Below are 42,969 nucleotides of genomic sequence, written 5' to 3'. Positions count from 1 at the left end.
GGCCGCCGCCGGGCGAGCGTCGGCGGCAGGCTCCGGGCCAGCAACCGCCGGTCCGGCGGCGCACCGACCCCCGCGCAGCGGCCGACCCGCGGCGGTCGGATCCGCGTCGCGACCAGGCACTATCATCAGACGAGCGGCTGCGTCGATCGAGCGGCCGAACAGGAGAGCGAGGATTTCGTAGGTGAGCGGCACTTCAGAGGAACATCCCGTCGCGTCGCCCACTTCGGCCGGCCAGTCCGGCCCGTCCGTCGTCGTTGCCGGCGGCGGCACCGCCGGACACATCGAACCCGCGTTGGCCGTGGCCGACGCGCTGCGCCGGCTCGACCCCACCGTCACGGTGACCGCGCTGGGCACCGAGCGGGGCCTCGAGACCACGCTGGTACCCGAGCGTGGCTACCCGCTCGCACTGATCCCGCCGGTGCCGTTGCCGCGCAAGCCCACGATGGACCTGCTGCGGCTGCCCGGCCGGGTCCGCAACTCGGTCCGGCGCACCCGCGAGGTGCTCGACACCACGCAGGCCGACGTGATCGTCGGGTTCGGCGGCTACGTCGCGTTGCCCGCCTACCTCGCCGCGGGCCGCGGCCTGCTGCGCCGGCGCCGCGCGGTGCCGGTGGTGGTGCACGAGGCCAACGCCAGCGCCGGTATCGCGAACAAGATCGGCGCCCGGGTCGCCGCCCGGGTGCTGGCCGCCGTGCCCGGTTCGGGCGTCGCCGCCCGCGGCCGACACGACGCCGAGGTGCTCGGCATCCCGGTACGCGCCTCGATCACCGGGCTGGACCGCGCCGCACTGCGGGCCGAGGCCCGGGCCCACTTCGGGTTGCCCGCCGAGGGACCGGTGCTGCTGGTGTTCGGCGGCTCGCAGGGCGCGCGCTCGCTCAACGAGGCGGTCTCCGGCGCGGCCGCCGCGCTGGCCGAGGCCGGTGTCTCGGTGCTGCACGCGCACGGCCCCAAGAACACCCTCGACGTGGAGCAGGTGAACCCGGCGACGCCGTACGTGGCGGTGCCTTACCTGTCCCGGATGGACCTGGCCTACGCCGCCGCCGACGCCGCGATCTGCCGGTCCGGCGCGATGACGGTCGCCGAGGTCTCCGCCGTCGGGCTGCCGGCGGTGTACGTGCCGTTGCCGCATGGAAACGGCGAACAGGAACTCAATGCCAAGCCGCTGGTCGCGGCGGGTGGCGGCGTCATCGTCGCCGACGCCGAGCTCACCGCGCAGTACGTGGCCGAGACGGTGGTCCCGCTGCTGCGCGACCCCGACCGGCTGGCGGCGATGGGCGCGGCGGCGGCCGGTGCCGGGCACCGCGACGCCGCCGACGCGGTGGCACGGATCGTGCTCGACCTGGTGAAGGGCGCGAAAGCATGAAGGTCGCGGTTTTGTCGAAGGACTCGGCTCTGTTGGAAGGACGAGACATGTCGGAGGTCAGACGATGACCGATCAGCGTGGCTCGGAGCTGCCCGCGCACCTGCAGCGCGTGCACATGGTCGGGATCGGCGGCGCCGGCATGTCGGGGATCGCGCGGATCCTGCTGGCGCGGGGCGGGGAGGTGTCCGGGTCGGACGCCAAGGAGAGCCGCACGGTGCTCGCGCTGCGGGCCCGCGGCGCCCAGGTCCGGATCGGGCACGACGCCAGCGCACTGGACCTGCTGCCCGGCGGCCCGACCGTGGTGGTCACCACGCACGCCGCGATCCCGAAGGACAACCCCGAACTGGTCGCCGCGGCGGCCCGCGGCGTCCCGGTGATCCTGCGGCCGGCGGTGCTGGCCTCGCTGATGCACGGGCACCGCACCCTGCTGGTCGCGGGCACCCACGGCAAGACGTCCACCACCTCGATGCTGGTGGTCGCGTTGCAGCACTGCGGCCTGGACCCGTCGTTCGCGGTCGGCGGCGAGCTGAACGAGGCGGGCACCAACGCGCACCACGGTTCCGGTGACGTCTTCGTCGCGGAGGCGGACGAGAGCGACGGGTCGCTGCTGCAGTACGACCCGAACGTCGTGATCGTCACCAATGTGGAGGCGGACCACCTCGACTACTTCGGCACCACCGAGGCGTACGAGCAGGTCTTCGACGACTTCGCCGACCGGATCGAGCCCGGCGGCCTGCTCGTGGCGTGCCTGGACGACCCCGGGTCGGCGGCGCTGGCCGAGCGGGTGGTCGCGCGTGGCCTGCCGGTGCGGGTGCTCGGCTACGGCACCGGCGAGCAGGAAACGACCGGTGACGTGCCACTCGGCGCCCGGATGCTCAGCTGGGAGGCCCGCGACGTGGGCGGGCTCGCGGAGGTCCAGCTCTCGGGCGAGAGCGGCACCCGCACCCTCCGGCTGGCGGTCCCCGGACGGCACATGGCACTGAACGCGCTGGGTGCGATCCTGGCCGCGCGGGAGGTCGGCGCCCCGGTCGACGAGATCTTCGAGGGCCTCGGCGGCTTCGGCGGCGTCCACCGCCGGTTCCAGCACACGGGCCGGGAGAACGGCGTCCGGGTGTTCGACGACTACGCCCACCACCCGACGGAGGTGCGCGCCGTGCTCGGCGCCGCCGCCGAACTGGTCCGGCCCGGCGGCGAGCCGGCCCGCGGTCGGGTGATCGTGGTGTTCCAGCCGCACCTGTACTCGCGCACCGTGGCGTTCGCCGAGGAGTTCGGCGCCGCCCTCGACCTCGCCGACGAGGTGGTCGTCCTCGACGTCTACGGCGCCCGCGAGGAACCGCTGCCCGGGGTGTCCGGCGCGCTCGTCGCCCAGTTCGTGACCCGGCCCGTGCACTACCAGCCGGACCTGTCGGCGGCGCCGCGGCAGGTCGCCGGGCTGGCCCGCGCCGGCGACGTCGTGATCACCATGGGCGCCGGCGACGTGACGATGCTCGGCAAGGAGATCCTCGGCGCGCTCGCCGCGTCGCCCACCCGCTCCCGCCTGCCCGACGCCGGACAGCCGCGGGACCGGTCGTGACCGGCGGCGCGGCCGCCCGGACCGGGAGCAGGACGCGCCCGCCCCGGGAGCGTCGCACCACCCGCACCCCGCGTCCGGCCCCGCGGCGGGTCGCGCGGGTGCGCAACCGCAAGCCGCTGCTCCTGGCGGCGCTGGGTGTGGTCGTCCTGGTCGCGCTCGGCGCGGTGGCCTGGTTCACCCCGCTGCTCTCGGCGCGCACCATCGAGGTCGTCGGGAACGTCGGGGTGCCGGCCGAGGAAGTCCTTGCGGCCCTTGCGGTCCCGGTCGGCACGCCGCTCCTGCAGGTGGACACCGGCGGCGCGGCGAACCGGGTTGCGGGGATCGCCAAGGTGGACCAGGCCCGGGTCGAACGGGTCTACCCCTCGACCGTGCGGGTCACGGTCGTCGAACGGACGCCCGCCGTGTTCTACGACGCGCCGGAGGGGACCCGCCTGATGGACGGGGGCGGCGTCTCCTACTCGATCGAACCCGCACCGCCCGGGGTGCCGCGGCTGAAGGTCTCCACGCCCGGGCACGACGACCCCGCGACCCTGGACGCGTTGACCGCCCTGAACTCGATGCCGGCGCCGCTGCGCGGGCAGGTGACGGAGATTTCGGCGGCGACACTGTCCGACATCCGGGTGACGCTGGCCGACGGCCGACAGTTGTTGTGGGGGAGCGCAAATGCCTCCGAACACAAGGCCGCGATCGCGCTGCCGCTGCTCGGCCAGCCCGGGCAGCTGTACGACGTCTCCAGCCCCGACCTGCCGACGATCAGGTAGCCGGCGGGCGTGACCTGTGCACAAATCGCCGCGCTGTTCGGCGCGCCTGCTGGCACATTGTCGTTGCCGTGCATACCGTCACGCACTAGTCAGCAACTTGACATAACTCTAAGCCTATGGTTGAGGTTGAGGGTTTTTCCCGCAACACGACGCCACCGGTGGCACCAGCTTGACCGTTAACACCGGCAACACCAGTAACGTCAACGTCAGTAACGTCAGCACCACAAGTACACGTCAGCATCGCCAGGCATCCCGAGCGCGATTCACACACACGGAAGGCGAAAGCCAATGACGCCCCCGCACAACTACCTCGCCGTTATCAAGGTCGTCGGCATCGGCGGCGGCGGTGTCAACGCGGTCAACCGCATGATCGAACAGGGACTCAAGGGAGTCGAGTTCATCGCGGTCAACACCGACGCACAGGCGCTGCTCATGAGTGACGCCGACGTCAAGCTCGACGTCGGCCGGGAACTGACCCGGGGCCTCGGGGCCGGCGCGGACCCGGAGGTCGGCCGCAAGGCCGCCGAGGACCACAAGGACGAGATCGAGGAGGTCCTCAAGGGGGCCGACATGGTCTTCGTCACCGCGGGCGAGGGTGGTGGCACCGGCACCGGTGGCGCACCCGTCGTCGCGAGCATCGCCCGCAAGCTCGGCGCGCTCACCGTCGGCGTGGTCACCCGCCCGTTCTCCTTCGAGGGCAAGCGCCGCGGCGGCCAGGCCGACAGCGGCATCCAGTCGCTGCGCGAGTCCTGCGACACCCTCATCGTGATCCCCAACGACCGGCTGCTGCAGCTGGGCGACGCCGCCGTCAGCCTGATGGACGCGTTCCGCTCGGCGGACGAGGTGCTGCTCAACGGCGTCCAGGGCATCACCGACCTGATCACCACCCCGGGCCTGATCAACGTGGACTTCGCGGACGTCAAGGGCGTGATGTCCGGAGCGGGCAGCGCGCTGATGGGCATCGGCTCCTCGCGCGGTGAGGGACGCGCCATCAAGGCCGCCGAGTCGGCGATCAACTCGCCGCTGCTCGAGGCCTCGATGGAGGGTGCGCGCGGCGTGCTGCTGTCGATCGCCGGCGGCTCGGACCTCGGTCTGTTCGAGATCAACGAGGCCGCCTCGCTGGTCCAGGAGGCGGCGCACATCGACGCGAACATCATCTTCGGCACCGTCATCGACGACTCGCTGGGCGACGAGGTCCGGGTCACGGTCATCGCGGCGGGCTTCGACGGTGGCACCCCGGTGCGGCGTCCGGCCGAGCAGGTCGCGGCGGTCGGACGCGGAGCCATCGGCGTCGGCCGGGCCGGCGAGATCGGTCGCTCGGCGGCCGCCCCCGTCGAGGAGCCGGTCAGCCCCCCGCCCGCGCGGGAGACCGTCGAGCCTCGCGAGCAGCCCAAGGAGGCCCGCGAGATGGGCGGGTTCCGGGATCTCGGCGGATCCGCTCTCCCGCCGATCCCGGTCAGCGCGAACCGGGCCCCCGCTCCCGTGGTCGACGAAGACGACGGCGACGTCGACGTGCCGGACTTCATGCGTCGGTGAGTGCCGCGGTACGGGTTCGCCGGGTGGTCACCTCGCGAACCGGGGGCGTCTCGGTTGCCCCTTACGACTCGTTCAACCTGGGCGACCACGTCGGTGACGACCCGGCCGCGGTCGACGCCAACCGGCGTCGTCTCGCGGCCGGGATCGGCCTGCCCTTCGAGCGTCTGGTGTGGATGGAACAGATCCACAGCCGCAACGTCACCGTGGTCGACGGCCCGGTCGACGGGGTGGTGGAGGCGACCGACGCGCTGGTCACCGACGTGCCCAACCTGGCGTTGGTGACGCTCAGCGCGGACTGTGTCCCGGTGCTGCTCTCCGACGACGAGGCGGGTGTGATCGCGGCCGTGCACGCGGGCCGGGTCGGGGCGCGGATCGGCATCGTGCCCCGGGTGCTCGACGCGATGGTCGCCAAGGGCGCCGCCGTCGAGCGCATCGGCGCGTTTCTCGGACCCGCGGCCAGCGGCCGGCAGTACGAGGTGCCCGCCGCCATGCGCGCGGACGTCGAGAGGCATCTTCCCGGCAGCGCCAGCAAGACCGTCAGGGGCACGCCCGGACTGGACCTGCGGGCCGGGCTGTGTCGGCAGTTGCTTGCCGCCGGCGTGTCGGGCGTGGCGGAGGACCCCCGCTGCACCATCGAGGACCGCGCGCTCTTCAGTCACCGCCGGGAGGGCCGCACGGGCCGGCTGGCCGGGGTGATCTGGATGGAGTCGACGGCGGGTGCCTGAGATCGATCCGGCGCGGCGGGCGTCGCAGGTCGCGTCGGCGCTGGCCGAGGTGCGGGCCCGGCTCGACCGGGCCTGCGACGACGCCGGCCGCGACCGCGCCGACGTGCAGTTGCTGCCGGTGACCAAGTTCTTCCCCGCGTCCGACGCGGCGATCCTGTACGGACTGGGCTGCCGGGAGTTCGGCGAGTCCCGCGAGCAGGAGGCCACGGCCAAGGTCGCCGAGTTCGCCGACCTGCTGGCGTCCGCCGGAACCGGCGAGGACGCCGATGCGGTTCGCTGGCACATGATCGGCAGCCTGCAGCGAAACAAGGCCCGGGCGGTCGCCCGGTGGGCCCACGCGATCCACTCGGTGGACAGCGTCCGGCTCGTCGACGCGCTGTCGCGGGCCGCCTCGGCCGCGCTGGCCGAGGGGGAGCGTCCGGAGCCGCTGCGGGTGCTGCTGCAGGTGAGCCTGGACGGGGACCCGGCACGTGGCGGCGTGCGGGGGCACGAGCTGACGGAACTGGCCGCGCGGACCGAGGAGGCGGACGGCCTGGAGCTGGCCGGACTGATGGCGGTGCCGCCCCTCGGTGCCGCCCCGGAGCGGGCGTTCGAGGCGCTGGCCGGTGTGCACCGGGACCTGCTGCGGGAGCACCCCCGGGCCACCGCGCTGTCGGCGGGGATGACCGGCGACCTCGAAGCGGCCGTCCGGTACGGTTCCACCTGCGTGCGTGTCGGAACCGCCCTGTTGGGTTCGCGCCCGATAACCTCGTATTGATCGGCGTCCGGCCCGATTGTCCACCACGCCAAAGGAAGGTCGATTGATGAGCACTCTGCACAAGTTCAAGGCTTACTTCGGCATGGTCCCACTCGACGACTACGAGGACGACTACCTCGAGGAGCCGCGGCGTTCGGCTCGCGCCGACCGTTACGAGGACGGCGTCGAGCGTGGCTACGACGACGGCTACGACGCGCGCGAGGACCTGGACCCGGTCGACCGTCAGCCCGCACCACGCCGGATGGAGCCCCTGCCCACCCGCACCACCCCCCGGCCCGGCGCCGGCGTGGGTGCCCGTACCACCACCACTCGCGGCTCGCTGGCCGTCGACGCGCGGACCGAGGCCCGCATCGACGCCCGCCGCGCACCAATCTTCGACGAGGGCGGACCACTGTCCAAGATCACCACGCTGCGTCCCCGTGACTACGGGGAGGCGCGCATCATCGGCGAACGCTTCCGCGACGGCACTCCCGTCATCATGGACCTGGTGGAGATGAGCAACGCGGACGCCAAGCGTCTCGTCGACTTCGCGGCCGGACTGGCGTTCGCGCTGCGCGGTTCGTTCGACAAGGTCGCCACAAAGGTGTTCCTGCTCTCACCTGCGGACATCGACGTGTCGGCGGAGGAGCGTCGGCGGATCGCCGAAAACGGCTTCTACAACCAGAAGTAGCTGATTTTGCCGGGGAGTAGTAGGGCGACGCTGCCGAACCTCGTTTTGATTGGTTCGGTCGCGTCAGGCAAAGTGATGGAGTGCCCTTGTTCGCGGTGATCTACTTCCTGCTGTTCGTTTTCTGGCTGCTACTGATCGGACGCATCGTCGTCGAGTTCATCCGGACATTCGCCCGAGATTGGCGACCCACCGGCATTGTGGTGGTCATTCTCGAGGCCATATTTACAGTCACAGATCCTCCGATCCGGCTGCTTCGGCGGCTTATTCCGACGGTTAACCTCGGCGGAGTTCGGTTGGATCTTTCAATCATGGTCTTGCTATTCATCGTGTTCATCCTGATGCAGGTCGTTCAAGGGCTTGCAGCATGATGAGCACGGCTTGGGGACTAGCGCAGTCGACGGGTCCGGTGTGACAGAATGGACCAGTCTTGCAGTGTGAATGTTACATCCAGCACCGTATGCGCTATAACTGAATGCTTGCTAGACCGCCAACAGACGCGTGAAGGGATCCTTCCATGCCGCTGACACCAGCTGATGTGCACAACGTCGCGTTCAGCAAGCCTCCGATCGGAAAGCGGGGCTACAACGAGGACGAGGTAGATGCCTTCCTCGACCTTGTCGAGCAGGAGCTCTCGCGCCTGATCGAGGAGAACGCCGACTTGCGCCAGCGCGTCGGTGAGCTCGACCAGGAGCTCGCGGACGCCAAGAAGGCTCCGCGTCCGGCAGGCGCTGCTCCCGCGGCCCCCGAGCCGGCCCGGATCGTCGAGCCGCCGAAGCCGGTGCCCGCTCCCGTCGTCGCGGCGCCGGTCGCCCCGGCAGCACCCCCCGCGCGCGGTGGCAACACCGAAGAGGCGAACCTGCAGGCCGCGAAGATCCTGGGCCTGGCCCAGGAGATGGCCGACCGCCTCACCGGCGACGCGAAGACCGAGTCCGAGCAGCTGCTCACCAACGCTCGCACCAACTCCGAGCAGCTGGTCGGCGACGCGCGGACCCGTTCCGAGGCGATGATCACCGACGCCCGGCAGAAGTCCGAGGCGCTGCTCGCCGACGCCCAGACCCGCTCCGAGACGCAGCTGCGTCAGGCCAAGGAGAAGGCCGACGCCCTGCAGGCGGACGCCGAGAAGAAGCACACCGAGATCATGGCCACCATCAACCAGCAGCGCAGCGTGCTGGAGGGCCGGATCGAGCAGCTCAAGACCTTCGAGCGCGAGTACCGGGTGCGGCTCAAGTCCTACCTGGAGTCGCAGCTGCAGGAGCTCGAGCAGCGCGGTTCTGCGGTCCCGGTCGACGGTGGCCAGGAGGCCTTCGGCGGCGCCAAGGGAAGCAACTGATCGGCACCGGCTAGCGCTCGGTCCGGCCCAGTCCCTAGGGGTGTGTGGTGCTTGTACTGACGCTCGTGATGGCCGCGGTGGGGTTCCTCCTGCTGGTGGTCTCGCTACTGACCGGATCCGTCGTGTGGGCCTGGGGATGCATCGTGGTCTGCGTCGTCGGCGCGGTGTTGCTGCTTGTGAGCTCGCTCCGCAGCAACTCCGCGCCGCGCGCAGGCGGCGGCACCCACCGCTCGCTGCCGACGGAGCGATTTGACGAGCCCGACTAGAATCGGGCCACAGCAGTACGGCGACGATCCGGCCATCACCGGGGAGCCTTCGGAAGAACGGCGCCAGCGGCGGCATGCCCCCGCGAACGCCCAGTAGAACCGAACGGGTGGGCCCGTCACAGCCCGGTACGAGAGGTCCGGACGGCCACGGCCGTCCCGGGCAAGCGGGGTGGTACCGCGGCCGCGGCGCAGAGGCGTCGTCGGTCGTCCCCGTGCCAGCACGGGCACGAGGGAGTACTGAGTTGACTGACGCCACTTATCCGTTGGTGGACCTCGGCGGTGGCAAGGCCACTGCCGGCGTCCGGTTCCCGGACCTCGAGCAACGGGTCCTCGCCGAGTGGGAGGCCGACGACACCTTCCGCGCGTCCGTGGCGAACCGCGCCGACGCGCCGGAGTTCGTCTTCTACGACGGCCCGCCCTTCGCCAACGGCCTGCCGCACTACGGCCACCTGCTCACCGGGTACGTCAAGGACCTGGTCCCGCGCTTCCAGACCATGCGCGGCAAGCGCGTCGAGCGCCGGTTCGGCTGGGACTGCCACGGACTGCCCGCCGAGCTCGAGGCGGAGAAGCAGCTCGGCATCAAGGACAAGTCCGAGATCGAGACGATGGGCCTGGCCGAGTTCAACGCCGCCTGCAAGTCCTCGGTGCTCCGCTACACCGACGAGTGGCGCGACTACGTCACCCGGCAGGCGCGCTGGGTCGACTTCGACAACGACTACAAGACCCTCGACCTGGACTTCATGGAGTCGGTCATGTGGGCGTTCAAGGAACTCCACGACAAGGGCCTGATCTACCAGGGCTTCCGGGTGCTGCCGTACAGCTGGTACGAGCAGACCCCGCTGTCGAACCAGGAGACCAAGCTCGACGACGCGTACAAGATGCGTCAGGACCCGGCGGTCACGGTCGACATGGTGATCGCGGCGCCTGGTTCTCCGCTGGACGGCGCGAACGCGCTGATCTGGACCACCACGCCCTGGACGCTGCCGTCCAACCTGGCGATCGCGGTGCACCCCGACGTCGACTACGTGCACGTCAGGGCGGCGAGCGAAGCGACGGGGGATGGATCCGGTGCCGACGGCAAGACCTACCTGCTTGCCGCTGCCCGCGTCGGCCACTACTCGCGCGAACTCGGCGACGCGCCCGAGGTGCTCGGCGAGTACAAGGGTTCGGAGCTGGTCGGTCTCGACTACAGGCCGCCGTTCGACTTCTTCCACGGCCCGGGCAAGGGCCACGAGAACGCGCACCGGGTGCTCTCCGCCGACTACGTCACCACCGAGTCGGGCACCGGGATCGTCCACCTCGCACCGGCTTTCGGTGAGGAGGACATGGACGTCGCCGCGGCGAACGGCATCGAGATCGTGCAGCCGCTCGACGCGGGCGGAAAGTTCACCTCGATGGTGCCGCCCTACGAGGGCCTGCAGGTCTTCGACGCGAACCCGGTGATCATCAAGGACCTCAAGGCCGCCGGAAAGCTGCTGCGGCACGAGACGATCGAGCACTCCTACCCGCACTCGTGGCGGTCGGGCCAGCCCCTGATCTACATGGCGGTGCCGTCCTGGTTCGTCGCCGTGACCAAGTTCCGGGACCGGATGGTCGAGCTGAACCAGGAGATCACCTGGGTGCCCGAGCACATCCGCGACGGCCAGTTCGGCAAGTGGCTCGAGGGTGCCCGCGACTGGAACATCAGCCGGAATCGCTACTGGGGCAGCCCGATTCCCGTCTGGGTCTCGGACGATCCGGCGTACCCGCGGACGGACGTGTACGGCTCGCTCGATCAGATCGAGGCCGACTTCGGCGTGCGGCCGACCGACCTGCACCGGCCGGTCATCGACGACCTGGTGCGCCCGAACCCGGACGACCCGAGCGGCAAGTCGATGATGCGCCGCGTCCCGGAGGTGCTGGACTGCTGGTTCGAGTCCGGCTCGATGCCGTACGCGCAGGTGCACTACCCGTTCGAGAACAAGGACTGGTTCGACGGCGGCAACGGTCAGGAAGGCCACAACCCGGGCGACTTCATCGTCGAGTACAACGGCCAGACCCGTGGCTGGTTCTACACGCTGCACGTGCTGGCGACCGCGCTCTTCGACCGTCCGGCGTTCAAGACCGTTGCGGCACACGGCATCGTGCTCGGCGACGACGGCCTCAAGATGAGCAAGTCCAAGGGCAACTACCCGGACGTCAACGAGGTGTTCGACCGCGACGGCTCCGACGCCATGCGGTGGTTCCTGATGTCCTCGCCCATCCTGCGCGGCGGGAACCTGGTCGTCACCGAGCAGGGCATCCGCGAGGGCTCCCGGCAGGCACTGATGCCGCTGTGGAACGCGTGGAGCTTCCTGCAGCTGTACGCGGGCAAGCCCGGACAGTGGCGTACCGATTCGCCGAACGTGCTCGACAAGTACATCCTGGCGAAGCTGTCCGCCACCCGTGACGCGATCACCGACGCGCTCGAGGTCAACGACATCGCGGGTGCCTGCGACGAGCTGCGGACCTTCTGCGACGCGCTGACCAACTGGTACGTGCGCCGGTCCCGGTCGCGGTTCTGGGACGAGGACCGCGATGCCATCGACACCCTGCACACCGTGCTCGAGGTCGTGACCCGCCTCGCGGCCCCGCTGTTGCCGTTGGTGACCGAGGTGATCTGGCGCGGGCTCACCGGGGGACGTTCGGTGCACCTCACGGACTGGCCCGAGGCCACCGACCTGCCGTCCGATCCCGAGCTGGTCGAGGCGATGGACGAGGTCCGTTCGGTCTGCTCGACGGTGCTCGGCCTGCGCAAGGCGCAGAACCTGCGGGTGCGGTTGCCGCTGCCCGAGGTGACCGTCGCGGCGGCGGACGCGGAGCGGCTGCGTCCGTTCCTCGGCATCATCGCCGACGAGGTCAACGTCAAGAAGGTCGACCTGACCGAGGACGTGGACGTCCACGGCAAGTTCGAGCTCGTCGTCAACGCGCGGGCGGCCGGCCCGCGTCTCGGCAAGGACGTGCAGACGGTCATCAAGGCGGTCAAGGCGGGGGACTGGTCCGAGGTGGACGGTGTCGTGACGGCCGCCGGCATCGCGCTGCTCCCGTCCGAGTACACCCAGCGCCTGGTCGCCGCCGAGCCCGAGTCCACCGCGGCCCTGCCGGAGAACGCGGGCCTGGTGGTCCTCGACTCCGCGGTCACCGAGGAGCTCGAGGCCGAGGGCTGGGCGAAGGACCGGATCCGCGAACTGCAGGACGCCCGCCGCGCGGCGGGCCTGGAGATCTCGGACCGGATCGTCGTCACGCTGCAGGTGCCCGAGGACCGGCTGGACTGGGCCGCTCGGCACCGCGACCTCATCGCGGGCGAGGTGCTGGCGACCACGCTCGAGCTCGGCGAGGTCGGCGGCCCCGACGCGGTCGACCTGGGCGAGGGTGTCCGGGTCGTCATCGCCAAGGCGTGAGGTGTGCCGGTGCCCCTTTGTCGGGGCACCGGCGTAGCTTGCAACGCATGAGCACCAGCAAGGAGACGGTCGCGTACGTCCTGGGGCAGCTCGAGCCCCTGGACGTGCGCGCCCGCGCGATGTTCGGCGAGTACGGGCTGTACTGCGACGAGAAGATGGTCGCGCTGATCTGCAACGACACCGTCTTCGTGAAGCCGACGGCGATCTCGGGTGACTACCTCGACGCGTCGGCGCTCGCACCGCCGTATCCGGGCGCGAAGGACCATCTCGCGATTCCCGGGGACCGGCTCGAGGACACGGACTGGCTGCACGCGTTCGTCCAGCGCACTGCGGACGTCCTGCCCCAGCCGAAGAAGAAGCCGAAGAAGCCGACACCGCGATGAGGCCCACACCACTGTGACCAGACCGCCCACGTCCCGACGGTGGGTGCTGCACCTCGACATGGACGCGTTCTTCGCGTCCGTCGAACAGCTGACCCGTCCCACCCTGCGCGGCCGGCCCGTGCTCGTCGGCGGGGCGGGCGGGCGCGGGGTGGTCGCGGGCGCCAGCTACGAGGCACGCGCCTTCGGCGCCCGGTCCGCGATGCCGATGCACCAGGCCCGGCGGCTGGTCGGGGCGGGCGCGGTGGTGCTGCCGCCACGCGGGCGGCTGTACTCGACGATGAGCACGGCGGTGTTCGACGCGCTGCGGACCCGGATGCCGGTTCTCGAGATGCTCTCGCTGGACGAGGCGTTCGGGGAGCCGCCGGAACTCGCCGACGCCGACGCCGACGAGGTCCGCGAGTTCGCCGAGCAACTACGCGCCCTGATCCTCGACCGCACCGGCCTGGTCGCCTCGATCGGCGCCGGGGCCGGCAAGCAGATCGCGAAGATCGCCTCGGGTCTGGCCAAGCCGGACGGCGTCCGGGTGGTCACCCCGGACGAGCAGGGACCGCTGTTCGAGGCGCTGCCGGTGCGGAAGCTGTGGGGGATCGGACCGGTGGCGGACGACAAGCTGCGCCGGCTCGGCATCGACACCATCAGCGCGCTGGCCGCCACCTCCGAGACGGAGGTGGTCTCGGTCCTCGGGGCGACGGTCGGCCCGAGCCTGCACCGGCTGGCCCGCGGCATCGACGACCGCCCGGTGGCCGAGCGTGCCGACGCAAAGCAGGTCAGCGCGGAGACGACCTTCGCGGTGGACCTGGTGACCCTGGACCAGCTGCGGGCCGCGGTGGAACAGACCGGTGCCAGCGCACACGGCCGGCTGCTGCGCGACGGCCGGGCCGCCCGGACCGTGGTGCTGAAGCTGAAGAAGTCGGACATGTCGATCGTGACCCGGTCGGCGACCCTGCCGTACGCGACCGCGGACCGCGAGACCCTGGTGGCGACCGCGCAGCGACAGGTGATCGACCCGCGGGAGATCGGCCCGGTGCGCCTGGTCGGGGTGTCGCTCGGCGGGCTGTCCGCGGTGCGTCAGGGCTCGCTGTTCCCGGACCTGGACCGGGGTGAGGCGCCCGCGGCCGAATCGGACGAGACGGACATTGTGAGACTCGACACAACCGTGCCGACGGTACCGACACCGGCGCCGGCGCCGGTAGCGTCGACGTCGACTTCGACGTGGCGTCCGGGCCAGGACGTGGCCCACAGCGAGTTCGGTCACGGCTGGGTGCAGGGCTGCGGCCACGGGGTTGTCACGGTCCGGTTCGAGACCCGCTCGACCGGTCCTGGGCAGGCGCGGACGTTCGCGGAGGCGGACGAGGCGCTCGCCCCGGCGGACCCGGAGGCCAGCCTGCTGTGAGGCCGTCGTTTAGGAACCCCTTATTTTGTTCCTGTTAACTATCGTGACAGGTGAAGTGTTCAACTGATGAAAAGGACAAGCAATTGATGCTCCGCAAGACCCTCGTTGCCGGTGTCGCCGTCGCGGCCGCACTCACCCTGGGCGCGTGCAGCTCTGACGGTGGAGACACCCCCAAGACGTCGACCAAGGCCGCGGCCACCACCACCGTGGTCGACGATGCTTTCCCGCCGGCGCCCACCGCCGACGAGCTGAACGCCATGCTGGTCAAGGGCCTCGACCCGGCCACCCCGGAGGCCGTGAAGGTCACCCTCGTGCAGGACGGCGAGTCCGATCCCGGACTGTTCGGCCAGGTCGCCGCGGCCGCGACCGCCGCGAACGCCAAGGTCACCGTCGTGGACCCGATCCTCGACAACGGCGACGGCACCCTGACCGCGACCGTCAACATGGACATCGGAGGCCAGGTCAACCCGGGCACCGCCGGCTTCGTGGTCGAGAACGGCCAGTGGAAGCTGTCCAAGGAATACGCCTGCAACATCGTCAAGCTCGCGAGCCTGACCTCGCCTGCCTGCGTCTGACGCCAGCGCCAGTAGCGACAACCGAATGCCGGCACCCCGCACGGGGTGCCGGCATTCGGCCGTCCGGAGGGCCTCCCGTAGTCGCCGACGTCGTCAGGCGTCCGCACTTCCACCGCCCGTGGTCGCGCCTTGACTCGATACTCGGGTACAGGGTTGAGGACGATGGCATGAGGAGCAGAGACCTTGCATGCCAAAGGAGAGACCCAGTGAAGCTCGAGATCCTGCAGGTTCCCGACTGCCCCAACGTGCCGCTGCTCGAGCGCCGGATCTGGGCGGCGGTCGCCGGCGAGCAGATCGAGGTGACGCTCACCCACCGTGTGCTCGACGACCAGGCCGAGGCCACCGAAGCCGGCATGACGGGGTCGCCGACCCTGCTCGTCGACGGCGAGGATCCCTTCTCCGAGACCGGTTCGGCGCCGAGCGTGTCGTGCCGCCTGTACCGGGCAGACGGCGGCGGCATCGACGGTGCCCCGTCCGTCGCCGCGCTGCGTGCCGCCCTGCACCTCGCCCCGGCCGAAACCTCGACCGAGCTGTCCGCGGAGCCGGTGGGCTGCTGCGCGCCCGCGGCGGGAGACGGGTCCCCCAGCGCAGCGTTGGGCGCGCGGCGCGGCCGTCCGGGGCTCTAGACCCCGGCGCGCAGCCGGTTCACCGCGGCCGCGGCCAGCCCCGCCAGTACCTCGGGCTCGACCGGCTGCTGACCGGTGGCGACCACCTGCACCACCGTGGGGCCGACCACGGCGACCACCACATCCGAGGTCATCGTGAAGCCCTCGCTGGTGGTGACCAGCCGGACCGCGGTGGACGCGTCGCCCACGGAGGGCTGCTCGAGCCCGCCGAGCCGGTACTGCACGGCGACGCCGTCGGCGTCGGTGCCGCGGTACTCGGCGCAGGAGGCCAGCGTCGCCTGCAGGTGGGCGAAGGCCTGGGCGGCGCCGTCGCCCGCGTAGCTGGCGGCGTCGGTGTCGATGCTCGCGAAGTCGGGTCCGCTGAACCGCGACGCGGCCCGGGTCGTCGCGCCCGGTGACTGGTCCGCCACCTCGCGCAGCACCCCGGCGCAGACCTGCGGATCGGTGCTCGACCGGTCCGTTTCCGATCCGGCGGCAGCATCCTCGGGCAGCGGGGGCAGGCCGAGGTCCCGCACCGGGTCCGGCAGGACGGCGAAACCGGCCGGCAGCTGGCCGGTGGTCAGCAGCGCCGCCTGCAGCCTGGCCTCGTCGGTGATCGGCGCCGCTCCGGGGTTCGGGGGTGCGGCGACGGGCGCGGGCAGCGGCGCCAGCGACGCCTCGTCGCCCGATGCCGCGCCACCCGGGGAGGTGCCGCAGCCGGTCAGCAGTACCGCCGCCGCCGCCGACAGCGCCGCGACGAGGACGGGTCCGCGCGGCGTCACGGCGCCGACCACGTGACCGTGCTGGTGGTGCTCTGTCGGAGTCGCGTGGTGCTGTTCGGGTCGCTGTAGGTCTGCTCGCCGCCGACGGTCACGGTGCCGTCGACCGGCAGCGGGACGCCGAGGTCGAGCACGAGGGTGCCGGTGCCCGCCATCGAGTAGGTGTCGACGTTGAGCTCGCCGGCCTCCCCGGGCAGGTCCCACACCGTCGAGTTGGGGGTCTGGTTGACCGAGACGTCCACGGTCAGCCGGTCGCCGTCCCGCTCGCGGAGGGTGGCCGTGGTGGTCTGGTTCAGTGCGATGCCGCTCATCACCTGCTGCTGCATGGTCCACACCGCGCCGACGCCGATCTCCGCGTCCGGGAAGGCCACCGTGCGGTACACGGCCTGGTAGAAGGCCTGTTCGATCGCGGAGCGGGCGATGTCCCGCGAGTCCGGTGCGGGGGTGAGCCGAAGGGCGGTGATCGCTCCCGACGGCTGCATCGTCAGTCCGGCCTTCGAACCCTCGCCGGCGCGCAGTGCGTCCTCGAGCCGGGCGTCCGGGGCGGTCATCTCGCCGAGCGTCAGGTCCACCGAGAAGGCCGGGTCGGTCTGGCCACCCGGCACCCGTGCGGTCAGGTCGGTGGTGAGCGCAGGGGTGGAGAAGTCCTGCTGCGGCTGCGCGTCGATCTGTTGGTACACAGTCGAACTGGTCGCCAGCCGGGCGTGCTGGTCGGCGTCGGGGCGCGGGCGGAATGTCACCTTCTGCCGCGGCTCCGCGCCCGCGTCGAGCACCGACGTCGTGATCGCGGAGACCGGCACGGTGGTCTCCTTGGTGGTGGACTGGGCGATGACCGCGGGTGCCGGGTCCTCGCCGCTTCCACACGCGGAGACGAAGGCCACCACGGTGAGGGTCGCGGCGACCAGGGCAGTGCGGACCGCCACGACGGGGGAGGGGCTGGACCGAATACAGAACACAGGCACCCGACCAGGTTAGCGACGGCGGGTGGGATGCGGCCGCGGATGCCGCGGTAAGGGATGATGGCGGTGTGAGTAGAGCGGAAAAAGCGGAGGACCCCGGGGCCGGGGCGAGCGAAGCGGCGGGGGGAGTAGCTGCCGCGCAGGCGCCGCTGCGGATGCGGATGCTGGTGGCGATCGCCGCGACGATCCTGGTGCTGGACCTGGTGACCAAGGTCATCGCGGTGCGGTTCATCGATCCCGGCGACCCGATCGAGGTGGTCGGCGACGTGGTGCGACTGACCCTGATCCGCAACCCCGGTGCGGCCTTCTCGATGGCCACCGGGATGACCTGGCTGCTGACCCTGGTGGCGATCGGCGTGGTGATCGGCGTCGTCAAGATCGGCCGGACGATGCGGTCGCCGTGGTGGGCGCTGGGCCTGGGCCTGGTGCTCGGCGGCGCGCTGGGCAATCTGATCGACCGGCTGTTCCGGGCGCCCGGACCGCTGCAGGGCCACGTCGTCGACTTCGTGTCGGTGGGCTGGTGGCCGGTGTTCAACGTCGCCGACTCGGCGATCGTCTGCGGCGCGATCCTGTTGGTCGCGCTCACGCTGTTCGGGCTGAACCCGGACGGCACCCGTGGTGACCACACGGCACACACCAACGCGTCGGACGGCAGCGACGCCGACGCACCCGAGGGGAATTCTTGATGCGCGAGACACGATCGATGCCGGTGCCCGACGGGTTGGAGGGCATGCGGGTCGACGCCGGTCTGGCCCGGCTGCTCGGACTGTCCCGGACCGCGGTGGCGGCTCTCACCGACGAGGGCGCGGTGCTGATCGACGGCTCGGCGGTCGGCAAGTCCGACCGGCTGCCGTCGGGCGCCTGGCTGGAGGTGGAGCTGCCGGAGCCGGCACGCCCGCTGACCGTCGAGGCCCAGCCGGTCGAGGGCATGAACATCCTGTACGCCGACGACGACATCGTCGCGGTGGACAAGCCTGTCGGTGTCGCCGCGCACGCGAGCGTCGGCTGGACGGGGCCCACCGTGGTCGGCGGCCTGGCCGCGGCCGGGTACCGCATCTCCACCTCCGGTGCGCACGAGCGTCAGGGCATCGTGCACCGACTCGACGTCGGCACCTCCGGGGTGATGGTGGTGGCGACCAGTGAGCGGGCGTACACGGTGCTCAAGCGGGCGTTCAAGCAGCGCACCATCGACAAGCGGTACCACGCCCTGGTCCAGGGTCATCCGGACCCGAGCAGCGGCACCATCGACGCGCCGATCGGCAGGCACCGCAGCAACGACTGGAAGTTCGCGGTCACCGCGGACGGCAAGCCCAGCGTCACGCACTACGACACGGTGGAGGCGTTCCAGGCGGCCAGCCTGCTCGACGTCCACCTCGAGACCGGCCGCACCCACCAGATCCGGGTGCACTTTGCGGCGCTGCGCCATCCCTGCTGTGGGGACCTGACCTACGGCGCCGACCCGCGGCTCGCGGAGCGGCTCGGTCTCGAGCGGCAGTGGCTGCACGCCCGGCAGCTCGGCTTCGCGCACCCGGCGGACGGCCGGTGGATCGAGATCACCAGCGAGTACCCGAAGGACCTCCAGCACGCCCTCGAAGTACTGCGGCGTGCGTGACCGGACGCGGTCGGCGGCGACCGCCGGCTGCGTCCTTGCGCTGGTGGCGCTCGTGGTGGTGCTCGGCGTGCTGAACCCGCCACAACGCCCGCCCGTCGCCACGGACCGGCTCGGCCCGGACTCCGGCGAACCGGTGGCGCAGTACCTGGACCGGGCCGCGGCCGGCCTCGCCGACCTGGACACGGGCACCGCCACCGCCGAGCACTGGGCGCTGGTGTCGTTGACGACCGAACGCACGGCACCCGACGCCTACCGGCTGGCGGCCGGGGTGCGGGTCTCGGAACTGCTGTTCCGGGTCCCGCTGGACCGAGTCCAGACCCCGCTCGTCGTGGTCGGGGTCGCCGGCGAGCGGTCCGCGGCCCGTGCCGCGGCCGTGGCGGCCGGCCGGATGCAGGGCAGCGCCGGCGAATGGGACCGGCAGGCCCAGATCGACGCGGTCTCCGCGGCGCGGTTGTCCGCCGACTGCGCCTGCGTGGTCGGGTTGACCGTCCGCGGTGACCCCGAGGCGCTGCGTGCGCTCGCGGCCACCCCGGGGGTGCGGTCCGTCGAGGCGCTGCCCGCGGACGCCGTGTTCGGCCGCTTTGCCGTGGTCCCGCTGCTGCCCGGGCAGACCGAGACCGTGGCCCCGGGCCCGGACGACGGCGAGGTGCCCGGCCGGTGAGGGCCGCCCCGCGCGGTCAGTCCTGTTCGGTGTGCTTGCGCAGGAACTCGACGGTCAGCTCCAACGCCCGCCTGCTGTCCTCGTTGTCCAGCTTGAACTGGTACTCGTGGCCGAGCGCCGGCTTGTGGTCGCGCGGGTAGAAGACCGTGGTGACGTCCACCCCGAGCCCGCGCAGTGTCTCGGCGAGCGGCACCGACTGGGTGTCGGTGAGCGGGTCGGCGTTGCCTCCGCTGACGTAGGCCGGCGGGAACTGGTCGGTCACGTGCCGGATCGTGGACATCTGCGCCACGGCGGCGGAGCCGCGCAGGTGCTTGGTGCCGATGTACGACCACGCCAACTGGTCCATCGCGCGGGCGAGGATTCCCGGCCCGCCGACCACCTTCGACATGTCGTAGACACCGCAGTTGAGCACGACGCCGCGCAGCTGGTCGGGGCGCAGCGCGGGGGTGATGCCGACCTCGCGGGCGTAGTCGGGGTTGGTGATCAGCGCCGCGAGCTGGCTCGAGAGCTGGGCCCCGGCCGAGTCGCCCGCCAGCACGATCCGCGTCGGGTCCACGTGCAGCCGTTCGGCGTTCGCGACCAGGTAGGCGTGCGCGTCGTTGAGCTGGCGTACGGGGGTGGGATAGGTCTGGTCCGGGCCGAGTGAGTAGTCGAGCGAGACCACGGTGAAGCCGGCGGCCGCGAGCAGCCGGTAGTAGGGCGCGAAGTCGGTCTTGTGGCAGGAGATCCAGCCGCCGCCGTGGGTCCAGACCACCGTCGGCAGCGGGCCGTCGGCCGACTCGGGGAAGTAGACGTCGAGTCGGGCATCGGGGTCACCGACCCGGTACGGCTGGTCCAGGGCACGGGCAATCCCGGACGGCTCGTGCGCGCCGAGCGCCTTGGTGACGCGGGCCGCGTCCAACTCGAAGGCCCAGCGCACCGCCTTGGTGACCGGCCGCGGGGTGCTGCGGGCGACCAGCACGCCCGCCGCCGCGGTCACCGCCGGGACGGCGAGCCCGAACAACGCGAGCCGCCGCCATCGCGCACGGGCGCGCGGCGCCCTCGAGTTCTCGCCGACATCGGTCATGGTGGTTCCTTCCGTCTGTGCGCGGTGTCACGCCGTACGGCGGCCGCACGGACAGTCTCGCAGCTCGGTCGTACCCGGGGACGCTGTGGACACCGACGCGGTCGGCGGGCTTCTTGCCGCCGATCCCACGCTGTTCGCAACCTGCCAGGGAACCACAGCTAGGGCGCGGTGTGCGCCTTCAGGAACTCGACGGTCCACTCGAGCGCGCGCGTGCCGTCCTCGTTGTCCAGATCGAACTGGTACTCGTGCGGCAGCGACGGCTCGTGGTCGGGCCGGGTAGAACACCGTGGTGACGTCGACGCCGAGACCGCCCAGCTTCTCGGCCAGCGGCTTGGACTGCTTGTCGGTCAGCGGGTCGCCGTTTCCGCCGGCGATGTACGCGGGCGGGAACCGGTCGGACACGTGGTTCAGCGTCGACATCTGCTGCACGGCGGTCGAGTCCGCGAAGTCCTTGGTCCCGGTGTACGCCCAGATCGACTCGTCGGCTCCCCAGCCGACGATGCCAGAACCGCCGACCATCCGGTTCACGTCGTAGATGCCGCAGTTGAGCACCACGCCGCGCAGCTGCTCCGGCCGTAGCGACGGGGTGATGCCGAGGTCGCGGGCGTAGTCCGGGTTGGTAACCAGGGTGGCGAGCTGGCTCGACAGCTGCGCTCCCGCGGAGTCCCCGGCCAGCACGATCCGGCTCGGGTCGACGTGCAGCCGCTCTGCGTTGGCGACCACGTAGGCGTGCGCGTCGTTGAGCTGGTTCACCGCGGTCGGGTAGGTGTGCCCCGGTCCGAGCGAGTAGCCGAGCGAGATCACCGTGAAGCCCTGCGAGGCGATCAGCTCGTAGTACGTGGCGTAGTTGCTCTTGTCGCCGGAGACCCAGGCGCCGCCGTGGGTCCAGATCACGGTGGGCAGCGCGTCGGCGGTGCCGGCGACCCGGTCGGGGTAGTAGACGTCCAGGAAGGCGTCCGAGTCGCCGCCGCGGTACTGCTGGTCGGTGAGCGAGTCGACACCGCCGGGTGCGTGCTTCTCGAGCGCGGTGGTCACCTCCGCCGCGCCGCGGTCGAACACGAAGCGCACCGCGAGGGTGCCGGGCCAGGGGTTGACGGCAACGGCCAGCGCGGTCGCAGCGACCAGCGCGACGGGGACGCCCAACACCCAGGGCCACCGCCGCCCGCGGCGTCGCGGCGGCGGTTCGGGGCTGGTCGTCGCGGTCGCGTCGGTGGTCTCCGGGGTGGCCATGCGGCCAGTATCGCCTGCCGGGTTGTCGTGGCCGCGCCGCACCACGCCGAGGGTTGGCTCACACCGCGGCGCGGGGGAGATGGAGCTGTCGGGGTGACCGCCTACACTCAGAGCGCTTCCAGTCATTCCCCGGTCGCACCTGGTCTGGCACGTACGAACATCGAAGGCGACCCGAGCACGGAGAGGCGCGCGTGGCTGACTCGTTCGTTCACCTGCACAATCACACCGAGTACTCGATGCTCGACGGCGCGGCGAAGGTCGCGCCGTTGTTCAAGGAGGCTCAGCGGCTCGGGATGACCGCGGTCGGCATGACCGACCACGGCAACATGTTCGGGGCGAGCGAGTTCTACAACGAGGCCAAGAAGCACGACATCACCCCGATCATCGGGATCGAGGCGTACATCGCGCCGGAGTCGCGGTTCAACACCAAGCGTGTCCTGTGGGGCGACCGCAGCCAGAAGTCGGACGACGTCTCCGGTAGCGGCGCCTACACCCACATGACGATGGTCGCGGAGAACGCGACCGGCGTCCGGAACCTGTTCAAGCTGTCCTCGCGGGCCTCGATCGAGGGCCAGCTCGGCAAGTGGGCCCGGATGGACGAGGAGATCATCGCCGAGCACCACGAGGGGATCATCGCCACCACCGGCTGCCCCTCCGGCGAGGTGCAGACCCGGCTGCGCCTGGGCCACGACCGCGAGGCACTCGAGGCCGCCGCCAAGTGGCAGGAGATCTGGGGCAAGGACAACTTCTTCCTGGAACTGATGGACCACGGGCTGTCCATCGAGCGCCGGGTCCGCGAGGGTCTGCTGCACATCGGCAAGCAGTTGGGCATCCCTCCGCTGGCGACCAACGACTGCCACTACGTCACCAAGGACGCCGCGGAGAACCACGAGGCGCTGCTGTGCATCCAGACCGGTAAGACGCTCAGCGATCCCACCCGGTTCAAGTTCGACGGCGACGGTTACTACCTCAAGTCTGCCGAGGAGATGCGCGCGATCTGGGACGACGAGGTGCCCGGTGCCTGCGACTCGACCCTGCTGATCGCCGAGCGCATCCAGCCCTACGACGACGTGTGGAAGCACCGCGACCGGATGCCGATCTTCCCGGTACCGGAGGGCGAGACCCAGGCCAGCTGGCTGCGCAAGGAGGTGCTCGAAGGCCTCGACCGCCGCTTCCCGGGTGGCCCGCCGCAGGAGTACCTGGACCGGGCCGACTACGAGATCGACGTCATCAACGAGATGGGCTTCCCGGCCTACTTCCTGGTGGTCGGCGACCTCATCAACCACGCCAAGGAGGTCGGGATCCGTGTCGGCCCCGGCCGTGGCAGTGCCGCCGGTTCGCTGGTCGCCTACGCCATGGGCATCACCAACATCGACCCGATCCCGTACGGGCTGCTGTTCGAGCGGTTCCTCAACCCCGAGCGCGTCTCGATGCCGGACATCGACATCGACTTCGACGATCGACGCCGCGGCGAGATGGTCCGCTACGCCACGGAGAAGTGGGGCAGCGACCGCGTCGCGCAGGTCATCACGTTCGGCACCATCAAGACGAAGGCCGCGATCAAGGACTCGGCCCGCGTCCAGTTCGGCCAGCCGGGGTTCGCCATCGCGGACCAGATCACCAAGGCGCTGCCGCCGCCGATCATGGCCAAGGACATCTCGGTGTCCGGCATCACCGACCCGGAGCACGAGCGCTACAAGGAGGCCGTCGAGGTCCGGGCGCTGATCGACTCCAACCCGGACATCGCGAAGATCTACCAGACCGCCAAGGGCCTCGAGGGCCTGATCCGCAACGCGGGCGTGCACGCCTGCGCGGTGATCATGTCCTCCGAGCCGCTGACCGACGCGATCCCGGTCTGGAAGCGCGCGCAGGACGGCGCCATCATCACCGGCTGGGACTACCCGTCGTGTGAGGACATCGGCCTGCTCAAGATGGACTTCCTGGGCCTGCGGAACCTCACGGTGATCGGCGACGCGCTCGAGAACATCAAGGCGAACCGGGGCATCGACCTGGACCTGGACTCGCTGCCGATGGACGACCCGGCCACCTACGAGCTGCTCTCGCGCGGGGACACGCTCGGCGTGTTCCAGCTCGACGGCGGCGGCATGCGGGAGCTGCTGAAGCTGATGCAGCCGACCGGCTTCGGCGACATCGTCGCCGCCCTCGCGCTGTACCGTCCCGGCCCGATGGGCATGAACGCGCACACCTCCTACGCCAAGCGGAAGAACAACCTGGAGGAAGTCAGCCCGATCCACCCCGAGCTGGAGGAACCCCTCAGGGAGATCCTCTCGGAGACGTACGGCCTGATCATCTATCAGGAGCAGATCATGCAGCTGGCCCAGAAGGTGGCCGGCTACTCGCTCGGACGAGCAGACATCCTGCGCCGCGCCATGGGCAAGAAGAAGCAGTCGGTGCTCGAGGCCGAGTTCGAGGGCTTCGAGGCGGGCATGCTGGAAAACGGGTTCGGCGCCAAGGCAATCAAGGCGCTGTGGGACACCGTGCTCCCGTTCGCCGGTTACGCGTTCAACAAGTCGCACTCCGCCGGGTACGGACTCGTCTCCTACTGGACCGCCTACCTCAAGGCCAACTACCCGGCCGAGTACATGGCCGGCCTGCTCACCTCGGTCGGCGACGACAAGGACAAGTCCGCGATCTACCTCGCGGACTGCCGGAAGATGGGCATCACCGTCATGCCGCCGGATGTCAACGAGTCCGCGGTCAACTTCGCCTCCGTGGGCAGTGACATCCGCTTCGGCATGGGCGCGGTGCGCAACGTGGGTGCCAACGTGGTGGCCTCGATCATCAAGGCGCGCAACGAGAAGTCGAAGTACACCGACTTCTCCGACTACCTCAACAAGATCGACGTGATCGCCTGCAACAAGAAGGTCACCGAGTCCCTGATCAAGTCCGGTGCGTTCGACTCGCTCGGGCACCCGCGCAAGGGCCTGTTCCTGGTCCACACCGACGCCATCGACTCGGTGCTGGGCACCAAGAAGGCCGAGGCGGTCGGTCAGTTCGACCTGTTCGGGGATGCCGGCGGCGGGGACGAGTCACTGTCCTCGGTGTTCGCGATCAAGGTCCCGGACGAGGAGTGGGACACCAAGCACCGCCTGGCGTTGGAGCGGGAGATGTTGGGGCTCTACGTCTCCGGGCACCCGCTCAACGGGGTCGAGCACATCCTGCGGCAGCAGTCCGACACCTCGATCGCCTCGATTCTCGAGGGCGAGGTCAAGGACGGCGCGCAGGTGACCATCGGCGGCATCGTCGCCTCGGTGGACCGACGGGTGAACAAGAAGGGCCAGCTGTGGTGCATCATCCAGCTGGAGGACCTCATCGGCGGCATCGAGGTGCTGTTCTTCCCGCAGGCGTACGCGGTGTACGGCATGGACATCGCCGAGGACTCCATCGTGCTGGTCAAGGCGCGGGTGTCGATCCGGGACGACCGGATGTCGTTGATCGGCAACGACCTCGCGGTGCCGGACCTGTCGGCGGTCGGCGTGGCGAAGCCGGTCGCGGTGAGCCTGCCGACGCGGCTGTGCACCCCCGAGAAGGTGGGGGCGCTCAAGCAGGTGCTGACCCGCCACCCGGGCACCTCGGACGTCCACCTGCGGCTGATCAGTGGGGACCGGATCACCATGCTCAAGCTGGACGACAGCCTGCGGGTGGAGCCGTCGTCCGCACTGATGGGCGACCTGAAGGCGCTGCTCGGTTCGAACTGCCTGACGGTCTGACAGCCTGAGGGGCTGAGGGGCTGAGGGGCTGAGGGGCCGGGCCGGGGCTGGCGGGTGTCAGTCCCGGACGCGGGCCCAGTAGGCCCGACGGACCCACCACGCGGTCACCGTCGCGGCGGCGGCCGCGAGGACGGCAGGCTGCAGGGTTGCCGTCGTCGCCAGGATCACCACGAACACCAGCACGCCGACCGCCAGGGCCTCGAGCTTGTAGAGCGGCCAGGCGGTGCCGGCCAGGTCGACGGTGTGCGCGCTGCGCGGCGCGCCGGAGCGCGGCGCGAGCATGCGGTCGACGGTGGTCATGGGATCAGGCTACGTGGAATCTCGAGTTCGGGTCAACGAACTTTTCAGTTCGAGTTGCGAATCTCACGTGTCGCACTGCGTCGACGAGGGCGCGGGTGTTGACTGGACCGCATGCCTCTCACCGGTGAGTACGAACCCAGTCCGAGCGAATGGGCCGCCGACCAGGTCGATCTCTACGAACGCTCCGGCGGTACGGAGGGGACGGAGATGCAGGGCAAGCCCGTCGTCATCCTCACGACCAAGGGCGCCAAGTCCGGCAAGCTCCGCAAGAGCCCGCTGATGCGGGTCGAGCACGACGGCGAGTACGCCGTCGTGGCCTCGCTCGGCGGCGCGCCGACGCACCCGGTCTGGTACCACAACGTGGTCGCGGACCCGCACGTGGAACTGCAGGACGGCCCGGTCAAGAAGGACATGAGTGCACGTGAGGTCACCGGCGACGAGAAGGCGGTGTGGTGGGAGCGCGCCGTCGCGGCGTGGCCCGACTACGCGGAGTACCAGAAGAAGACCGATCGCCAGATCCCGGTCTTCGTGCTCACCCCGCAGTAAGGCCGTTCTCCGCAGTTGGCCAGTTCCACCGGCACCCGAGTTTGTGCCGGCGCAGAGGTTGTCATGGCGCGGAAGACGGTCGCTGACCAGTTGGTCGAGCAGCTCGTGGCCGCCGGCGTGCGGCGGATCTACGGCATCGTCGGTGACGGCCTCAACCCGATCGTCGACGCGGTGCGCCGCACCGGCGGGTCCGGGGCGGGCGGCATCGACTGGATCCACGTCCGGCACGAGGAGGCGGCCGCCTTCGCGGACGCGCAGCTCACCGGGGAGCTCGCGGTGTGTGCCGGTTCCTGCGGTCCCGGCAACCTGCACCTGCCAAACGGGCTCTACGACGCGAATCGGTCGGGGGCGCCCGTGCTGGCGATCGCCTCGCACATCCCCAGCACCCAGATCGGCACCGAGTACTTCCGACGGTGGGCTGGCGATGCTGCGTACCGCCCGTCGACTACGCCGCTGTCGCGCGGGCACTGGGGATCTTCTCCGTGCGGGTCGAGGAGCCGGGAGCCGTCGAGACCGGGCTTCGGGCGGCGCGGGACCACCCGGGCCCGGCGCTGGTGGACGTGTTGACCGACCCGCCGGCGCTCTCGCTCCCGCCGACCATCACCGGCGGCCAGGTCAAGGGTTTCGCGCTCGCGATGTCGTGGATGGTGATGAACGGCGGGGTGGGCGAGGCGGTGCGGATGGCGAAGTCGAATCTGCGGAACATTCCGCGCCCGTCACAGTTCGATCCGCGTGCTCGAGCGGGGCGGGTACGCGGCCCGGGCGGCGAAGTGGCAGCATAATTGGGTGTCCAACTCGCCCGAACTCGCTGACCTGAAGGCCGCGCCGCTCGACGCGCGCGAAATCGACGCCGCCGCCAAGCGAATTTCCGGCGTGGTGGAAGCCACGCCGCTGCAGCTGAGCCCGCGACTGTCGGAGCTCATCGGAGCCAAGGTGTACCTCAAGCGCGAGGACCTGCAGGTGGTGCGCTCGTTCAAGCTGCGCGGCGCCTACAACCTGATCGTCCAGCTGGACGCGGAGGAACGCGCCGCCGGTGTGGTCTGCGCCAGCGCCGGAAACCACGCGCAGGGCGTCGCGTACGCCTGCCGGACGATGGGCATCCGCGGCCGTATCTACGTGCCGGCCAACACCCCCCGGCAGAAGCGGGACCGGATCCGCGCGCACGGCGGCGAGTTCGTCGAACTGATCGCGATCGGGGACACCTACGACGCGGCCGCGGCCGCGGCGGACGAGGACGTGCGGAGCACCGGTGCGACGCTCGTGCCGCCGTTCGACGACCCCCGCACGGCGGCGGGCCAGGGCACCATCGCCGCGGAGATCCTCGAGCAGCTCGGCACCGAGCTCGGCACGGTGATCGTGCCGGTGGGCGGCGGCGGCCTCATCGCCGGAATCGCCACCTACCTGCACGAGCGGTCCCCGCACACCGCGATCGTCGGTGTCGAGCCGAGCGGTGCGGCGTCGATGACCGCGGCACTGGTCGCGGGCGCACCGGTCACCCTGCCCGAGATCGACCCCTTCGTCGACGGCACGGCCGTCCGGCGGATCGGGAACCTGCCGTTCCAGGTGATGTCGGCCCTCGGCGCGGGTGTGGTCTCGCACGGGTCGCTGCCGCTGGTGGCGCAGCCGCGCTCCGGGGTGCCGGGCGAGGGCACGTTCGCGATGATCCACACCGACGAGGGCGCGGTCTGCACATCGATGCTCGAGCTCTACCAGAACGAGGGCATCATCGCCGAGCCGTCGGGTGCGCTGTCGGTGGCGGCGTTGCGCCACGTCAACGTCGAGCCGGGTTCGACCGTCGTGTGCCTGATCTCGGGTGGCAACAACGACGTCTCGCGCTACGGCGAGATCCTCGAGCGGTCCCTGGTCCACCTCGGGCTCAAGCACTACTTCCTCGTGGACTTCCCGCAGGAGCCGGGCGCGCTGCGCAGGTTCCTCGACGAGGTGCTCGGCCCGGACGACGACATCACCCTGTTCGAGTACGTCAAGCGCAACAACCGGGAAACCGGCGAGGCGCTGGTCGGAATCCAACTCGGCGCGGCGTCGGGGCTGCCGTCGCTGCTCGAGCGGATGGCGGACTCGCGCATGCACGTCGAGCAGCTCGAGCCGGGTTCGCCGGCGTACCGCTACCTGACCTAGCGGGCACTAGACTCGGCTGTCATGGGCGCGCTGTTCGCGATGACGATCCCGGGGCTGGTGGTCCTGCTGGTCGCGCTCGCCTTCGCGGAGACCCTGTGGAACCGGATGACCGGCGGCCGGGCGCTGCCCTGGACCCGGCGGCGCGGCGGCGCGACGGTCGCGGCAACGGGTTTCGAAGAGGTCACCGCCCTGTTCCAGGGTTCCAAGCTGCACGAGTTCGAGCAGCGGCAGAGCGCGCTGATGCACCGCGAGGATGCGGGCGACGCGGCGCCGCCGCGGGTGCGCGTCGACATCGACGCGAACACGGTGGTGTTGCGCGGCGGGAACGGCTGATCCGGGCGGCGCGATGACGGAACTCCGGTACCGACTGCCGCAGCGGCGCGAACTGGTCAGCGAGATTCCGGGTCCGCGGTCGCGAGCCCTCGACGTGCGGCGGCGGGCGGCGGTGGCGGCAGGGGTCGGGTCCAGCGTTCCGGTGTACGCCGCCGACGCGGACGGCGCCGTGGTGGTCGACGTGGACGGCAACTCACTCCTCGACCTGGGCGCGGGCATTGCGGTCACAAGCGTCGGCGCCTCCAATTCCGCGGTCGCGCAGGCGGTCTCGGAACAGGTCGCGCACTTCGCGCACACCTGCTTCATGGTCACCCCGTACGAGGGCTACGTGCGGGTCGCCGAGGAACTGGCGGCGCTGACCCCGGGCGAGCACGAGAAGCGGTCGGTGCTGTTCAACTCCGGCGCCGAGGCGGTGGAGAACGCGGTCAAGGTGGCGAGGCTCGCCACCGGCCGCGCCGCCGTCGTCGCGTTCGATCACGCCTACCACGGGCGGACCAACCTGACGATGGCGTTGACCGCGAAGTCGATGCCGTACAAGGCGCATTTCGGTCCGTTCGCCCCGGAGATCTACCGGATGCCGATGTCCTACCCGTTCCGCGACGAGCCCGGGCTCACCGGCGAGCGGGCCGCGCGCCGGGTGATCAGCCGGATCGACAAGCAGATCGGCGCCGACAGCGTGGCCGCGATCGTCCTCGAGCCCATTCAGGGGGAGGGCGGGTTCATCGTTCCCGCACCGGGATTCCTGCCGGCACTGGCGCAGTGGGCACAGGCCAACGGCGTGGTGTTCGTCGCCGACGAGGTGCAGACCGGGTTTGCCCGCACCGGCAGGTGGTTCGCCAGCGAGCACGAGGACGTGGTGCCCGACATCGTCACCATGGCCAAGGGGATCGCGGGTGGCCTGCCGCTGGCCGCGATCACCGGCCGGGCCGACCTGCTCGACGCGGTGCACCCCGGCGGGCTCGGCGGCACCTACGGGGGCAACCCGGTTGCCTGCGCCGCGGCCCTGGCCGCGATCGACTTCATGCGGACGCATGACCTGCCGGCGCGGGCCCGCCGCATCGAGGCGATCGCGCTGCCCAGGCTGCGTGCGCTCGCCGCCGAGTGCGACGCGGTCGGCGACGTCCGCGGTCGCGGCGCGATGCTGGCGATGGAATTCGTCGAACCCGGTGGCGCCGAGCCGGATCCGAAGCTCACCAGGGCGGTCGCGGCCAGGGCACTCGACCAGGGCGTCATCCTGCTCACCTGCGGCACCTACGGCAACGTGATCCGGCTGCTGCCGCCGCTGGTGATCGGTGACGACCTGCTCGGTGATGCGCTCGACGTGCTCGAGGCGGTCGTCCGCGCGCTGGCCTGACAGCCGAACGCCCCGCAGCCCGGGKGCGGGCTGCGGGGCATCGGGTGCTGCGGGGTGTCAGTTGGTGGTGAGGGCGAAGCCGCTGCCGACGATGCTCCGAGTCGATCTAGTCGATCTAGTCGGTCGCCCTGCGCCCGAGCAGCCGGTCCACGACCTTCCGGTGCAGCTCCGGGTCGGGCTGAGGGAGGCCCATCAGGGCGGCGAGGTAGATGCCGTCGCCGGCGAGGCGGACGATCTCGGCCTGGACCGGGTCGTCGATCTCGGCGCGCAGGCCGTCGTCCCAGGCCCGCATCATCTCGATGACGGCCTGCTGGATCTCGCCCGGCTGGCCGTCGACGCTGCGCAGTGCCGCGATGGTGGACTGGAACAGGGCCAGTTCGTTGGTGCTGCTCGCGTCCATCGTCTGCAGGTACCACTCGGCCACCGAGCGGCCGGACTCGGCGAGTTGCTGGTCGGACCGCTCGCCGAGGCGCCGGACCATGCCCGCTATCAGGGCGTCCTTGCTGCGGAAGTGGTAGAGCAGTCCGCCCTTGGAGACGCCGGCCGCGGCCGCGACCGCCTCGAGGGTGATGTGCGACAACCCGCGGTCGAGCAGCAACTTCTCGAGCGCGTCGAGGATGCGGTCGCGGGTGCTGGGCGCGGCGGGGTCGATGGTTCCTGTCACGAACATCACTGTACCGGCCGGACGGTTCACTGTTAATCTGGATGGGCAACTGTACCGGCTGGACGGTTTAGTCCATCCGGGTCGCGGTGGCCGTATCAATCGCTACGACATCCACTGGGAGAAATCGTGTCTGTCCGCACGGACAACCGCCTGCAGGAGAGCCCGCTCGAAGTGCGGGCGACCGCGCGCGACTGGGTCGGCCTCGTCGTGCTCGCGTTCGCCGTGCTGTTGATCTCGGTCGACGCGACGGTCCTCGACCTGGCGTTGCCGTTCATCAGCGCCGACCTCGCGCCGACCGGCAACGAACTGCTCTGGATCATCGACGTCTACTCCTTCGTGCTCGCCGGCCTGCTCATCACCATGGGCACCCTCGGCGACCGGGTCGGGCGCCGTCGCCTGCTGCTGATCGGCGCCGCCGGATTCGGCATCGCCTCGCTCATCGCCGCCTGGTCGGCGAGCCCCGAGATGCTGATCGCGGCGCGGGTGCTGCAGGGCATCTCCGGCGCCACCCTGATGCCGGCAACACTCGGCCTGATCCGCACCATGTTCGTCAACCCGCGTCAGCGCACCACCGCGATCGCGGTGTGGGGCGCGATGGCCAGCGGTGGCGCGGCGGCCGGCCCGCTGGTGGGCGGCTGGCTGCTCGAGCACTTCTGGTGGGGTTCGGTGTTCCTGGTGAACATCCCGGTGATGCTGGCGCTGATCGTGTTGGGGCCGATCGTGATCCCCGAGTCGAAGGACCCGAACCCGGGCCGGTTCGACCTGCCCAGCGCCGGCCTGTCGATCCTGACCCTGGTGCCGCTGGTCTACGCGGTCAAGGAGACGGTGGTGCACGGGCCGAGCGTGACCTACGCGGTGGCCGCTCTGGTGGGCCTGGCGTCCGGATTCGCCTTCGTGCATCGTCAGCGGGTCCTCTCGGACCCGATGGTGGACCTGAGCCTGTTTGCGCGGCCCGCGTTCTCGACGGCGGTGCTGACCAATCTGCTGTCGATCTTCGCGATGGCGGGTGTGCTGTTCTTCGGCTCGCAGTACCTGCAGCTGGTACTCGGCAACTCGCCGCTGCAGGCCGGGCTGCTGATGCTGCCCGGAACCGCGATGAGCATGGTGTTCGCGCTGTTGGCGGCGTGGTTCGTCCGGCGCTGGCAGCCGGGCACGGTGCTCACCGTCGGCCTGATGATGTCCGCGCTCGGCGCCGCGATCCTGACGTTCCTCCGGGTCGACGGCGGTGCCGGAATGTTCGTGGTCGGCTTCATGCTGGCCGGGGCCGGTGTCGGCATGGCGTTGACGCTCACTTCCGACCTGGTGGTCGGCGCGGTGGAACCGGAACGGGCGGGTGCCGCCTCGGCGGTGTCCGAGACCGCGTACGAGCTGGGTGTCGCGCTGGGCGTGGCGGTCCTGGGCAGCGTCGTGATGGCGATCTACCGGCGCGGACTCGACGTTTCCGCGCTGAGCGCGGAGGCCGGCGCCGCCGCCCACGACACCCTCGGCGGTGCGGTGGCCTACGCGCAGTCGGCCCCGGCCGAGATCGGCACGCAGGTCCTCGATGCCGCGCAGTCGGCGTTCGTCGACGGCATGCACGTGGCGGCGTTGGCGACCGCCGTGGTGCTGCTCGCCAACGCGGTGCTGGTGTTCCGGATGATGCGCTCGCGCTAGCCCGCGTCAGCTTCACGGACGCGGCCCGCGTCAGCTTCACGGACGCGACCCGCGTCGAGGATCGCGAAGGAGTGCCCCGGGAGTACGGTCGCCGCGCCGGTCTCGTCCTGGCTGGGCGGCTCCCACCACACCAGTGGGCGGCCGCCGACCGGGACGGTCACCGGTTCCGGGCCGAGGTTGCACGCCACCCGGAGGCCGCCGCGGTGCAGCACGATCCAGCGCCGCTCCTCGTCGTAGTCGACGGCCAGGTGCTCGAGCCACGGGTCGGTGAGCTCGGTGCGCCGGGCGCGTAGGTCGATGAGCTTGCGGTAGCAGTCGAGCAGCGCCGCGTGCGGCGGGCGGCCCAGTTCGTTCCAGTCCAGCTTGGACCTCAGGAACGTCTGCGGGTCCTGCGGGTCGGGGATGTCGGCGCTGTCCCAGCCGTGGTCGGCGAACTCGCCGGCGCGGCCGAGCGCGGTGGCCCGGGCCAGTTCCGGCTCGGGGTGCGAGGTGAAGAACTGGAACGGGCTGCTCGCGCCCCACTCCTCGCCCATGAACAGCATCGGCGTGTACGGCGACCCGAGGATCAGCGCCGCCTTGACGGCCAGCTGGCCGGGGGAGAGGTAGTGCCCGGGGCGGTCGCCGGTGGCGCGGTTGCCGATCTGGTCGTGGGTGCAGGTGTACGCGAGCAGCGCGCTGGCCGGCGTGCGGCGCACGTCGAGGGGGCGGCCGTGCAGGCGACCGCGGAAGCTGGAGTAGGTGCCGGCGTGGAAGAAGCCCTGCCGCAACGTGTTCGCCAGGCCCTGCAGCGAACCGAAGTCGCCGTAGTAGCCCTGCCGTTCACCGGAGACGGCGGCGTGCACGGCATGGTGGATGTCGTCGTTCCACTGCGCGTCGAGGCCGTAGCCGCCCGCGGAGCGGGACGTGACGAGGGTGGGGTCGTTGAGGTCGCTCTCCGCGATCAGGGTCAGTGGTCGTCGCAGATGCGTTGACAGGGTGTGGGTTTCGACGGCGAGCTGCTCGAGCAGGTGCGTGGCGGTGCGGTCCTCGAGCGCATGCACGGCGTCGAGCCGGAGGCCGTCGAGGTGGAACTCGTGCATCCAGCGCAGGGCGTTGTCGACGATGTACCGGCGGACCTCGTCCGACGACGGCCCGGCGAGGTTCACCGAACGGCCCCACGGGGTCGCGGTGTCCGACAGGTACGGACCGAAGCGGTCGAGGTAGTTGCCGGACGGTCCGAGGTGGTTGTAGACGACGTCGAGGAGGACGCCGAGGCCGCGGCGGTGACAGGCGTCCACCAGGCGCTGCAGGCCGTCCGGGCCGCCGTAGGCCTCGTGTACCGCGTACCAGAGGACGCCGTCGTACCCCCAGTTGTGCTCGCCGTTGAAGGCGTTGACGGGCATCAGTTCCACGAAGCCGACGCCGAGTTCGACGAGGTGGTCCAGGCGTCGCGCCGCGGCGTCGAAGGTGCCCTCCGGGGTGAAGGTGCCGACGTGGAGTTCGTAGACGACGTTGCCGGCGAGCTGGCGGCCGGTCCAGCCCCCGTCTGTCCACGCCCCGGGGTCGAGGGTGTGCAGCTGCGACGGCGCGTGTACGCCGTCGGGTTGGCGCGGCGAACGTGGGTCGGGCAGGACGGTCTCGGAGTCGTCGAGGACGAAGCCGTACCGGCTGTCCTGGTCGGCCGGGAGGGCGGTTCGCCACCAGCCGTCGGCGTCGCGCGACATGGGATGCAGCGTGCCGTCCAGGTGCAGCCCGACCCGTCGCGGGAGGGGCGCCCAGACCTCGAAGTTGTGCACGGAAGCCATGTCTCCAGCATGCCTGACGCGTGGTGCGGGTGCCGGGCTGGAGCTGGCGTGCGTCGCCTCGGCACCGCGACGATCGCGTCGCGACAGGGGTGTCGACGCCGGTCCGTCACCCGGGCAATCCGCCGGAACGGCCGGTCGGCGACTGGACGGTCGGTAGGGTGTCGCGGGTGCCACTGAATCCAAACCTGCAGGGTCGTGTCTTCCCGGCGACCGCCCCGTACCTCGTCGGCCGGGAGAAGATCCGCGAGTTCGCCCGCGCGGTCTCCGCCACCAGCCCGACCAATGTCGACGTCGACGCGGCCCGCGCCGCCGGTCACGCCGACCTCGTCGCGCCGCCGACCTTCACCGTGGTGATCCAGGAGCGGGCCCTGGCCCAGCTGGTCGCGGCGCCCAACACCGGGCTGGATCCCACCCGCGTGGTGCACGCCACCGAGAAGGCGGTCTTCAGCCGGCCGATCGTGGCGGGGGACGAGCTCACCGCCGTGCTGACCATCACCTCGGTCACCGAGCGGGCCGGCAACGCGATCCTCGGCATCGACAGCGACATCCGTGACAGCGCGGGCAGTCACGTCGCGACCATCACCTCCACCATTCTCACCCGAGGAGACGACGCATGACCGCCCCGACTCTCGGCACACTCACCCCCGGCGACGTCGTCGCGAAGGCCGCCCACACACTGACCCGGGACACGCTGGTGCGGTACGCGGGCGCCTCCGGCGACTTCAACCCGATCCACTACCGCGACGACATCGCCGCGGAGGCCGGCCTGCCCGGCGTGCTCGCGCACGGCATGCTCACCACCGGGCTGGGTCTGCAGTGTGTGGTCGACTGGCTCGGCGACTCGGCGAAGATCGTCAGCTACGAGACCAGGTTCACCCGCCCCGTCGTCGTGGACCCGAAGACCGGCGCGAACATCGAGATCAGCGCCAAGGTCGGACGTGTCGACCCCGACGCCGGCACCGCCCGGATCGACCTCTCCGTGACCTGCGCGGGACAGACCGTGCTGGGCAAGACCCAGGTGCTCGTCGCGCTCGGCCGGTAGGTTCGAAAGCCGGCTCTGCAAACGACGGCGGGCGCGCACCGGATACCGGTGTGCGCCCGCCGTCGTGACGACTGGGGTCAGCGCGCGGCGTTGCCCAGGTCGATCGGCATGTTGATGCCGGTGATGTGGTGCGCCTCGTCGGAGGACAGGAAGGCGACCACGTTCGCGACGTCCTCGGGCTCGCTGAAGCCGTAGGGCAGCGACGCCATGAACGTCGGGGCGAGGGTGTCGGCGAACTGGCCCATCAGCGGGACCACGTCGGTCATGATCATGCCGGTGTTGACGCCGTACGGGTGCACGCTGTTGACGCGGATCTTGTGCATGCCCAGCTCGTTGGCCATGGTCCGGGTCAGGCCCGCGACGCCGGCCTTGCTGGCCACGTAGTGGCCGAAGAAGGACGCGCCCGTGAGCGCGGAGACCGAGCTGGTGATGACGATGGACCCGCCCTCGCCCTGCTCGATCAGCTTCGGGATGGCGGCCTTGCAGGTGAAGAAGACGCCGGTCAGGTTGACGTCGATGGTCTCGCGCCACTGCTCCGGGGTGATCTCCCAGGACAGGTTGGCCGAGCAGATGCCCGCGTTCGCGACCACGTAGTCGAGCCGGCCGAAGGCCTCGACGCCGGCGTCCAGTGCGGCGGAGACGGCGTCGAAGTCGCGCACGTCGGCCTTGGTGGCGACGATCTTGCGGCCCTGCTCCTCGACCAGGCGGACCGTCTCGGCCAGGTCTTCCTCGGTGGCGCCCTCGTAGGCGGTGGAGTCGAGCTTCTTGCACACGTCGAGGGCGATGATGTCCGCGCCCTCCGAGGCGAACTTGACCGCCTCGGCCCGGCCCTGACCGCGCGCCGCGCCGGTGATGAATGCGACCTTGCCTTCGAACCTGTCGTTCGATGCCATTGTGTGTGCCTCCGTGCAGCTCGTGTCCGTTGGGTGTGGCCCAAGCTACCGAACGTCGGACTGGGGCCGCGGGATGTTCTCGCTGGGTGGACAGTTGTCCGGATCGGTGGTCAGTCGCGAACCAGCAGGGCCACCGGAAGGCCCAGTTCGGCCGCCGACAGGCTCCCGCTGTAGGGGACCTCGGTGAGCCGGTCCACCCAGGTTCCAGGCGGCAGCGTGATGGTGGTCCCGCGCCAGCCGCCACCCGGCCGGGTGGCGCCGTGCCGGGTGGCGAGCACGAGCACGTCGGGCGCCAGACCCGGTGCCCCACGGGTGAACCCGACGAGGTGTGCGGCGAGCGGCCCCACCGCACGTGCCGGGTGGTAGTCGCCGCCGACGAAGCTGTCCGGCCGTTCGCGGCGCAGGCGCAGGGCGGTCCGGGTCACCCACAGCTTGGTCTGGTCGGCGCCGATGTCGGACCCGCTCACGCCGCCGGGCGGCGTGGCCGCGAGCACGCCGGCCGCCCGTACCCGAGCCACGTAGTCCACCGGCCGCCGGTTGTCGGGATCGACCAGCGAGTCGTCGTGGAACTCGGACCCCTGGTACACGTCGGGGACACCGGGACCGCACAGCTGCAACAGTTTCTGTCCCAGGGCGTCGGCGCGGCCGTGGACGGCCAGTTCGCGGACCAGCACGCTCATCGAGTTCGCGACGGGGCCGTCGAAGACCCGCTCGAGCCAGGCGTGCACCCGTCGCTCGTAGTGCTCGTCGACGCGGTCCCACGCGGTGTTCACGGCGGCCTCCCGCAGCGCCTTCTCGGCGTAGCCGTGGATCCGGGTCCGCAGGCCGGTCGTGACCGCACCGTCCTCCGGCCACACGCCGAAGAGGTTCTGCCACAGGAAGAGCCCGGCGTCCTCGGGGCTGGGTGCGCGGCCCTCCCAGTCCGCGACGCACCGCGCCCACAGCTGCGGGACCTGCGAGAGCACCCCGATCCGGGCGCGCACGTCCTCGCCGCGCTTGGTGTCGTGGGTGGACAGGGTGGTCATGGCCGCGGGCCACCGCCGCGCCCGCTCGGCCTGCGCCAGGTGGAACTCGGCCGTCGAGACCGCGAAGCGGGCCGGGTCGCCGCCGACCTCCTGCAGTGACACCAGGCGGGCGGCGCGGTAGAACAGACGGTCCTCGACGGCCTTCGCCGTTGCCGCGCCGCACAGTTGGGCGAACCTGCCGGGGGCCTCGGTGGAGCGCAGCAGTTCGCCGCAGATCCGGTCGAGGGCGGGGGCGAGTTCGGGGCGCGCCCGGGCGACCTCGGCGACCACCCGCCCCAGCATTCCGGACGAGCCCGGGTAGTCGGCTCGGTAGACCGGAACCGCCGCAACAAGTTCGACGAGTGACTCTGTCACCGTCGTGTCTGTCGGCCCCGCGCAGAGGACCCGCACCAGCCGGCCGACCTCGGCGCGCAGCGCGGTGCCGAGCACCTCCCGCTTCAGCGCCCGCTCCTGCGCGTGCAGCCAGGAGGCGTCGCCGGCCTGCCCGGTGCGGGCCAGGGTCAGCGCGGTCAGTCCCGGCTCGCCGCGGGGGTCGACGAACACGCCGCCGAGCTCGCGCAGCGCGTCGTAGCCGGTGGTCCCGTCGACCGGGAGCGCCGGGTCCAGGGTCTCGGCCGGGCCGAGGACCTTCTCCACCACCAGGTAGCGGTCGGGCCCGAGCAGGGCGCGCAACCGCGCGAGATAGCCGACCGGATCGGTGAGGCCGTCCGGGTGGTCGACCCGCAAGCCGTCGATCAGGTCGTCCGCCACCCACGACCGGATTTCGGCGTGGGTGGCCTCGAAGACCTCCGGGTCCTCCTGGCGCACCGCGGCCAGTTCGCTGACGGTGAAGAACCGGCGGTATCCGCAGCGGCCGGACCGCCAGTCGACCAGGCGGTAGTGCTGGCGGTCGTGCACCTGCCTGCCGGTGCCCGCGTCGGTGCCGTCGGCGACCGGGAAGCGCTGCCCGCCGACGGCCAGCAGCGGCTCCGGGCCGGACCATTCGACCGTGGCGCCGTCGAGTTCGTCCTCGTCGCCGAGCACCGGCAGCACCAGCCGGCCCTCGCCTGCGTCCCAGTCGATGTCGAAGTAGCGCGCGTACCGGGACGCCCGCCCGTGCCTCAGCACGTCCCACCACCAGGCGTTCTGCCGCGGGTGGCCGACGCCCATGTGATTGGGGACGATGTCGACGACCAGGCCCATGCCGCGGGCCCGGACGGCGGCGGAGAGTGCCTCGAGCGCGCCGCGCCCGCCGAGCGCGGCGGACACCGAGGTGGGGTCGACGACGTCGTACCCGTGTGTGGAGCCCGCGACGGCGGTGAGGACGGGGGACAGGTAGAGATGCGAGACGCCGAGATCGTCGAAGTAGCCCACCAACTCGCGCGCGTCGTCGAGGGTGAAGCGGTCCGGTCGCAGTTGGAGCCGGTAGGTCGAGGTGACAGGCCGCACGCTCATGCCCGCCGGCGCAGGACGGCCAGCGACCGGGACGGCAGCTTCAACGACGAGCCGGCGCCGAGCACCGTCTCGGACGCCCCGGTCGGGCTGGCGGTGTCCAGGGCCACCACCCAGTGGGCCTCGGCGCCGTCGTCGGGGGTGGTGAACTCGATCTCCTCGTCGTGGGCATTGAAGCACAGCAGGAACGAGTCGTCGACGACCCGCTCGCCGCGCTGGTTCGGCTCCGGGATGCCCTCGCCGTTGAGGAACACGGCCAGCGACTTGCCGAATCCGCTGTCCCAGTCCGCGGGGGTCATCTCGACGCCCGCCGGCGTCAGCCACGCGATGTCACGTGCCTGTCCGCCGGTCCGGATCGGCAGGCCCTCGAAGAACCGGCGGCGCCGGAAAACCGGGTGCGCGGTGCGCAGCGCGACCGCCCGGCGGGTGAACTCGACCAGGTCCGAATTCGTCTCAGCCAGTGACCAGTCCATCCACGACAGCGGCGAGTCCTGGCAGTACACGTTGTTGTTGCCGCGCTGGGTCCGGCCCATCTCGTCGCCGTGGGTGAGCATCGGGGTGCCCTGGCTCAGCATCAGGGTGGCCAGCAGGTTGCGGCGCTGGCGGGCACGCAGTTCCAGGATCTGCGGGTCGTCGGTGGGGCCTTCCGCTCCGCAGTTCCAGGACCGGTTGTGGCTCTCGCCGTCCTGATTGCCCTCGCCGTTGGCCTCGTTGTGTTTCTCGTTGTAGGACACCAGGTCCGCGAGGGTGAAGCCGTCGTGCGCGGTGACGAAGTTGATGGACGCGCCGGGGCGTCGGCCGGTGGCCTCGTACAGGTCCGAGGACCCGGTCAGCCGGGACGCGAACTCGCCCAACGTCGCCGGCTGGCCGCGCCAGTAGTCGCGGACGGTGTCGCGGTACTTGCCGTTCCACTCCGTCCACAGCCCCGGGAAGTTGCCGACCTGGTAGCCGCCCTCGCCGATGTCCCAGGGCTCGGCGATGAGCTTGACCTGGCTGACCACCGGGTCCTGCTGGACCAGGTCGAAGAACGCGGACAGTCGGTCGACGTCGTGCAGTTCACGGGCCAGGGTGGACGCGAGGTCGAAGCGGAAGCCGTCGACGTGCATCTCGATCACCCAGTAGCGCAACGAGTCCATGATCAGCTGCAGGGTGTGCGGGTGCCGGGCGTTGAGGCTGTTGCCGGTCCCGGTGTAGTCCATGTACACCGACTTGTCGTCGTCGACGAGCCGGTAGTACGCGGCGTTGTCGATGCCCCGGAAGTTGATTGTCGGGCCGAGGTGGTTGCCCTCGGCGGTGTGGTTGTAGACCACGTCGAGGATCACCTCGATGCCGGCCTGGTGGAAGGTACGGACCATGGCCTTGAACTCGGAGACGGTCGCGCCGGGCTTGGCCGCGGACGCGTACTCGGCGTGCGGCGCGAGGAACCCGAAACTGTTGTATCCCCAGTAGTTCCGCAATCCCTGGTCGAGCAGTACCTGGTCCTGGAGGAACTGGTGCACCGGCATCAGCTCGATCGCGGTGACGCCGAGACTGCGCAGGTGGTCGACGATCACCGGATGTGCGAGCCCCGCGTAGGTGCCGCGCAGTTCCGCCGGGACCCCGGGGTGGGTGGCGGTCATGCCCTTCACGTGCGCCTCGTAGATCACCGTCTCGTGGTACGGCCGTCTCGGCGGATGGTCCGACGCCCAGTCGAAGAACGGGTTGATCACCACCGTGGTCATGGTGTGGCCGAGGGTGTCCGCACCGAACGTGTGCAGCGATGCGTCGCCGGCGAAGTGGCCGTCGAAGGCCTTGCCGTAGGGGTCGAGGAGCAGCTTGGCGGGGTCGCACCGGTGTCCGTCAGCCGGCTCGAACGGTCCGTGCACGCGGTACCCGTACCGCTGTCCGGGGGTGACCGAGGGGAGGTATGCGTGCCAGACGAAGCCGTCCACCTCCTCGAGCGGCACCCGGGTCTCGGTGCCGTCCTTGGCGATCAGGCACAGCTCCACCGCGTCGGCGACCTCGGAGAACAGCGAGAAGTTGGTGCCGGCGCCGTCGTAGGTGGCGCCGAGCGGATATGCGGCCCCCGGCCACACCGCCACCCCGGCGCCCGGGGCGCGTTCACTCTCGGGCTGTGCCATGGCTCGACCCTAGCGGCCCCTGTTCACCCGCGCGTACATCGTCACCGCCGCGGTGGGCGAGGCAGTCGGCGGGCCTACGCGCCGGTCTGGCGTGACCGTCGAGTTCGGCGCCGGTGTAGGCGTCCGGCAGGTCGGTCGGCCTGCCGGCGCGCCCTTCCACAGGTCAGGAGCCGAAGCGGCCCTCCAAGCTGCCCATTCCGCCGGGCGTACCCGGGTCGACCGTGCCGGGAACGGTCAGCGTCTGCGGCGCCGACGCCGAGTCGACGAAGCCGTTCCCCGCAACGAACTCCGCCGTCACGCTGAACGTGCCCGAGGCCGCGAACGTGGTAGCCAGCGTCGCGGACCCGTTCGACACCGTCACGGGACCGCCGAGCGGGGTGTCGCCGAGCTTGAACTGGACCGTGCCGTTGGCGTTGGCCGGGTCGACCTTGGCGCGCAGGGTGACCGGGGCGCCCTTCTCGACGGTGCCGACGGGGTCGAGCGTGGTGGTGGTCTGGACGTCGGTCGGGGGTGCGACGGTGACGTCGACCTGGAATGCGGGGGCGACCGAGGTCTCGGTGCCGGTGGTGCCGGAGTAGCGGGCGATCACGCTGTGGGCGCCGGCGGTGGTGAACTTGTACGGTGCGGCCGCGACACCGTCGGTGCCGACCGTGCCGGTGACCTTGTCACCGTCGTCGACGGTGAACTCGACGGTGCCGCCCTGTACTGCGGGGCTCACCTGTGCGTGCAGGTTCACCTCCTGGTCGACGAACGCCTTGTCTGGGCTCGTCATTGCCACGGTGGTGACGATGGCGTCGGTGCTCACGTTGACGGCCTTGACCTCGGAGGTGGAGCCGAGGAAGCCCGGCGAGCCGGAGAACACCGCGATGATCGCGTGCGCGCCGTCGGTGCCGAAGGTGTGGGTGATCGAGGCCGTGCCGTCCGTGACCTCGACCGGTTCGCCGAGAGGCGTTGTGCCGTCGAGGAACTGGACGGTTCCCCCCTGCGCGGCCGGGTCGATGTTCGCAGTCAGGGTCGCCTCGGTGCCGTTCTTGACCGAGTCGGGAGCCGCGACGGTGGTGGTGGTCTCGGCGTCCGGGGTCGTGGTGTCGATCTGGTAGACCGCGAGAACCGCCTTGTGGTCGGTCGGCCACGAGGTCGGCGAGGCGATGAAGTTGTCCTGGCTGGTCTCGGTCACTCGCTGGTTGCGCACGATGGTCGACCGAGGCCCGACGATGCCGGCCTCGGCCAACTGCAGCTTCGAGGCGCTGTCGGTGAAGATGTAGTCGATGCGGTCGCGCTCGTCGGCGGCCGGTGCCCAGGTGATCTGCGACGGTGACTTGGCCGGGTTGTCCGAGGGCCAGGTGAAGCCGGGATGGGTCACCGGGTTCGGGTACTTGCTGCGGTAGGCGTCGACGAAACCGGCCTGTTCGAGGCGTCGCGTCGATTCCCACGGAATGACGACACCGTTGTGGTCGAACAGGGTCTTGGCTGCGTCGGTCCAGTCCAGGTGGGACGGTTCGTTGAAGTCTCCACCCAGGATGATCGAACGTCCCTTGGCCTGCTCCAGCGCCGCATCGTTGATGAAGTTCGTGATGGCTTGGGGTCGACCGGAATTGATGTTGACGCGCTGGACCGTTGTGACATCGGTGACGGGCGCCGGCATCTTGTTCCAGCCGTACTGGGAGAACTCGCCCGAATCACTGCCCGGCCCGTACCCTCGGGGGAGGTAGGTGGCGTAGTACTTGTAGTTCAAATGCGCTGCATACGTGGCAATTTGAGTGTCGTCGACGGTGATGACGGTCTTGGTCACCCAGCCCAGGCTGGAGGACTCGGAGATCGGGAACTGCGAGAGGATTCCGCAGTCGGACGCGGTCGCCGCATGGAACTTTGTGCCGGCGTTGGTCAGCCTGGTCGCCACCGAGTTTGTTGCACTGCTGTTCGACTCCGTGAGGATCACCACGTTTGCGCGCGTGGCGGTGACGATGTCCGCGACCATGCTCAAGCCGCCCGACACACTCGTTCCGTTGAGCCAGGTGTTGATCGAGAGCACACGGATCTCCGTGCCGGGGGCGGCCCCTGCGACGCGCGCGCCGGTGCCCAGTGTCACTGCGCCCGCCGTGACCGCCATGGCCTTGAACATCTGTCGGCGTGTGAAACCATTCATCTTCAAACCAGCTTCCATCGTTTGCGCGAGAGTTATGGGGGCACGGGGCCGCCTTCACGGTCAGTGTCGGAGGTGCTGCGGACGGGAAGCCGGCGCCCGGGTGATGGCCAGCTGCCGCAGTTGTGCAGAGGGCGCCGTCGGCCTGGGC

General features: G+C 70.6%; 38 protein-coding genes and 2 pseudogenes. 29 read left to right on the top strand and 11 right to left on the bottom strand.

All coding sequences use genetic code 11. The features are described 5' to 3' along the window. Nucleotides 1-181: 181 nt before the first annotated feature. The 15 genes from murG (at nt 182) to AC1DWC_RS18985 (ending at nt 15,377) form a co-directional block, all read left to right on the top strand. Complete coding sequence (murG, locus tag AC1DWC_RS19055; protein ID WP_477910509.1) at nt 182-1,363, top strand: undecaprenyldiphospho-muramoylpentapeptide beta-N-acetylglucosaminyltransferase; 1,182 nt, start codon at nt 182-184, stop codon at nt 1,361-1,363. Nucleotides 1,364-1,427: 64 nt separating this feature from the next. Further along, nucleotides 1,428-2,936 carry a UDP-N-acetylmuramate--L-alanine ligase gene (gene murC / locus AC1DWC_RS19050; protein WP_477910507.1) on the top strand — a complete coding sequence of 503 codons (1,509 nt, stop codon included), beginning with the start codon at nt 1,428-1,430 and terminating at the stop codon, nt 2,934-2,936. Beyond that, a complete protein-coding gene (locus tag AC1DWC_RS19045; protein ID WP_477910505.1) occupies nt 2,933-3,697 on the top strand; it encodes a cell division protein FtsQ/DivIB in 765 nt (254 codons plus the stop codon). The genes murC and AC1DWC_RS19045 overlap by 4 nt, the downstream gene beginning before the upstream one ends. A 288-nt stretch (nt 3,698-3,985) precedes the next feature. Continuing rightward, a complete protein-coding gene (gene ftsZ, locus AC1DWC_RS19040; protein WP_477910503.1) occupies nt 3,986-5,233 on the top strand; it encodes a cell division protein FtsZ in 1,248 nt (415 codons plus the stop codon). After that, a complete protein-coding gene (gene pgeF, locus AC1DWC_RS19035) occupies nt 5,230-5,958 on the top strand; it encodes a peptidoglycan editing factor PgeF (protein ID WP_477910501.1) in 729 nt (242 codons plus the stop codon). The genes ftsZ and pgeF overlap by 4 nt, the downstream gene beginning before the upstream one ends. Before the next feature lies 1 nt (nt 5,959). After that, the gene (locus AC1DWC_RS19030; protein ID WP_477910517.1) at nt 5,960-6,715 is read left to right on the top strand and encodes a YggS family pyridoxal phosphate-dependent enzyme; all 756 of its coding nucleotides are present in this window, start codon (nt 5,960-5,962) and stop codon (nt 6,713-6,715) included. Between the two features lie 46 nt (nt 6,716-6,761). Continuing rightward, nucleotides 6,762-7,385: a cell division protein SepF gene (locus AC1DWC_RS19025; RefSeq protein WP_477843247.1), complete on the top strand. Its 624-nt coding sequence runs from the start codon at nt 6,762-6,764 to the stop codon at nt 7,383-7,385. A gap of 80 nt (nt 7,386-7,465) precedes the next feature. Then, the gene (locus AC1DWC_RS19020) at nt 7,466-7,753 is read left to right on the top strand and encodes a YggT family protein (RefSeq protein WP_072846261.1); all 288 of its coding nucleotides are present in this window, start codon (nt 7,466-7,468) and stop codon (nt 7,751-7,753) included. A gap of 146 nt (nt 7,754-7,899) precedes the next feature. Beyond that, nucleotides 7,900-8,715, top strand: coding sequence for a DivIVA-like cell division protein Wag31 (wag31, locus tag AC1DWC_RS19015; protein ID WP_477910499.1), 816 nt, complete (start codon nt 7,900-7,902; stop codon nt 8,713-8,715). Between the two features lie 47 nt (nt 8,716-8,762). Beyond that, the gene (locus AC1DWC_RS19010; protein ID WP_477910497.1) at nt 8,763-8,981 is read left to right on the top strand and encodes a hypothetical protein; all 219 of its coding nucleotides are present in this window, start codon (nt 8,763-8,765) and stop codon (nt 8,979-8,981) included. 242 nt (nt 8,982-9,223) lie between these two features. Next, nucleotides 9,224-12,400 carry an isoleucine--tRNA ligase gene (gene ileS / locus AC1DWC_RS19005; protein ID WP_477910495.1) on the top strand — a complete coding sequence of 1,059 codons (3,177 nt, stop codon included), beginning with the start codon at nt 9,224-9,226 and terminating at the stop codon, nt 12,398-12,400. Between the two features lie 47 nt (nt 12,401-12,447). Then, nucleotides 12,448-12,783 (top strand): TfoX/Sxy family protein, encoded by a 336-nt coding sequence (locus AC1DWC_RS19000; protein WP_477910493.1) that lies wholly within the window; start codon nt 12,448-12,450, stop codon nt 12,781-12,783. Between the two features lie 58 nt (nt 12,784-12,841). Further along, nucleotides 12,842-14,176, top strand: coding sequence for a DNA polymerase IV (locus tag AC1DWC_RS18995; RefSeq protein ID WP_477910515.1), 1,335 nt, complete (start codon nt 12,842-12,844; stop codon nt 14,174-14,176). An 86-nt stretch (nt 14,177-14,262) separates the two neighbouring features. Beyond that, on the top strand, nt 14,263-14,751 hold the full coding sequence (locus AC1DWC_RS18990; protein ID WP_477910491.1) for a WKL family lipoprotein: 489 nt from the start codon (nt 14,263-14,265) through the stop codon (nt 14,749-14,751). Nucleotides 14,752-14,957: 206 nt separating this feature from the next. After that, nucleotides 14,958-15,377: a thioredoxin domain-containing protein gene (locus AC1DWC_RS18985; RefSeq protein ID WP_477910489.1), complete on the top strand. Its 420-nt coding sequence runs from the start codon at nt 14,958-14,960 to the stop codon at nt 15,375-15,377. On the opposite strand, the gene AC1DWC_RS18980 is transcribed toward AC1DWC_RS18985, so the two are convergent. Then, nucleotides 15,374-16,138: a sensor domain-containing protein gene (locus tag AC1DWC_RS18980; RefSeq protein ID WP_477910487.1), complete on the bottom strand. Its 765-nt coding sequence runs from the start codon at nt 16,136-16,138 to the stop codon at nt 15,374-15,376. The genes AC1DWC_RS18985 and AC1DWC_RS18980 overlap by 4 nt on opposite strands. Next, complete coding sequence (locus AC1DWC_RS18975) at nt 16,135-17,058, bottom strand: hypothetical protein (RefSeq protein ID WP_477910485.1); 924 nt, start codon at nt 17,056-17,058, stop codon at nt 16,135-16,137. Before AC1DWC_RS18975 ends, AC1DWC_RS18980 begins: the two co-directional genes overlap by 4 nt. A gap of 191 nt (nt 17,059-17,249) precedes the next feature. On the opposite strand from AC1DWC_RS18975, the gene lspA reads away from it, so the two are divergent. The 3 genes from lspA to AC1DWC_RS18960 are packed head-to-tail and all read left to right on the top strand — an operon-like array spanning nt 17,250 to nt 19,367. Then, nucleotides 17,250-17,780, top strand: a complete 531-nt coding sequence (lspA, locus tag AC1DWC_RS18970; RefSeq protein ID WP_477910513.1) for a signal peptidase II — start codon at nt 17,250-17,252, stop codon at nt 17,778-17,780. After that, nucleotides 17,780-18,706 (top strand): RluA family pseudouridine synthase, encoded by a 927-nt coding sequence (locus AC1DWC_RS18965; RefSeq protein ID WP_477910483.1) that lies wholly within the window; start codon nt 17,780-17,782, stop codon nt 18,704-18,706. The genes lspA and AC1DWC_RS18965 overlap by 1 nt, the downstream gene beginning before the upstream one ends. Continuing rightward, entirely contained in the window at nt 18,699-19,367 is a 669-nt protein-coding gene (locus AC1DWC_RS18960; RefSeq protein WP_477910481.1) for a hypothetical protein, read from the top strand. Before AC1DWC_RS18965 ends, AC1DWC_RS18960 begins: the two co-directional genes overlap by 8 nt. A gap of 16 nt (nt 19,368-19,383) precedes the next feature. Here the strand turns inward: AC1DWC_RS18960 and AC1DWC_RS18955 are convergent, their stop codons facing one another. Together AC1DWC_RS18955 and AC1DWC_RS18950 are read right to left on the bottom strand one after the other, a co-directional pair. Further along, entirely contained in the window at nt 19,384-20,433 is a 1,050-nt protein-coding gene (locus AC1DWC_RS18955; protein WP_477910479.1) for an alpha/beta hydrolase, read from the bottom strand. 27 nt (nt 20,434-20,460) lie between these two features. Further along, nucleotides 20,461-21,663 (bottom strand): alpha/beta hydrolase, encoded by a 1,203-nt coding sequence (locus AC1DWC_RS18950; protein ID WP_477910477.1) that lies wholly within the window; start codon nt 21,661-21,663, stop codon nt 20,461-20,463. A gap of 191 nt (nt 21,664-21,854) precedes the next feature. On the opposite strand from AC1DWC_RS18950, the gene dnaE reads away from it, so the two are divergent. Beyond that, nucleotides 21,855-25,394 carry a DNA polymerase III subunit alpha gene (gene dnaE, locus AC1DWC_RS18945; RefSeq protein WP_477910475.1) on the top strand — a complete coding sequence of 1,180 codons (3,540 nt, stop codon included), beginning with the start codon at nt 21,855-21,857 and terminating at the stop codon, nt 25,392-25,394. Between the two features lie 57 nt (nt 25,395-25,451). On the opposite strand, the gene AC1DWC_RS18940 is transcribed toward dnaE, so the two are convergent. Then, nucleotides 25,452-25,694, bottom strand: a complete 243-nt coding sequence (locus AC1DWC_RS18940; protein ID WP_477910473.1) for a hypothetical protein — start codon at nt 25,692-25,694, stop codon at nt 25,452-25,454. A gap of 111 nt (nt 25,695-25,805) precedes the next feature. Between AC1DWC_RS18940 and AC1DWC_RS18935 the strand changes: the two genes are divergently transcribed. The 7 genes and pseudogenes from AC1DWC_RS18935 (at nt 25,806) to gabT (ending at nt 30,063) form a co-directional block, all read left to right on the top strand. Then, on the top strand, nt 25,806-26,240 hold the full coding sequence (locus AC1DWC_RS18935; protein ID WP_477910471.1) for a nitroreductase family deazaflavin-dependent oxidoreductase: 435 nt from the start codon (nt 25,806-25,808) through the stop codon (nt 26,238-26,240). Nucleotides 26,241-26,303: 63 nt separating this feature from the next. Then, nucleotides 26,304-26,651 (top strand): annotated as a pseudogene (locus AC1DWC_RS18930) (thiamine pyrophosphate-binding protein); the annotation flags it as partial. A 2-nt stretch (nt 26,652-26,653) separates the two neighbouring features. Further along, nucleotides 26,654-26,743, top strand: a pseudogene (locus tag AC1DWC_RS18925) (hypothetical protein); the annotation flags it as partial. Between the two features lie 60 nt (nt 26,744-26,803). Beyond that, entirely contained in the window at nt 26,804-27,022 is a 219-nt protein-coding gene (locus tag AC1DWC_RS18920) for a hypothetical protein (RefSeq protein WP_477910519.1), read from the top strand. Nucleotides 27,023-27,026: 4 nt separating this feature from the next. After that, the gene (gene ilvA / locus AC1DWC_RS18915; RefSeq protein WP_477844620.1) at nt 27,027-28,376 is read left to right on the top strand and encodes a threonine ammonia-lyase IlvA; all 1,350 of its coding nucleotides are present in this window, start codon (nt 27,027-27,029) and stop codon (nt 28,374-28,376) included. Between the two features lie 21 nt (nt 28,377-28,397). Further along, complete coding sequence (locus tag AC1DWC_RS18910; protein ID WP_477910469.1) at nt 28,398-28,709, top strand: DUF6191 domain-containing protein; 312 nt, start codon at nt 28,398-28,400, stop codon at nt 28,707-28,709. Between the two features lie 13 nt (nt 28,710-28,722). Then, nucleotides 28,723-30,063 carry a 4-aminobutyrate--2-oxoglutarate transaminase gene (gene gabT, locus AC1DWC_RS18905; RefSeq protein ID WP_477910467.1) on the top strand — a complete coding sequence of 447 codons (1,341 nt, stop codon included), beginning with the start codon at nt 28,723-28,725 and terminating at the stop codon, nt 30,061-30,063. Between the two features lie 115 nt (nt 30,064-30,178). Here the strand turns inward: gabT and AC1DWC_RS18900 are convergent, their stop codons facing one another. Further along, the gene (locus AC1DWC_RS18900) at nt 30,179-30,733 is read right to left on the bottom strand and encodes a TetR/AcrR family transcriptional regulator (protein WP_477910465.1); all 555 of its coding nucleotides are present in this window, start codon (nt 30,731-30,733) and stop codon (nt 30,179-30,181) included. A gap of 120 nt (nt 30,734-30,853) precedes the next feature. On the opposite strand from AC1DWC_RS18900, the gene AC1DWC_RS18895 reads away from it, so the two are divergent. Further along, the gene (locus AC1DWC_RS18895) at nt 30,854-32,380 is read left to right on the top strand and encodes an MFS transporter (protein ID WP_477910463.1); all 1,527 of its coding nucleotides are present in this window, start codon (nt 30,854-30,856) and stop codon (nt 32,378-32,380) included. Here the strand turns inward: AC1DWC_RS18895 and treZ are convergent. Beyond that, a complete protein-coding gene (gene treZ / locus AC1DWC_RS18890) occupies nt 32,377-34,155 on the bottom strand; it encodes a malto-oligosyltrehalose trehalohydrolase (protein ID WP_477910511.1) in 1,779 nt (592 codons plus the stop codon). The genes AC1DWC_RS18895 and treZ overlap by 4 nt on opposite strands. Before the next feature lie 176 nt (nt 34,156-34,331). Here treZ and AC1DWC_RS18885 point away from each other — a divergent pair, with 176 nt between their 5' ends. Beyond that, nucleotides 34,332-34,781 (top strand): FAS1-like dehydratase domain-containing protein, encoded by a 450-nt coding sequence (locus AC1DWC_RS18885; RefSeq protein WP_477910461.1) that lies wholly within the window; start codon nt 34,332-34,334, stop codon nt 34,779-34,781. Continuing rightward, nucleotides 34,778-35,206: a MaoC/PaaZ C-terminal domain-containing protein gene (locus tag AC1DWC_RS18880; RefSeq protein ID WP_477910459.1), complete on the top strand. Its 429-nt coding sequence runs from the start codon at nt 34,778-34,780 to the stop codon at nt 35,204-35,206. The genes AC1DWC_RS18885 and AC1DWC_RS18880 overlap by 4 nt, the downstream gene beginning before the upstream one ends. A 77-nt stretch (nt 35,207-35,283) precedes the next feature. Here AC1DWC_RS18880 and AC1DWC_RS18875 read toward each other — a convergent pair whose 3' ends face one another. The 4 genes from AC1DWC_RS18875 to AC1DWC_RS18860 all read right to left on the bottom strand — a co-directional run bounded on the left by AC1DWC_RS18875 (nt 35,284) and on the right by AC1DWC_RS18860 (nt 42,797). Then, nucleotides 35,284-36,099, bottom strand: coding sequence for a mycofactocin-coupled SDR family oxidoreductase (locus tag AC1DWC_RS18875; RefSeq protein WP_072846237.1), 816 nt, complete (start codon nt 36,097-36,099; stop codon nt 35,284-35,286). 110 nt (nt 36,100-36,209) lie between these two features. Then, a complete protein-coding gene (gene treY, locus AC1DWC_RS18870; RefSeq protein WP_477910457.1) occupies nt 36,210-38,558 on the bottom strand; it encodes a malto-oligosyltrehalose synthase in 2,349 nt (782 codons plus the stop codon). After that, nucleotides 38,555-40,675 (bottom strand): glycogen debranching protein GlgX, encoded by a 2,121-nt coding sequence (gene glgX / locus AC1DWC_RS18865; RefSeq protein ID WP_477910455.1) that lies wholly within the window; start codon nt 40,673-40,675, stop codon nt 38,555-38,557. The genes treY and glgX overlap by 4 nt, the downstream gene beginning before the upstream one ends. 163 nt (nt 40,676-40,838) lie before the next feature. Then, nucleotides 40,839-42,797: an Ig-like domain repeat protein gene (locus tag AC1DWC_RS18860; protein WP_477910453.1), complete on the bottom strand. Its 1,959-nt coding sequence runs from the start codon at nt 42,795-42,797 to the stop codon at nt 40,839-40,841. Between the last annotated feature and the right edge of the window lie 172 nt (nt 42,798-42,969).

Source organism: Rhodococcus sp. P4_C10 (genome assembly GCF_056402135.1).
The sequence above is the reverse complement of the archived record's forward strand: the minus strand, read 5'-3'. Positions and strand labels throughout refer to the sequence as shown.

Coding starts and splice junctions, on each gene's coding strand:
- murC (WP_477910507.1), top strand. CDS start 1,428: ATGACCGATCAGCGTGGCTCGGAGCTGCCCGCGCACCTGCAGCGCGTG.
- ftsZ (WP_477910503.1), top strand. CDS start 3,986: ATGACGCCCCCGCACAACTACCTCGCCGTTATCAAGGTCGTCGGCATC.
- AC1DWC_RS19025 (WP_477843247.1), top strand. CDS start 6,762: ATGAGCACTCTGCACAAGTTCAAGGCTTACTTCGGCATGGTCCCACTC.
- wag31 (WP_477910499.1), top strand. CDS start 7,900: ATGCCGCTGACACCAGCTGATGTGCACAACGTCGCGTTCAGCAAGCCT.
- AC1DWC_RS19000 (WP_477910493.1), top strand. CDS start 12,448: ATGAGCACCAGCAAGGAGACGGTCGCGTACGTCCTGGGGCAGCTCGAG.
- AC1DWC_RS18995 (WP_477910515.1), top strand. CDS start 12,842: ATGGACGCGTTCTTCGCGTCCGTCGAACAGCTGACCCGTCCCACCCTG.
- AC1DWC_RS18990 (WP_477910491.1), top strand. CDS start 14,263: ATGCTCCGCAAGACCCTCGTTGCCGGTGTCGCCGTCGCGGCCGCACTC.
- lspA (WP_477910513.1), top strand. CDS start 17,250: ATGCGGATGCTGGTGGCGATCGCCGCGACGATCCTGGTGCTGGACCTG.
- AC1DWC_RS18965 (WP_477910483.1), top strand. CDS start 17,780: ATGCGCGAGACACGATCGATGCCGGTGCCCGACGGGTTGGAGGGCATG.
- AC1DWC_RS18955 (WP_477910479.1), bottom strand. CDS start 20,433: ATGACCGATGTCGGCGAGAACTCGAGGGCGCCGCGCGCCCGTGCGCGA.
- AC1DWC_RS18950 (WP_477910477.1), bottom strand. CDS start 21,663: ATGGCCACCCCGGAGACCACCGACGCGACCGCGACGACCAGCCCCGAA.
- AC1DWC_RS18940 (WP_477910473.1), bottom strand. CDS start 25,694: ATGACCACCGTCGACCGCATGCTCGCGCCGCGCTCCGGCGCGCCGCGC.
- AC1DWC_RS18935 (WP_477910471.1), top strand. CDS start 25,806: ATGCCTCTCACCGGTGAGTACGAACCCAGTCCGAGCGAATGGGCCGCC.
- AC1DWC_RS18910 (WP_477910469.1), top strand. CDS start 28,398: ATGGGCGCGCTGTTCGCGATGACGATCCCGGGGCTGGTGGTCCTGCTG.
- gabT (WP_477910467.1), top strand. CDS start 28,723: ATGACGGAACTCCGGTACCGACTGCCGCAGCGGCGCGAACTGGTCAGC.
- AC1DWC_RS18900 (WP_477910465.1), bottom strand. CDS start 30,733: ATGTTCGTGACAGGAACCATCGACCCCGCCGCGCCCAGCACCCGCGAC.
- AC1DWC_RS18880 (WP_477910459.1), top strand. CDS start 34,778: ATGACCGCCCCGACTCTCGGCACACTCACCCCCGGCGACGTCGTCGCG.
- AC1DWC_RS18875 (WP_072846237.1), bottom strand. CDS start 36,099: ATGGCATCGAACGACAGGTTCGAAGGCAAGGTCGCATTCATCACCGGC.
- treY (WP_477910457.1), bottom strand. CDS start 38,558: ATGAGCGTGCGGCCTGTCACCTCGACCTACCGGCTCCAACTGCGACCG.
- glgX (WP_477910455.1), bottom strand. CDS start 40,675: ATGGCACAGCCCGAGAGTGAACGCGCCCCGGGCGCCGGGGTGGCGGTG.
- AC1DWC_RS18860 (WP_477910453.1), bottom strand. CDS start 42,797: ATGTTCAAGGCCATGGCGGTCACGGCGGGCGCAGTGACACTGGGCACC.